This window comes from Draconibacterium mangrovi (assembly GCF_010586825.1).
Classification (GTDB): Bacteria; Bacteroidota; Bacteroidia; order Bacteroidales; family Prolixibacteraceae; genus Draconibacterium; species Draconibacterium mangrovi.
In genome coordinates, this window is sequence record NZ_JAAAGB010000002.1 from 1 (window position 1) to 57,671 (window position 57,671).

The following is a 57,671-nucleotide window of genomic DNA, read 5'->3' on the forward strand; positions in this document are numbered from 1 at the left end:
AAGCCCGTCAGCGCCGATGGTACTGCGTAAAGTGGGAGAGTAGGTCGCTGCCAATTTTATCCAAAGCCCGTGTTCATCTGAGCACGGGCTTTTTTATTGTTGTTAATTAAGCTAAAAAGTATTTAACTTTTAACGGCGCCTTAAATGCTTTTTTTAGATTTGTGTTAAAATTTTCTGTATGCTAAAAGCACGGTATTTTTTGCTCACGGTTCTAATTTTTACGGTACTGCCCATACTGGTTATGGCGCAGCCGCGCGGTATCAATACCCAAAGGGAACAGGATGAAAAAACAGCTGTTAAGGAGGTTCCATCAAAAATAAAACTGTGGTACCTGAAAGGTGATGGTGCATTTAAAGATTCAACAATTTTAGATACACTGCACGATTACAACCATATCTATCATCCTGTATTTAAAAATGCAATATCGGCAACGTATACGGGTAACTACGGTAACCCGGGAATGACCAACGACTTTTTCCACCGTGGCAATCAAACCAATTATTTTTTCCTTCAATCGAGGCAGGATTACCTGTTAACGCCGGGGAAAATAAAGTATATGAATACAACTACACCCTATACCCGTTTCGATTACAGCCAAAGCGAAAACAAATCGAGGAATAACGAAACGCGTTTTGATGTGGTACACTCGCAGAATGTTACGCCTTTCTGGAACTGGACATTCCGTACCAACCAGGAAAAATCAGACGGGCAATACAGTGCTCAGGATGCCAAAAATAATTTTGTAGCGCTAAATACAAGTTATAACCGCGACCAGTGGAATGTTTACGGCGGTTTTATCTCCAGCTCATTAAAAAACAGCGAGAACGGCGGGTTAACCAGCGATACAATACTATTCTCGGGGCAGGAAGCTGAATATTGGCCGACAAACCTGAGCGAAGCAAAGAGTCAATTCAATAGTATTAACTATTATACTACTGCCGAATACCGAATCGGGAAATACGATTTTGATCCGGTGGACAGTGTCGATGTTTTCCGACCGATACTTGGGATAATGTACAGTTTCGAGCACGACAGGTACTCGCAGAAATTTGTGGATGAAGAAGACACTTCAAACGTTTTCTTTGAGAATACGTATTTCGGCGATGATTACACAACGGATGAAATAAAATATCGAAGAATTGGTAATGTATTTCAGCTGAAACAGTACGAAAATCCGAACAGAAAATACACTTTCGGGAAAAGAGCATTCCTGGGCTACGAACTTTACCGCGGAAATACTCCCGGAGTTCAGGTAAATGATTCAACGCATCGTCGTTTCGATATTAAATATTCGAATCTGTATGTAGGTGGAGGTATTTTTAGGGAAATGGGAAGCTTCTGGCTATGGAATTTCGATGGAAAGATAAACCTAGCCGGCCGAAATGCCGGAGAACTGGAGTTAAACGGAATGATTACCAAACCATTTAAATTCTGGGGTGATTCAGCAGCAGCAATGATTTTTACAGGTTCGTTCGAGAACCGCGTGCCTGACTATTTCCAGGAAACATTTCGGTCGAATCATTTTCAGTGGGACAATGATTTTGGTGCCGAACAACGAATTTCGCTTGGAGCTAAATTCAGAGTACCGCAACGCAAATTTGAATTGGCTGCCAACTACGCCGCCATAAATAATTTCCTGTATAATAACGAGGAAGCTATACCAGATCAAACGTCAAACGAAATACTGGTAATGTCGGTGTATGCCGATAAGGATTTTAACTACCGGCGTTTTCATTTTCGCACGCGCTTGTTATGGCAAAAAGTTTCGGAAGAACGTTATCTGCATTTACCCGAATGGTCGGCTTTTGTAAATACTTACTACCAGTTTACTATTTCGAAGGTGATGTTTACACAAATTGGTGCCGATGTGCGATACAATACCAAATTTTACGCCGATGCCTATGCGCCGTCGACTGGTTTGTTTTATTTGCAGAACGAACAGGAATACGGCGATTATCCATACATCGATATTTATGCCAACCTGCGTTTAAAACGTACACGCGTTTTCTTTAAATGGATGAATATTGGTACAAACTTCCTGAATGGAACTTACATGACTACGCCACATTACCCAATGCCGCGGGCTACTTTCCGTTTGGGCGTTTCGTGGGCGTGGTATGATTAAATCTGGTTTTGAATAAAGGAAGGAAGTTCGCGATAATAGAGGTCTGGTGAATTTAAACCCCTCTGTCATCCTCGCACATACCATAGGCTGACACCTCCCCTAAAATCAGGGGCGACAATAAGGTATAAAAATTGAATGCATTCAATTTTTATTAATCAAATCATAAAACTCCGAGAGAATCATAGCGGTAGCACCCCAAATAATTTCGCCATCGTAGTTCACGCAGGGCACTTTCATTAATCCGGTTAGGGTTTTTAATTCGATGGTGGAGTAGGGGGGCTTAAAAGCTTCGATAGGGAAAAGAATGGTTTTCTCCACTTCATCAGGACAAAGTATAAATTCAGGATTGGTATCCATCCATCCCACAAATGGTGTGATCTGAAAACGGCTCACCTCAACATAAAACGACGAGAGCGTTCCCAACAGCCTGATCTTATCTCGTGGAATTCCAATCTCTTCGTAAGTTTCACGCAACGCAGTTTCGCTTGCACTTTCGTTGGGCTCAATCCGTCCGCCCGGCAAGGCAATTTGCCCGGCATGGTGTTTCATATACGCGGGGCGCTTAATCAGGCAAACCTTTAAATCATCCACATCACGAAAAAGTAACAACAGCACACTGCTCGGCTTCACCTTACTCTGGTCTTCAGGAGCAGGATTTAGCACACGCCCGGGTGGCAGCATTTTATAATGCGACACCGAACCCGGAAGGTCTCCGTTTAAAGCGGCTGCTATTTTATCAGGACTGGTGATCATAAGACGCAAAAATAAAAAATACCTGTACATTTGAGTATGACAAACATAGAAACAATGTTTGTTGTTGTGCAAACGAATAGCAGCATAAAATCAATACTCAAAATCTTTAGCCACCTCCGAAAAAATCCGGTACGAATCCACTCGCTTTTGCTGATCGTAAATGTGCGATGAAACAATGATTTCGTCAGCCTTTGTGTTTGCGACAAGCTCTTGGAGTTCACGCTCAATTTTTTCTTTACCGCCAATAAGCGAGCAGGCCAGCATCTGGTCGATACGGTCTTTAATAATTCCCCATTTTTCGTAACCCAAATGATGCGTTGGTGGCTGCATCAACTCACGCCGGCCGGTAATAATTCCCATAAAGCTGCGTCGCATGGTGCTGGCCAGGTACTCGGCTTCGTCGTCGGTTTCGGCAGCAACCACCTGGCTGCCAACAATTACATAAGGTTTATCCAATTGGGCAGAGGGTTTAAAATTTTCGTGGTAAATTTTCAGCGCTGCCATAAGCATTTGCGGGGCAAAATGGCTGGCAAATGCATAAGGCAATCCCAGCTCGGCTGCAAGGTAAGCACTGTCGGTGCTCGATCCTAAGATATAAATAGACACGTCGGCACCTTCCGATAAAACGGAACGAACTTCAGCCTTACTGTTTTCAGGGGAGAAGTATTGTTGAATCTTACGCACTTCGTTCGGGAAATCCTGCGCAGCACGCATCCGGTCGTAACGCAGTTCGGCAGCCGTTACCGGATCGGTTCCGGGAGCACGACCTAAGCCCAGATCTATACGGTTAGGGTAAAGCGCAGCCAGGGTACCAAACTGCTCGGAAACGATTAGCGGCGAATGATTGGGCAGCATAATTCCACCTGATCCTACGCGGATGGTTTTTGTTCCCCCGGCAATGTAGCCAATTATAATCGATGTGGCGGCGCTGGCTACACTTATGATGTTGTGATGTTCGGCCACCCAGTAGCGACTGTAACCCAGCTGTTCAGTGTGTTGTGCCAGTTCGAGGCTGTTGCGTAAAGCATCAGCGGGAGTCGAGCCTTCGGCAACCGGTGCTAAATCGAGCACCGAAAAGGCCAATTGTTTTCTGTCTGTCATACTTGTTTTCTCCTTTGGCCTTTTATAACAAAGAAGGAGTGATATTGATTACGCGCAGAAGTAAAATTAGTCGAAGCGAATCACCTTATCAGGCGAAATTTTGGAGATAAACCAGCTTGGAATTATCAGTATCAGCGAAGTAATAACAATGGTTCCGAGGTTGAGTAGCAGCAAATGCGAAAACGAAAAATTCATCGGAACATAATCAACGTAATACGATTCGGGATTAAGCTGAATGATATGAAAAAACTTTTGCAGCAACACGATAACTACGCCGATAATGTTTCCCCACAAGAGCCCGCGCCCGGTTAAAAATACCGAGAGGTACACAAACACTTTGCGGATGCTCCAGTTGGGGCTTCCCATGGCTTTTAGCACGCCGATCATTCCAGCACGTTCGAGTATCAGCACCAGCAGCCCCGACACCATGTTAAACGCTGCCACAATAACCATCAAAATCAGGATGATCCACACGTTCATATCGAGTATCGACAGCCAGTCGAAAATTTGCGGGTAAACACGCGTAATACTTTGGGTGCGCAGTATCTCCGAATTTTCTTCGCGATAGCTGATAATAATATTGCGGATTTCCTGCTCAATATTGTCGATATCGAAAAAGTCGGTAGCAATTACTTCAAAGCCGGTAATCTGGTCGGGGCGCCAGTCGTTAAGGCGTTGAATTTGTTTCAGGTCGCCCACAATAAACAGCTGGTCGAATTCTTCGAAACCGGTTCGGTAAATACCGCTAATCTCCAGTTGCCGCATGCGCGGAATAACCTCGTCGCCGGTAATAAAATATACCACAATTCGGTCGTTCAGTTTCAGATGCAACAGTTTGGCCACCTGCGCCGATAGCAAAACTTCATTAACGCGTGCACTATCGGTAATGGCCGGTAATTGTCCCTCAACGAGGTGTTTGCTAAAAAACTGCCAGTCGTAGTTTTCGTCTACACCTTTAAACACAATTCCCTGAATGTACTCGTCGGTTTTTATCATTCCCGGTTTGGTGGCATAAGGCTGCAGGCGTTTTACACCGGGTAGTGCTTTTACATCGGCTAAAAATGGCTGATCTTCTGAAACTGCGCTGGTTTCGTACGAGTTGTTCGAGTCGTAATTTATAATCTGGATGTGCGAACCAAAGCCGATCACTTTGTTGCGGATCTCCTTTTTAAAACCGGTAACTACCGCCACGGCAACAATCATTACCGTTAAACCCAGCGCAATACCCGCTAACGCAATACGAATAATACGTTGCGACAATTGCTTTTTGTTAGCCTTGTCGAAAAAAAGCCTGCGCGATATAAAGAGTTCGGTGTTCAAAATCTTAGACGTTTAAAGGTGCCAAAATACAAATAATACCGATAAGCATTGGGTGCAGGCCGCTTAAATCCGGCGGCTAGATTGCACTCACGGTTTCCTGAACCGGTTTTTCTTCGGTAACATCACTTCGGCGGTTAATAAACGGAAGAATGAGTATAGATATTATACCAATGAGAATGATCATTGCAGTCATTGACGTGTGCGCCACAAAAGCAAAGATAATTCCATTTTCGTTGGCTACGCCGTACAGCGACAAGGCTTCTTTGGCCATAAAATGCCATGCCCCGATTCCACCCTGCACCGGGGCCACCATTCCAAAACTTGCAAGTACAAATGTGGTTAGTCCTGCAATCGGATTCAGGTCGCTGGTAAAATCGAACGCAAAGAATACCGCGTAAAGCATTAGGTAATACATGCCCCAGATAAACGCCGAGTGAAAAAAGAACCAGCCTTTTTTCTCTATGTTTCGGATTGAAATGAAACCCTCTTTAAAGTTGCGGATCACTTCCAATATTTTTTTGAAAAAAGCAGTATGTTTAAATGCGTTTCTGAAAACGAAGATCAAAACGGCCAGCACAACAACGCCAATGATAAGATAAGGCGACGTGATGGCAGCATATAGTTTCTCCGATATTCCCGGGTTGGCTTTCATAAAGTTAAGCATCTCTCCAAACTGCGAAAGAATAACAAGCGCCAGCAAAATCAGCAGCGATATCAGGTCGATCAATCGCTCGGCAACCACAGTACCTACTAATTTGGTAAACGATATTTTTTCGTAGCGGGCCAAAACACCGCAGCGCGATACTTCGCCCATACGTGGGAATGCCATGTTCATTAAATAGCCTACCATTACAGCCAGAAAGGTATTGATAAAGCGTGGTTTATGTCCAATAGGTTCGATCATTAAACCCCAGCGAAGTGTGCGGCTGATGTGGCTCAACAAGCCAAGAAACAGCGAAAGTGCCACCCACCAGTAGTTTACATCATTCTTTAAAACGGTTTTAATCCGTTCAATATCCTGATCTTTGTAAATAAGCCAAAAGATGAAAGCTCCCAGTGCAAAGAAGCCGATAAACTGTAGAATCTTAACGATTGTTTTTTTCAAAATCTAGGTTTTTTAAAGCTTTCTTTTCCGCGCCACCTGTTATTTCCCTTAAATTTTACTACTTTCACGACGCGAAAAATACCGTTAGGTATCGAGCATTTCTTTGATGGCAAAAATATAAATTTGTTTTATTAATCGAACGAAAAAGAGATATTAAGTAAAATTGACAATGGACGAGGCTGAGTGTAATGAGTTATGTAAGACCCAAAAAAAATCTAGGTCAGCATTTTTTAACCGACCAAAATATTGCGAGGAAAATTGTTGACAGCCTGGGAGCCGATGTACCGGATATACTGGAAATCGGACCCGGAATGGGAGTACTCACTCAATACCTTTTACAACGTCCGGAACTTAATGTCCATGTTGTTGAGATCGATACCGAATCAGTAGAATACCTCAAACAAAATTTTCCGACACTTCAACATATTTGGGGAGAAGATTTTCTGAAAGCCGACGTTGCCGAACGTTTTTCAGGTAATTTCAGTGTTATCGGTAATTTCCCTTACAATATTTCATCGCAAATCTTTTTTCGCGTGTTGGAATACCGCAACCGCATTCCCGAAACCGTTGGAATGATACAAAAAGAGGTTGCCGAACGTATTGCTGCGCCCCACGGATCGAAGGTTTATGGAATCCTGAGTGTATTACTGCAGGCTTTTTTCGATATCGAATACTTGTTTACCGTTTCAGAAGGCGTGTTTAACCCACCGCCAAAAGTAAAATCGGCAGTGGTGCGGCTAAAACGCAACCAGTTAAAAGAACTTCCGTGCAGCGAAGCATTGTTTGTAAAAGTGGTGAAGGCAGCTTTTAACCTTCGCCGAAAAATGCTACGTAACTCGTTAAAGGAAATTTGCGCTGCATTACCCGAAGAGTATGCTATGAAACGTCCGGAACAACTTTCGGTCGGTGCGTTTATTGATCTGACTTGTAAAATCGAAGAAATCGAAAAACAGTAAATCATGAGTTTTGAAGCAACCAGAGAATACATTGAGCGCTTAAGAGTGCTGATTGAGGAGGGGAACAAGAAGGAAGTTGCTGCATTAATGGAAGATCTTCACCCTGCTGATATCGCTGAGGTTTTGGAAGATCTGAACACCGATGAAGCAAAATTCATTTATTTATTGCTTGATGGAGAAAAAGCTTCCGATGTTCTGATTGAGATTGATGAAGACGACCGCCGCCGCTTTTTGAGAGTTATTCCGCCTGAAATGATCGCTACTCGCTTCATCGAATTCATGGATTCGGATGATGCTGCCGACATTGTTGCGGATCTGGATGAAGATATTCAGAAAGAAGTACTGAACGAGATCGAAGATATTGAGCAGGCTGGTGATATTATCGACTTGCTGGATTACGAAGAAGATTCGGCCGGTGGTATAATGGCAAAAGAGCTGGTTGCTGTAAACGAAAACTGGAACGTGGCAACCTGCCTGAAAGAAATCAGCCGCCAGGCAGAAGAGGTAGACGAGATCTTCTACATTTATGTGACAGACGACGATGGTAAATTAAAGGGCGTATTATCGTTAAAAAAGCTGATTTTAAATCATACCAATACCAAAGTATCGAAAATTTACGAAGCAGACGTAAAAAAAGTATATACCAACACCCGACAGGAAGAGGTGGCCGAGATGATGGATAAATACGACCTGGTGGCTATGCCTGTGGTCGATGAAATTGGCCGTTTGCAAGGACGGATTACCTTCGATGATGTGATTGACATTGTACGTGACGAAGCCGAAAAAGATTACCAAATGGTTTCGGGTATCACCGGTGATGTAGAGCCAGGCGATAAAGTATGGCATGTGTTGCGCGCACGTCTTCCGTGGTTGCTGATTGGTTTACTCGGAGGTATTTTAAGTGCAGTGGTTTTAGGTACGCATGAAGAGTCGTTAACGAAAGTAACACAACTGGCATTTTTTATTCCTCTGATTGCGGCAACGGCGGGTAATGTTGGAGTTCAGTCATCGTCGATTGTAGTGCAAAGTATTGCCAGCGGTGTAAAAGATATTGAAACCCCGTTGCGTAAAATTACAAAGGAAGTTTCTGTTGCTGTGTTAACGGCAAGTATTTTTGCGGTGCTTATTTTCTGTTATAATTTCTTTGTCTCCGGAAATTTGAACCTTACTTACTCGGTTTCTATTTCCTTATTTATTGTAATAATTTTTGCTTCGTTATTTGGTACTGTAATTCCTCTAATTCTGAATCGTTTCAAGATCGATCCTGCCTTGGCAACCGGGCCCTTTATTACTACAATGAACGATATTTTTGGAATGATGATCTACCTGACTATCTCGGGTATGTTTTTCAATTTGGTTTAATTTTTGTCGTTGGTTTGCCAAACAAAAAATTTACCAATATTTTCTCATGAGTTATTTTTCAAAACCTCTACTACTTGTTGTATCGCTTATTTTTGTAATAAAACTAAGTTCTGCACAAGAATCATATCCATCCAAAAATATCGATATAAATCTGAAAGCAGCCTTGCTGGAGGAAACCCCTTCCTTTTACGGTCTAGAACTTGGGCATGAATGGAGAATTCACGAGTTTTTTGGTGTTGGAGTTGGCGGAGGTTTTAAGCATGCCGACAACTTTTCTGACTTTGAAATACTCCAGGACAATTTCCGTGCAGATAATATTGATTATTACAAGCTTGAGGGGAGAAGTACTTTTGTAAATGGTAAAATAACAGGCTATTTGCCCATTTTGTACAACGATGATGATGCAATTGAAATACAACTTTACGCAACTTTTTTTAGTGGTATAGCTTCGTTGCGTTTAACGGGGCAGCTTGATCTTGTTTCGCCCGAAGAGACAATAATTAACGAAGCGGATCAGCGAACGCAACCGTTTTATGGTTTTGATTTTGGCGCTACTGCGGCATTTTCAGAGCATTTTGCAATGCGCATTTTTATAGGAGGAAACAGTATTAACTTCAAGGAAGTAACCGACCGGCTTAATTCGCAAATTGCCAACAGACCTTTCCGTTTCGGCCGTGTTCAGAATGAACCGTATTTTGGAATCGGGTTAACTTATACTTATTCTCAGAGAAAGCGGTAGTTTCTTTCTATTGATCTTATTGTCACCAAGTTTAAGAAATCTCAAAGTTGAAGAACAGTTTTCTAATATAGGCTTTGTGTCCTTTGTGGCGTAGTGTTTTTTGCAAATTGTGCCCACGTAATGAACGCGATAGATTTTCAAAGCATAGTGGTTAGGCTTAAACCGAATTTATCGCAATTACCGGATCAAGTTTGGCGGCAGCGCGTGCCGGCATAAATCCGGCGAGGAAACCGATTACGGATGAAATCATCAGGCCGTTGATAATATTTCCTGTGGTTAAAAGGATCGTGAAATCAGTCGATTTATTTACAATAATTGTTCCTGCATAAATCAAAAGCAACCCGATAATACCGCCAATTACCGAAAGTACAATTGCCTCGAAAATAAATTGCAGCAGGATGAAATAGCGTTTGGCTCCCAGCGATTTCTGGATACCGATTATTTTTGTACGTTCTTTCACCGAAACAAACATGATGTTGGCAATTCCGAAACCACCAACCAATATCGAAAATCCGCCAATAATGGCTCCGGCCAAATTAAACACAATAAAAAACTGATCAAACTGGTTGGCAACGATACTTACCTCGTTTAATGCAAAGTCGTTCTCTTCCATCGGTTTTAACTGGCGAATGGTGCGCATAATGCCTTCCAGCTCTGCCATAAATTGATCGGTATCGATATTGTCTTTTGCTTTAATACAAATGGTTTGTCCGCGGTCGCGGTTACGTACATCAATCATGTAGTACGATTTTACAACACTAATGTGGATGTAGCGGTCCATGCTGGTGCCAAAAGCATCTTGCCCCATTGGCGTGTACACACCAATAATGTTGAATTTCTGCCCCTGAATTTTTATGGTTCTACCAACCGGATCCAGACCATCAAAAAGCTGGTCGGCAATTTCGTGTCCGATTACCGCAGCCGGCGCACCGTTGCGCATTTCCGAATCGGTAAAGTAGCGCCCTTTCGCAATTTCCAGGTTCCACACATCCAGCAGGCCTCCTGAGGTAGCCATTATTACAGCATTGTCGAGTGTGGTGCTGCCGTACTGCACTTTACGGCCAAAACCGAACAAAAAAGCGGCATTATCAACCGTTTGTGCACGGCGTATCACCTCTTCGGTTTCTTCTAAAGTAGGAACCGGGCGATTCTGGTATTTCCAAAACGGATATTCAGTTTCACCTTCGGGAGGAGTCCATGGCATTTTTTGCACATAAACCATGTTGCTGCCCAACGAATTCAGGCTGTCGCGGATAAATCCTTCCAGTGAATCGATAACGGTAAAAACGGAAATAATCGCAAAAATACCGATGGTAACACCCAGCAACGAAAGTATGGTACGCAGCTTATTTGCCGTAAGCGAATTTGCAGCAAATGAAAAAGACTCGTATATCAATCGAAGCAGTAACATGATTTGGTTTTAAATTAAAGTAAAAATAGTACTTGTTTTCTATTTTGTTTATCGGCCTTCCGGATATCTCTCAAAAAAAGTCTTTTTAGGCTCTTCGTATTTTACAGAAGAACAGGAAGCAAGATTCGGAAAAAGGCAATCTGTTGTATTAGTGCCCGATCGTGAAAAATATTACAATGAATTTAGAAATAGTTCGGTGTGCAAATAATATTTTAATTAGCACTTTGTTTATAATAGTAAATTATCTGTTTTTTTTATCTTTGCAAGCGAATTTGAAAAATCCAATAAATGGCTGATAATAAAAAAATTAAGACTGCTCTGGTTTCAGTCTTTCACAAAGAAAATTTAGATAAGATTGTTACGAAACTAAACGACTTGGGTGTTAATATATTAAGTACCGGTGGTACAAAAAGTTTTATCGAGTCGTTGGGAGTTGAAGTTACCGCTGTTGAAAGTTTAACCGGTTACCCGTCGATTTTGGGTGGACGGGTAAAAACTTTGCACCCAAAAGTATTTGGCGGAATATTATCACGTCGCGACAACCAGGGCGATGTTAGCCAGTTAACAGAATACGAAATCCCGGAGATTGACCTTGTAATTGTTGATCTGTATCCGTTTGAAGATACTGTGGCTTCGGGAGCTGAAGAACAAGATATTATTGAGAAAATTGATATAGGCGGAATTTCATTGATTCGTGCCGCTGCCAAAAACTTTAAAGATGTGGTGATCGTTCCTTCGCAGAACGAATATCAGCCACTACTTGAAAAACTGGAAGCTAACAATGGCGAATTCAGTTTGGCCGACCGTAAATGGTTTGCAGGAAAAGCATTTGGCGTTTCGTCGCATTACGATGCTGCAATTTTTAGCTATTTCAACGAAGGAGTTGATGCCGGAACAGAGCGCATTAGCCTGAACAATGGCGATGTTTTACGTTACGGAGAAAATCCGCACCAGGCCGCCACATTCTTTAAATTCGACAACGTTGCCGAAGGCGCAGGCCTTGCCAATGCACAGGTACTTCAGGGAAAAGCATTATCATACAACAATATGCTGGATGCCGATGCAGCCTGGAAATCAGCCAGCGATGCCTATCACTCGGTAACTCACATCGAAAATAAAGTAGCTGTTTCGGTTATCAAACACCTAAACCCTTGTGGGTTGGCAGTAACCGATAACATTATGGAATCGTTGGAACTGGCCTGGGCCGGTGACCCGGTTAGCGCATATGGTGGCATTATCTGTTTTACCGATACCGTTACCAAAGAAGCAGCCGAGTGGTTCAGTAAAAAATTCATCGAAATTATTATCGCTCCTGAATATACCGACGAAGCATTGGAGGTTTTAGCTAAGAAGAAAAACCTTCGTGTTTTGGTAACACCGGTTCGCCCGATGGTTGCAGGAGAAAAATTATACCGTTCGATTAGTGGTGGTATGCTGGTTCAGGATGAAGATGAAGGTTTGGATACTGAATTCAAAACAGTAACCAAAAAAGAATTTGAAGCTTCAAGAATGAACCTGGCCAAATTCGGTTCAATCGCTTGTAAACACCTAAAAAGTAATGCAATTGCGGTAGTTACAGAAACTGAAAAAGGTGCTTTCTGGTTAACCGGAGCAGGAATGGGACAGCCAAACCGTTTGGATAGTTTGCGCTACCTAACCATGCCGCGTTTCGACCTGAAGGGTGGATTGGATATCGAAAAATCGGTATTGATTTCCGACGCTTTCTTCCCGTTCCGCGACAGCATTGAGGCAGCCAACGAATACGGTGTAAAATACATCATCGAGCCGGGTGGTAGTATCCGCGACGAAGAAGTGATTGAAGCTTGTAACGAATTTGGCATTGCCATGGCATTTACAGGCCGCAGACATTTCAGACATTAATAAATAAAATTATCTTTATAGCACTAGATACATAGCAAATTAATTTATGGGTTTATTTTCATTTTTAACGCAGGAGATAGCAATTGACCTTGGAACGGCCAATACCATTATCATCCACAATGATAAAATTGTAGTGGACGAACCTTCAATTGTGGCCATCGATCTGAAAACCGAGAAGATGGTTGCCATTGGGGAAAAAGCCAGGCAAATGCAAGGGAAGACGCACGCAAATTTAAAGACGATCAGGCCGTTACGCGATGGTGTAATTGCCGACTTTAATGCTGCGGAGCAGATGATTAGGGGGATGATTAAAATGATTAACCCGAAGTCGAGGATGTTTTCTCCGGCTTTAAAAATGGTAATTTGTATCCCTTCAGGAAGTACCGAAGTTGAAATTCGTGCGGTACGCGACTCGTCGGAACATGCCGGCGGACGCGAGGTTTACATGGTTTACGAACCGTTGGCCGCAGCAATTGGTATCGGTTTAGATGTGGAAGCTCCTGAAGGAAACATGGTGGTAGATATAGGTGGTGGTACTACCGAGATTGCAGTTATCTCGCTCGGTGGTATCGTTACCAACAAATCAATCCGTATTGCCGGCGACGATCTTACTGCCGACATTATGGAATATATGCGTCATCAGCACAATATTAAAATTGGTGAACGTACAGCAGAGGAAATTAAAATTCATGTTGGTTCGGCCTTATCGCAGTTAAAAGAACCGCCACCGGATTATGTAGTTCAGGGACCAAATCAAATGACTGCACTTCCTATTGAGGTACCGGTTTCGTACCAGGAAATTGCACATTGCCTGGAAAAATCGATCTCGAAAATTGAAACAGCGGTGTTGAGTGCTTTGGAGCAAACACCTCCGGAATTGTATGCCGATATTGTGGTAAAAGGAATTTGGCTGGCAGGCGGTGGCGCCTTGTTAAAAGGCCTTGATAAACGACTGACCGACAAAATTGGTATTCCGTTCCACATTGCAGAAGATCCGTTACGTGCGGTTGTAAGAGGTACAGGTATTGCCCTGAAAAATGTAGAAAACTTCTCGTTCCTTATCCGATAATAGTAAGTTAAAAATATAAATGCGCAGTCTCCTTCGATTCCTGGTAAGAAATTATGCGTTTCTACTGTTTCTTCTATTAGAAGCGGTTTCGTTGGTGATGGTATTTAGCTACAATAGTTTTCAGCGCTCGCGTTTTCTGAATTCGGCCAATTTTATTTCGGCCAGTTTTTACAATACCACAAGTTCGGTATTTCAGTATTTCGAACTTGCGCGCGTAAATGAGGAGCTGGCTAACGAAAATGCCTATCTTCGGTCGGTTCTGGACGGAGGGACACTGGAAGAAATATCACTTCACGATTCGATAATAACTACGCACGAACTGCCCGATTCAAATTTTGTGTTCCGGGCAGCGCGTATTATTAATAATTCGGCCAATAAGCAGCAGAATTACATTACACTGGATAAAGGACTTGAAGACGGAATAAAAGCCGATCAGGGGATTCTTTCGCCCGAAGGAGTGGTTGGAGTGGTTACAAGTGTTTCCAACTCGTACGCTTCGGGTTTATCATTGCTAAATCCGAGATGGAGCATCTCTGCTAAACTCAAAAAATCGGGATATTATGGTTCGTTGCGGTGGGATGGTAAGAATTACCGTCAGGCCGATTTACAGGAAATACCAATTCACGTTAATCTGGCAGCGGGCGATACGGTGGTAACAAGTGGCTATTCATCTATTTTCCCAGAAGGATTACTGATAGGTGCCATTTTATCGTTTGACCAACCGCAGGGCGAAAATTACTACAATATAAAAGTGAAGCTGGCTGTCGATTTTAAATCGATACGTTATGTGCATGTCATCGAAAATGTGAAAAAAGAGGAGCTGAATGCTCTGGAGAATAAAGTAATAAATGGGGCGGGAACTAATTAAATATGCAATAATGTTTGTGGTGCTTGTGCTTACTCAAGTACTGTTTTTAAACCAGGTGCAGGTTAGTGGGTTTGTAAATCCATATATCTACATCCTGTTTATTATGCTGCTTCCTGTAAATGCACCGCGGTATGTACTTCTTTTTGGCGGATTTTTCATCGGCCTCAGTATCGATATATTTTCCAATACATTGGGTGTTCATGCTTTTGCTTCGGTGTTTATTGCTTTTCTTCGTCCACTAATTATCAGGGCAATTACCAACCGTGAAGAGGATATGGCAGATTACCCCGGATTGGCGCAAAACGGTTTGAGCTGGTTTCTGTATTACACGGCAATAATGGTGTTCCTGCATCATGTGGCACTTTTCTTTATCGAAGTGTTTACCTTCACTGATATTTTAGGAACCTTATATCGTATCGTTTTAAGTTCCTTGTTTTCGATTTTTGTTATAGTTTTAAGCCAGTTTATTGTATTTCGCGATTAACAGAAGTCGAAAAGAAGGTACTTAAACTTGAATTTTTAGTTTGAATGGCAGCTTTTAGTTGCTGATAGTCAGAACTTATTACAGGCAAGGTATTAGATGAACAATTTGTCGAAACGAAGTTATATTGTTGCAGCCATTTTTGTTGTGGTTGGATTGATCTATATTATCAATCTGTTCCGCTTACAGGTAATGGATTCTGATTATAAACAATCAGCTACTAACCAGGTTTTGCGCGAAGTTGTTCAGTATCCGGCACGTGGACTGGTTTACGACCGGAACGGTGAGTTGCTGGTATACAATTCAACCGCCTACGACCTGATGATTACTCCGCGAGAAGTGGGTGAATTTGATACGCTTTTGCTTTGTGATTTACTCGACATTACCCGGCCTGTTCTGGATGAGGGAATTGCGAAAGCCAAAAAATATTCGAGTTACAAACCATCGGTGTTAATCAAACAGATATCGCCCGAGCATTTTGCTTTGTTACAGGAGCAGCTGTATAAGTTTAAAGGATTTCACTCGCAAACCAGAACATTACGTGAATATTCACACCCAGTAGCCGCCCACGTTTTAGGTTACGTAGGCGAGGTTAATGCCTCCGACATTAAGCGTGACGACTACTATAAATCGGGCGACTATATTGGGCAAAGCGGGGTAGAAAGAACTTACGAGAAGCAGCTTCGTGGCGTTAAAGGGGTCAAAAAGATAATGGTTGATGTGCATAACCGCAACCAGGGCTCCTATCTGAACGGTGCAGAAGACAAACCGGCAGAAATAGGCAAAAACCTGATGTCGACAATCGATATTGATTTGCAGCTTTATGCAGAAGAACTTTTTCAGAATAAAAAAGGAGCCGTAGTGGCGATTGAACCAAAAACAGGCGAAATTCTTGCCATGCTGAGTGCCCCGAGTTATGATCCGGGTTTGCTTGTAGGCAGGGTTCGGGGAAAAAACTTTAGCCAGCTGCAAAACGATACCTTAATGCCTTTGTTCGACCGGGCGTTGCAGGCGCGTTATCCGCCAGGGTCTACATTTAAGCCTTTCAATATTTTAATAGGCTTGCAGGAAGGTGCGATCAATAATGCTACACGAATTGTGTGTAATGGTACGGCATCAAGTCCGATCAAGTGTACACATAATCATATTTCGCCGGCAAGTGTTATCGATGCAGTGCGCGAATCGTGTAACCCGTTTTTGTGGAATACTTTTCGAAATACAATCAATAAATATCCAACCACAGCCGTAGGTTTTCATGTGTGGAGTGAGTATGTAAAACGTTTTGGCCTGGGGCAAAAAGTAAGTATCGAGTTTTATAACGAAAATCCGGGACTGCGGCCAACGGTAGAATATTACAATAGGGTGCATAAGGGAGATTGGTGGCAGGCAATCACTGTGCGTTCGCTCGCAATCGGGCAGGGTGAGTTGGGAACAACTCCACTGCAAATGGCAAATCTGGCAGCTATTCTGGCCAACAGAGGGTATTATTATCAGCCACACATTATTAAGGAGGTTGAAAATGATACGGTACAAAGTAGTTTTTCAGTTAAACACGAAACCGGAATTGACGCCCAATATTTCGAACCGGTTTTTGAAGGTATGCGACAGGTTACAATTGCACGTTTAAACCGTAATGTTCACGGAATTAGTTACTGCGGAAAAACGGGAACCATTGAAAATAACCAGGGAATCGATCATGGAGCGTACATGGCTTTTGCGCCTGCAGACGATCCGAAAATTGCACTTTGCGTATATGTGGAACACAGTAAATGGGGAGCAAGTTATGCAGCGCCTATTGCCAGTTTACTGATTGAGAAATACCTGAACGATAGCATTGCCGATAACAGGCTTATTTACGAAAAACAAATGATGGAGGCTGTTTTAACAGATCCGCACAATCCTGAATTAGCAGATTAATGCCAAGAAGAAATAACATATTAGCAAATATTGATTGGTTAACCGTTGGCCTGTATTTACTGATGCTGTTTTTAGGCTGGTTTAATATTTATGCCGCTTTATACAGCGATGAGCATCAGAGCATTTTCGATATTACACAACAATACGGAAAACAGCTGATGTGGATCGGAGCCGCTTTTGTTTTGGCCTTAATAATTATGTTGTTGGAGGTTAACTTTTATGTATTTTTCTCTTACATTATTTATGGCGTATTCATAGTATTACTTCTGTTGGTTCCATTTATCGGTAAAGAAATTAACGGAGCACGATCGTGGTATGAAATTGGTCCAATATTATTTCAACCATCCGAGTTCACTAAATCAGCAACGGCGCTGGCATTGGCGCGATATATGAGTACCCATGGTTTTAAATTACAAACTCCCAAATCGCTACTAACCGTTGCCGCAATAATATTGGGGCCGGTAGTTTTAATTTTGTTGCAAAACGATACCGGTTCTGCATTGGTTTACTTTTCGTTTGTTTTGGTTTTGTATCGCGAAGGTTTATCGGGAGTGGTGCTCTTCTTCGGAACACTGGTTGCCCTTCTTTTTGTTTTGGCCCTGGTATTAGCCAATCTCACCCTGGCGTTAATTATAGTTGGTGTGGCTTTATTAATGTACCTGATCTTTAATCCAAAGCTCAAGCAGTTTTTAAATGTTTCCATTATCTATGCCTTATCCATTGGCTTTTTTGTTCTTTTAAACTTTGTGATCAATACATCATACGAGCTGGCGCAATTTATACTTGCCGGAGCGGTAGTGGGCTCATTTATAGTATTGTATCAAAGTGTTCGGAATAAATTTTCGAATTATACAAAGATTGCAATTGTATTTATTGGTTCCATCCTTTTCACCATTTCAGTTGATTATGGTTTCGAGAATTTCTTGGAGTCTCACCATAAGGCGCGGATAAACGAGCTGCTGGGTATCGAGTCAAATCCGCAGGGTGCCGGCTATCACGTAAACCAAAGTAAAATTGCCATCGGTTCGGGAGGAATGTGGGGAAAAGGCTATCTTGAAGGCACACAAACCAAGTTTGATTTTGTACCTGAACAGAGTACCGATTTTATATTTTGTACTGTTGGCGAAGAGTGGGGATTTGCAGGAACCCTGACCATAATTTTGCTTTTTCTGTTCTTCTTTATGCGCCTTATCTGGCTTGCCGAGCGGCAACGATCAACATTTTCGCGTATTTACGGTTATTCGGTGGCAGCGATCCTCTTTTTCCATTTTATGGTAAATATTGGAATGACCATTGGAATGATGCCCGTTATTGGCATACCACTTCCGTTCTTTAGTTACGGTGGTTCTTCGCTGTGGTCGTTTACAATTTTGCTATTTATATTTATTAGGCTGGATGCCAGTCGTTTAGAGAAACTTTCTGACTAGTTTTTAATGCGCATTTTAAGATTATTTAAAACATTTTTTTACTACCCCCATTTTTATACCTTTGTGGGGCTTTAAAAAAATCGGAAGAATTTCTTTACAGAAATTTATCAATAAAGGGAAAAACAGACAGTAAAAATTAACATAGTTCTTTAATATCCTATGGGAGGAAGAACCGCAGATTTATTCGGGTAGCGAGTACTTAGACTTGTGCGTTCACTTTTGCAGATCGACTTGCATGCGATCCCATTAAAAAATTTTAATGAGATGATTTATAAACCTTATTCTCTTCACAACTTTAGGCAAATTCCGCAGATGGAGTTTCTTTCGGAAGAACAGAAACTGGAAATAGAAGTTGTTGGAACGGTTTTGCCATTTAAAACTGATAATTATGTAGTTGATGAGTTGATCGACTGGGATAATTTTGAACGCGATCCGTTTTTTATTCTCAATTTTCCGCAACGAGAAATGCTTGACAAAGCCAGTTTTAACAAAATGGCTTCATTAATTACCAGTAATGCTCCCCGAAAAACTATTCAGGAAGAAGTTAATAAAATCAGGCTAAAGCTTAATCCAAACCCTGCCGGACAAGAAAGTAACGTACCCGTTTTTAACGGAAAAAAACTAAGCGGCATTCAGCATAAGTACCGCGAAACCATGTTGTTTTTTCCTACCCAGGGACAAACCTGCCACGCGTATTGTACATTTTGTTTTCGTTGGCCGCAGTTTGCGCTAAACGATTTTAAATTTGCAATGAAAGAGGCAGATACATTGGTAGAATACATAAAAGCCAACCCGCACATTAGCGACGTATTGTTTACCGGTGGCGATCCGGCGGTAATGAAAACCAAATTTTTCGAGGCCTACTTTAATGCTTTGCTCGATGCCGATATTCCGCACCTGCGTAATATTCGTATCGGAACAAAATCGTTGGCTTACTGGCCGTACCGCTATACAACCGACGATGATGCGGATGATTTAATCCGGCTGTTCGAGAAAGTGAAAAAACGAGGAATCAACATCGCCCTGATGGCTCATTTCAATCACCCGGGAGAATTAAAAACAGAAGCTGTTAAGAAGGCCGTAAAACGGCTGATAAGTGCCGGGGTACAGATTCGTTCGCAATCGCCATTGCTGCATAATATAAACGACCATAGCGAAATTTGGGCCGAAAACTGGAGAGAACAGGTTAAACTGGGAATCATTCCTTATTACATGTTTATCGCGCGCAATACAGGTGCTCAGGATTATTTTGCGGTAACGCTCGACCGCGCCTGGAAAATTTTCAGAAGTGCCTATAACCAGGTTAGTGGTGTATGTCGTACGGTTAAAGGGCCTAGCATGTCGTGTAACCCGGGAAAAGTGCAGATTGTTGGTGTTAGCGAAGTTGCAGGCAAAAAAGTATTTGTGTTGAACTTTCTGCAAGGCCGCGATCCAAAGTGGGTAGGTCACCCGTTTTTTGCCAAATATGATCCGGATGCCATTTGGCTTGACGATCTAAAACCGGCTTTTGGCGAGTCGAATTTCTTTTACGAACAAGCATTCCTTGAATTACTCGCATAATTAAGATATTTAGAGCCCGGTTGTAAAATCGGGCTTTTTTATTTCAACTCCTTGCGCCTCTGAAACAAACTCGAGAAGATCAGTAAAAAAGGCCGCGAAATTTATTTCCAGTTCTGAGTACTTTTCCAGAAGTATTCGTTCAACTTCATCTGATTTTGATGGCAGGCTCGAATGCTTTCCCATAATTTTTAAGGACTGTATAATCCCATCAACCGAAGCATACGAAACCAAACGTTTGTTTTGAATAAGGAAAGGCAGAAATCCCTGAACTCTTAAGGGCAACGTACTAAAGTGGCTGAGTAAAATGGCATGAACCCGTTTGGCAAAAACCGGCAGGCGAAGGGTGGAATACTGGCTCCAGTTTTTAGCCAGAAAATGATCGTAAATAAAATCAACCACAATTCCCGAATACAATCCAAATTCGGGGCGGAATAGCAAGCGGGCTTCCCGTTGCAAAGGATGAGCATCGGTAAACGAGTCGATTCGTCGATGTAGCAAAATGCCCCTGGCAATTTCTTCTTCGTATTGCAGGTATTTATTGCCTTTTATGTAATCGCCAATAAAATTGCCAACCAGCATTTTTTCCGATTCACCCGAAAGATGGAGATGTGCTAAATAGTTCATAGTAAAGAAACAAACGCTTTAGGGTGAAATTTGTTTTTTGGCTTCATTTTTTTTGCTTTTAAAAACAGTTCATTATCAATTGATTAATCTGTTTTTGCTTTTATTTTGAAAAAGAGACACATACAGACATTTGATAGCGTTTTATTAATTTTTACATTTGCATTCGAAAGTAAAATTATGTCTAAAAAAATAGTTGCATTTGGAGAGGTTGTTTGGGACATTTTACCTAATGGTAAAGTGTTGGGAGGAACGCCTTCTAATTTCGTTTTTCGGTGTAACTCACTGGGTGAAAAAGGCTATTTACTTTCGCGCGTTGGCGATGATGAACTGGGAATGGAAGCCATTGATACGCTTATTAAACTTGGTATTTCGGATAAAAATGTTCAGCTCGATCCGGTATTTAAAACCGGAACAGTTGAGGTAAGTTTTAACGAAAACGATGAGGCGGTTTATAAAGTGGCTCATGATGTTGCTTTCGATCATATCGAGTTTTCAGCCGAAGCATTAAAATTGGTTCGCAAAGCCGATTGTTTGGTGTTCGGATTGCTGCCACAACGTTTTGGTATCTCGAAGAATACATTAAGGGAGCTCATTAAAGAATCGCCCGATTCACTGCACTTTTTCGATCTCAAGCTGTTCGAACATTTTTTCAGTAGAAAGGTTGTAAAACGGTTACTGAAAGCCGCCAATGTTGTGCGCATAAAAGAAAAGGAAATCGAATTTTTGGCCGACAAACTGGAAATTGAATATACCGAAGTTGAAGATTTTGCCCGGAAGTTGTCTGAAATATTCAAGATCGACATTGTAATTATCACACGTGGCAGCACAGGTGTATTAGCGCTACATACCACCGACGGCTTATTTTTTGAACCGGGGTATGATTTAAAAGCAATTGACAATGTTGGATCGGGAATGGCATTTGCCGCCGGATTTTTACATTATTACCTGAATGGTAAACCGGTTGACGAAGCCCTTAAATTTGGGAATGCTGTTGGAGCATTAAATACTACAAAAATGGGAGCAACCAGCGCGTTCACAAAAGAAGACGTGCTTAAGTTCATGAAAAATACCAGTCAGCACTAGCCTGTACTATAGTTTTTTTATCAATTATCCTATATTCTTAAACATCTGTTTTTTAGTAACAAAAGCCCTGTATTTTTTGTTTAATATAAAAAAGCTACAGGATGAAAGTTACAGCAAAAGAAATTACCAAAGCATTACTCACTCGACTGTGGGTTATGTATCTCGATCGTGTTTCGTATGCCCGGGAATATCAGCGCTTGGTTAACGAGAAGGGAGGTAGCGTGGTAAACGATCACATTGCCTTTCGAACATTTAACACGCACACGGGAGAACAGCCGGAAGGAATAAGAGCAATAAAACACATCATTTCCTGCCTGGAGTATGTTCCGGTTGAAAAATATAATTTCAAGAAGAAAAAACTGAACGCTGTTCATTTTGAACATCCCGATCCGATGTTCCCAAAACTATTTGTGAGCCAGCTGGAGGTAGAAGAATTACCTGAATGGGCACAGCAAATTATAAAGAATACAGTAAAAGAAACGCCTTATTTATTATCGGATGAGAGTATCAGTTTATTGGCAACTTTAAAAAAGAAGGGTGAGTTGCCAAGGGTGGCAGGAGAAATGCTGGTAAAGGATTTAGCTCAATATTTCAGAAGGCCATGGAATGTTCCGCGTAAAGACGATGTTTTGAAAGTAAACGATGTGTCGCAATATGCAGCCTGGGTTCTTTTGCATGGTAACGCGGTAAATCATTTTACAGCTTTTGTAAACTATCAGAACGTTAGTGAATGGCCCGATCTGGAAACAACCTGTAAGGGATTGGCCGATGCCGGGATACCCATGAAAGAAGCACTTGAAGGAGAAAAGGGAAGTAAATTGCAGCAATCGGCAACGTTGGCCGTAAAAGAAGAAGTAGAGGTTAAGGGCGAAGATGGAATAGAAAAAATGCCCTGGACCTATGCCTACTACGAATTAGCAGAAAGAGGTTTAGTGATTGAAAATGGAGAGGAGAAGTTATTCTCAGGATTTCTTGGAGACCAGGCGAGGCACCTGTTCGACATGACCAGGACAAGGGATAACTAGAGTAATGGAAAAGAAAATGGAAAGGGAAGCTAATCGCTTCCCTTTTTTATATCAATAAACTTCCGGTACATATGTCATTTCATCCAGCGGCGGGCGTATATAACCTTTTCTTTCCTGTCGTTCAGGAAGTACAATTTCCGGTTGATCCAGCTCCTTGTATGGTATTGACGATAACAGGTGATGGATACAATTCAGCCTGGCTCGTTTTTTATCGTCGGCATCAACCATTAACCACGGGCTTATCTTTGTGTCGGTGTAAGCAAACATTTCATCTTTGGCTTTCGAATATTCTTCAAATTTTTCCATCGACTGAATGTCCATTGGGCTCAGTTTCCATCGTTTGGTTGGTTCGTTTAACCGCGCCCTGAATCTTTTTTCCTGTTCATCCTGGCTTACCGAGAACCAGTATTTTATCAGAATAATTCCCGAACGGATTAGCATGCGTTCGAAATTTGGGCACGAGCGAAGAAACTCCCAGTATTCTTCGTTGGTACAAAAGCCCATTACTTTCTCAACGCCGGCCCGGTTGTACCAGCTACGGTCGAACAAAACCATTTCGCCGGCGGCCGGAAGATGAGGAGCATATCGCTGAAAATACCATTGTGTTTTTTCGCGTTCGGTTGGAGTTCCCAGCGCAACAACGCGGCAAATACGCGGGTTTAATGTTTGAATAATGCGTTTTATCGTACCACCTTTTCCGGCAGCGTCGCGCCCTTCAAAAATCACTACCACTTTAAGTCCTTTAAACTTTATCCATTCCTGCAGACGTACCAATTCAACCTGCAATCTGTTGAGTTCGTTTTCGTAAAATTTTTTGGAGAGCTTTTTCCCTTTCTTCGTATGTTTTTCGTCCTTATTTTCCATAGCAGCCCGGATTTAATCGTTCATTTAAAGGTAAACAAAATGAAGTTAAAATCAAGTCAGCTGAATTAAACGAGCAGATAGGCGCCAAACCCTGTGGCGTTGGAATAGGCTGTTAACGGGAAAAATCCGGAAACAATCTTTTGATCGTCAAGAACAAGCGGGTGGTCGTGGCTCATTTCTTGGCAGAAATCTGCAAAGCGAATTTTCGGATTGAAAAACATGCGGAAGCGTCCTTTTTTTGTTGGAGCAATAAATTTTTCGAGGTACAGCGAAAGCAATCCCATGTTGTGACGCACATTAATTTCCAAACACGGATTTATTTTAAGTGCCCCGGTTTTATCTTTGAAAATAAGAGTGTCGACTCCAAAATAGCCCTCGTAGTTTTCGGCTAATTTGCTTTTTCCGAGCTCTTCTTTCAGCGCAGGAATGATCAGTGCTGGCATTTCCAGAGCAAAGTTTTTTACATCCTGATCCAAGTCATCCGGTAAGCCGTTGAGGCTGTTTCCCAGGTATTGTCCTTTTTTATCGGCCGAAAAATTACTGGTTCCCAAATAATGAATTTCTCCGGCCTTTAATTCAAACTGAAAAGCAAGATCGAGCTCTTTATTTTGGAAAGCTTCAACAATTGCGTATCCCTGTTCTTTTACAATGCCAAGTAATTTCTCCCAAACTTTTTCATGTATCGGTTGCTTGGTAATTGGCTGTAATCCGCGTCCTGAACTGCTCCATGGGGCTTTCACCATAAGTTTATCCCACTTTGCCAAAAGCGTTTCTATCTGGTCCTGCGTTTCACAAATCTCGGTAATTTCGTTTTCCCCGATAAAACTGGCCGACGGATGCTTGTGTGTGAGTTGCCGTAGAATCTGCAAGGCAAATTTCTTAGAGTAAAGTTCGCGGAATTCCGCTTTCCACATAAACACTGGAGATGTTTTAAATTCATCGGTACATCGTGGTTTAAAACTTTCCAGACGTTTATGTACGGCCGGGCTCCAGCCCCACGGTTGGAGTTTGCCAACTTGTTCCGGCGGATTATTTTTCAGCTCTTTTTCCGTAGCAAAAACAGGCGGTGTAACTCCGATTTTTTGCAGGTGCTCAAAAAAAACGGTTGTAGGAATTTGCGGAACAATTACCACATCGGTTTCAGCCGCAAAATAGAGGGGGAGGGTAGCCAGGTCGGCTTCCATTTTTTGCAGAATTTTATTCGGATGCCACGAGGCATTACCATTCGCCACCGCGTACTCGCAAGTGGGATTAAATAAATAGATGTTAGGATGTACCGATTTCTGCATGGCGCGAATTTATACAAAAAAAACGGACTGAAAATTCAGCCCGTTTTTACTATTTATTACTAAGTGTATTCTAAATTTCCTCCAGTACCGGGCTTAGAATTACTTTGTCGCCTTCCTGAAGTCCGCTTTCTATCAGCACAAATTCTTCATTCTCAAAACCGGTGGTTACCGGAGTTTTTTCCGTCTCTCCATGTTTTGACAGGTAAACAAAATCCTCACCATTTTCGCTAATAACAGCTTTTAAAGGAACAAACAATGCTTCCTCTTTTTGGGCAAGAATTATTTCATTGTTGCTCGACATGGCAGGCTTTAACCCGTCGTTCGATTCATCGAGATGAATAAGTACCTTAAAAACTTTCATGTCGAAATCTTTATGGTCTTCACCAACACGTGCAATCGAATTTATTTTACCACTGATTATCACTCCTTCAAGGGCGTCAAACGAAACTCTCACTTTATCGCCCACTTTTATCTTCGATATATCAATTTCTTTTACATAGGTTTCCGAAATTACTTCCGACATATCGGGCAAGGTGGCAATTGGAGGTCCGTTCGACCAGGTTGAAATATCACCATCTTTACTGTATTTCGATCCGTCCCAACTTTCGCCAAAAATTACAATACCATCTTCAGGAGCAAAAATACGCGCCGCTTGCATAGCCTGTTGAAATTTTTCTATTTTCTCCTGGCTGCGTTTTACCCTTTCTTCTGTTCGGGCCACGCCCATTTTTAACTTATTTTGTTCAAGTTGGTAATCGCGCTTCTTTTTGGCAATTGTATTTTCCGCTTTTTTATAAGTCATTTGGGCCTTGCGCTGGTAGGCAGCCGATTCGTAGATCGATTGCTCCAAATCGATTTTATTGTATTCCAAATCGAGTTTGGCATTTTTTATATCTTCCCTAAGAGCGGTTAATCGTACCGTGCTATCAATTCTGGCATTTTTCAGGTCGGCTTCTGCCGTTTCAAGATTTTGTCTTTCCTGGCGCATTCCCGACATGATCTGGCTGGCATCAAGCTGCATAATAAAATCGCCTTTTTTGACGTATTTTCCATCTTGTGCCAAATCAAGAATTTTTAGTTCCCAAATCCTTAGTTCTCTATCGCCAAGTATTTTGGGCATTGGGATTGGGGTAGACACCAAACCGTTTATTTCTCCTTTGCAGGTTAACGTCGCTTCAAAGGGGCCTTTTTCAACCACATAGATTTTCTCCGACTTGCTTGTGGTAAGCGATCCGGCAAAAGCTGCGAGCGCAATAACACAAATTACTGCCGCAGTTATTATAATATGTTTTCTTTTTACGGCCATAAACTAGTTTTCTAAAAGTTTGTCGTAATCGGCTTCAAGCGGTTTCTTTTTTTCAAAATCAAAAAGTGTTAAACTACGCAGTCGGTAATAGGCCGACCAGTAATCGCGTAACCGCGTTAGGTAGGCCATACGCGCAGTTTCCTGATCGTTGCTGGCAATATTTAGTCGTGTTACATCAATCTTCCCGATAAGAAAACGCTGAAAGGTAACGTTGTATCCCATTTGTGCAACCGTATCGGCTTTTGCTGCTGTGTTTACCTGTCCGGCCTGAAGATTAAATTCCAGCACACTTTGGTAGATATCCTGCTCAAAATCAATACGTTCCTGCCTTATTGTTGCCAGAGCCACTTCGCGGTTCGACTTGGCCATTGAATAACGTCCTTTTCCGCGTCCCCAGTCAACAATGGGGATGTTTAGGCCCAGACTAAACACCTGGCTTTTGTCGGGCTCGGCATAAACATCATCAAAATTTTCGGCACTTTTGTTTAATCCATACATGGCGTAAAGCGTGGTGTTTAGCCCTCGTTCTGATTTGGCAATGGCAACATTCTCGTCTTGCTGCAGCTTTTGCTGTTGATGGTTCAGAATCTCAGGGTTGTTTTTAATCGCCTCGTCGATGGCCTGGTCCGGATTAATTTTCAGCTCAGGAATTTCGCTGGGAACAATACATTTTATCATGGTTTCTTTCGGAAGTCCGAGGAAAGAGTTCAATCTTGCCTGTGCTCTTTTTTCGCCAAGCTGGGCAATACTCAGTGCCTGCTCGCTGTTCAGCAAACGGAGTTCCAGTTCAAGCAATTCATCCTGAGTTACGGTTCCTACCTGGAAACGCCCTTTTCCGATTTTATAAAGTGTATCGGCGTTGGCATAATTCATCTCCGCAATGTTTTTCTGAATCTGGGCATTTATCAACCCAAAAAAGCGGTTGGTGGAAGTTACACGCAGATCTTCCATATCCTGGATAAATTCTTTTTTGGCTTTCTCAAACTTCAAGGGTTCAATTTTGGCTTGCCATTTCAGGCGGTTATACCCGTTTAATTCCTGCGAAAAACCAACACTGATAGGCGTTGCATTAAATGACGTGTTTTTGTCGCCACCAAGGTTTTTAATCATTCCCAGCTCTGAGCGTAAAAATACCTGTCCGCCGGTTAGTGAAACGTTTTGAACAGCTGATACTGAAACTTCGGAGTTAAAATATTCGCGCAGGCGGAATTCGTCCTCGTTGGTTTCAAAGTTGTATTCCCGATTACTAAAACGGTTAAAATCGGCCGGATTGGATCTTAACGAAATACTGGGTAAGCGCTCGGCTTTATAAAACCGGTGTTCCCAGTAGCTGGCCAAATACATGTTTTTATTTCGGAAAGCATCAATTGATTGTCCTGATGCAATATCAATTACTTCGGGAAGTGTTAACACTAATTCGTCCTGGGCTTCGGCAAATACCGTAAGGCCCAAAATAAATATAAATGATAGAAATATGTTTTTCATTCGTTTAAGATTGTTTGTTTTCAGTGGTAACTCATGTAACTCGCTGTTATCTATTTGACCGTGTCTTAAATTGTGATATGCTCGTTTCATTTTTTTGTTTGTTTTCAGGTTATTTTATGAACGAAGACTTACTACCGGATCGTTGGCTGCCGCGCGTTTGGCAGGCAGATAACCAAAAATAATTCCGACGCCAACCGATACGCCAAAAGCAATAAAAATGCTAAAGGCAGAAACAATTGTTTTAATATCGAACACGGCCGTAATAATTTGCGAGAGTACAACGCCCAGAATAATTCCGATAATTCCTCCGGTTAAACTGATTAATGTTGACTCGGAAAGAAACTGTGCGATAATGTCTTTTTGTTTGGCACCCAATGCCTGACGAACACCAATTTCGCGAATACGTTCCAATACCGATGCCAACATAATATTCATAATACCAATTCCGCCAACAACCAGCGAAATACCTGCAATTACACCTAAGACGATGTTGAATATCTTTTTTGTTTTTTGTTGCTGTTTAAGCAGCAATTCGGGGATTGTAACTTCAAAATCGTACAAATCGGAGTGGCGCCTGAGCAACATACGTTTTATCAATGTTGCCGAGTTGTTGAGTTGTTCCGTTTCCTTTATCTGAACAACAATCTTGTCGAGCTGGTTAAGATTATCGTCGGTGTCAATCGGCTCTTCTTTTTGTTCCGGGCCGCCGTATATAACCACCATACCATTTCCATTTGCGTTTTTATTGGCATTTAAAACTTCGTCGGCCCTGATTAGCGAACGGTTTTTAAAACGCAACAGCATGGTTTGTACGGGTATAAAAATTTTATTGTCGGAACTGCTGATGCCCAGTTCGTCGGATGCCGATGCGGTAAAATCGCGTCGTTCAACAACTCCTATAATTTTTAACCAAATCTGTCCGCATTTTATGTATTTCCCAATGGGATCCTGCTGACGAAAAAATTGCTCTTTAATGTTATTTCCAACCACACAAACGGGTAGTCCTTTTTCTGCCTGAGTAGCGTTAAAACGACTTCCTTCGGCCAGTTGCATGTTAAACAAATCGAAGTAATGATTATCAATTCCTTCGAGTACGACAGGTCTGCTGATACCATTAAGCAGGGCCGAATAGTTAAAGGAAATTACCGGCGAAATACGTTCAACAGTTGGAACAATTTTTTTGATGGCCTCAACATCGAGTAGTGTCAGTCCTTTCGAGAATTTCTTAGCAGTGGGTTGGCCATTGCCGTCGCCACCTGCTCCGTCGGATAATGAATAAGTGCTTGGCGTTATAACAATGTTGTTTACCCCAACCAGTTTTATCTGTTCCAGAATTTCCTGCTCGGCACCATTCCCAATGGCCATCATACTAATTACCGCAGCAACACCAAAGATGATACCGAGAGCGGTAAGTATCGATTTCAGGCGGTTGGCTATAATGGCTTCAACCGCTATCAGAATATCGTGTAAATATCTTTTTATAAACATCTTGTTTGGTTTGAGTGGTTAATTAGCTGAAATAACAGTAACACCAGCAGGTAAGGCCATTCCCTGAGGCAATTCAGGTGTTTTTTCCTCTTCCCGTTCCTTTTTTCTTGCTGCTTCCTCTGCAGCTTTTTCGGCTGCTTTACGTTTTATATCGGCATAAATTTCAAAACCTGTTAGTTTGTAATCGCTGGCATCTTCGGGTTCCAGCAGCTGCACTTCCTGGCCTTCTTCAAGTCCCTGGTTTATTACCACATAATTTTCGTTGGCTTCGCCGGGCTCAATAATTTGTGCGGTTTGCGAATCAGAAAGATATACATAGGATAAGCTATCGTTTGAAAATACAGCCTCGATTGGAATAAAGGTGGCATCTTCAATAAAACTGGCCTGGATCGTGTTACTGGTGGTCATGGCTGGTTTCAACTCGGGGTCGGAGCCGTTGACCTTAATTTTTACCTCAAAAACCTTTGCATCACTTTTGGGCATCACTTGCCCCATGTTGGCTACGGTGGCTACTTCTCCGTCTAACGTTTTATCAGGGAAAGCATCAATTCCAATTTTTACTTTCTGGCCGGGTTTTATCAGCGCAATATCAATTTCGTTTATAAAGGTTTTGGTAACCAGGTTACGCATGTTTGGGAACGTAGCAATAATCGGGCTCCATTGCGACACGCGCGATCCGGTTTCAACAGTACCTCCCCACTCGTATTGATGATAGGAAATAATACCTGCTTTGGGCGAATAAATGATCAACTTATCCATTAATCTTTCCAGTGCATCAACGCGTTCTTTTACCTGTTTATAGGTGATGAATTTGCGGTTCACCTTATTAATTTCCTGTTGAGTTTTTAATTCGTAGGCCTGTTTTGATTGTTCCAGTTTTCGCAAGGCTTTGTCGTAATCCATTTTCACCTTTTTTTGCTCTGATGGTGATTCATAAATCGATTCGTCAACCGCAATCTTTCGTTCTTCCACATCCAGTGTGGCGTTAATAATCTGGTCGCGTTCGTTGCTAAGCGTCAGGTTGGAGTCGATCTTACTGTCGTTGTATTCCGACAGTATTTTTTCCATCTCATCCTGCGCATCTTTTAACTGTTCCTGAACAGCCTGATGATCGAGTGTGGCCACATAATCTCCCGAATCTACATAAGTCCCTTCTTCTACAATATCAGTAATTGTTAAGTTAGAAATACGCGTTTGGCGATCCTTCATTTCTTCGGGAATATAAACATGATCGGAGTTTTCCGATTCGAGTTGCCCGCTTGAGTACACTAGCACTTCAAAAGGGCCTTTCTTTACGGTAGTTGTAATTTGAGTGGTTTCGTTTTTCGAACCTGATAATACAATAAATACCACAAACAGTAGAATTACTGCTATGGCAGCAAACAGCCAGTTTTTTTTCTTCATTTTTAGTATGCTTTTAGTTTTCAATGGTAACGGGTGAATTAGGCATGAGGGCATGCTGTTTTTAAGTATAATTATGAGGATTTAGTTTCATTGTTTTAGTTTTTGTTTCTGTTTGAAATTGTTTTTTCTTATTTAACAAAAATTGTGCCTTGGCATAAATTCAACGAAAGAAACAAAAAATAAGTATAAAATTTTGTTAAATAAACTTCAAATAAACTAAATGAGTAGTTTTTTAACTGAAAGTTCAGTTTGAGAGTCTGGGTTTTAAAATACCGGCTTGTGCCAGTGTCATTATCAGGACACCAATAACCGTTATCATTCCGCCAATAAACTGGTGCAACAACGGAAAGGTATGAAAGACAAGGTAGGCACCTGTTAAAACAAAAATACCTTTTAGCGTTTGCACTACTGCCGAGCGCGATGCATCGATAAATTGATAGGAATAATACACCGTTAAAATGGCTACGAACTCAAGGAAAGAACCAATGGATACGTTGGCAAGAGCCCTTGATGATATGCTGGCTTCCGGGCTGTAGATCAAAAATGCAATAAGCGAAAATGCGAAAAGCCAGGTATAGCGGTTTAGGTTAAACAGCTCGGGGCTTATATTTTTTACATGCACTTTTACAATTAATGTAGCGGTGGTGGCAAATAGCGCGTTAATTACAACCACGCCGGTGCCGGCAATAAACAGCGTTTTTAAACTTGTACCACCCGAATAACTGATAACAAAAGTACCGATTAGCGCCAGCGATGCACCAATAACTTCTACCCAGCCAAACTTTTCTTTCAGCAGTACAATACCACCTAAAGTAACCATTACCGGGAAAAGATTGCCGATAAATGATGTGACGGAAGGATCGGGGATAATGTTTATAGATATAAAAAACGAAGTGGTTGTGAGTATTTCGAGAATGCCCAGTAGCAAAAGTATACGGCGTTGCCTTCTATCGAGAACCTTTAGCTGACCCAGTTTTTTGTCTTTTAGTGCAAAAAGGAAACTGAACAGCATGCCAAAACCACACCAGTAAATACCAAATTGTGTTAAGTGAATTTCATTTAACGCAGCCTTACTAAATATATAAACGTTCGAGAAAGCAATTGTGGCAACAATGGCCAGTAGGTATCCCTTAAATGTGGCTGTTTTCATATATAAGATTGAGTTGTACTTCTGGTTTCATAATTACAATTTAATTCCTTGCCAGAAGTTGCGGTAAAGATAGAAAATCAATACAAAAAGTAAACCGGTATATCAAATCGTAAAATTCCAATCTTCAAATGGTAAAAATTATTACAAATCAATTACATTCTGCATTCTTTATAATGAAAACTTTGGATAAATATTCGGTGTTTATAGCTTTGTTGCGTTTAATGTTATAACCAGCAAAATGTCGAAGACCCGAAAAATAGTATTAATTTCTTTTTTAGCAGCTGCTTTTATTTTGGCAGGCATCGGTTCGTATGCAAAGTTCGCACACTGGAGCAATATGCTATGCTGTGGTTTGGTTTTTATCGGATTTATTTTGGCCACTGCAGCACTTGTTGTTGCCATGTGGCGGCCGAAAATGAATTAAATTACGCGAACTCATATTTTTTCTTAACCCAACATTAACCTTCCTGTAAGTTTCATCTGCAATCTTCAGAATCAATTATCTTTGTAAACGTATAATAGTGATGGGTTCACCCAGAGTGAAACAATCGCTAAAACTTGATTATTAACTATCGGACGGCTGCAGCAACAGGTTTGAAGAAAACTCCAGGCTTCGGTCTTCCTGCTTAAAACAAAAATATGTTACCTAAAATCAATCCGATTGAAACAAAAGCCTGGCAAAAACTGGAAGAGATATACTTCGAGTTTGAAGGCACTCATATGAAAGACCTGTTTGCTGCCGATGCGCAACGGTTTGAAAAGTACTCGCTGAAATTTGAAGATATCCTGCTCGACTTCTCAAAAAACATTGTTAACGATGAGGTTAAAGCAGCTTTAATTGAGTTAGCTGAAGAATGTGGTTTAAAAGACGCAATTTCTGCAATGTTCTCGGGGCAGAAAATTAATGCTACCGAAGATCGTGCAGTACTTCACGTAGCGTTGCGCAACCGCAGCAATACACCAATCGTTGTTGACGGCGAAGATGTAATGCCTGAGGTAAATGCAGTGCTTGACCAAATGAAAGGTTTTACCGAAAAAGTGATTTCGGGTGAGTGGAAAGGATACACCGGAAAAACAATTACAGATATTGTAAACATTGGTATTGGCGGTTCGGATCTTGGTCCGTTAATGGTTACCGAGGCGTTAAAACCTTACAAAAACCATTTGAAACTGTATTTTGTATCGAATGTTGATGGAACGCACATTGCCGAAACTTTGAAAGAAGTTGATCCGGAAACGACGATGTTTATTGTGGCTTCAAAAACGTTCACCACACAGGAAACCATGACCAATGCCAACACGGCAAAAGACTGGTTCCTTGAATCGGCAAAAGATTTGGAGAACGTAGCCAAACACTTTGTTGCCGTTTCAACAAATGCCGAAGCGGTTTCGGCTTTTGGTATTGATACCGCAAATATGTTCCGTTTCTGGAACTGGGTAGGTGGCCGTTACTCATTGTGGTCGGCCATTGGTTTAAGCATTATGCTTGGCATTGGTTACGATAACTATATTGAGTTGCTGGAAGGTGCTCATACCATGGACAACCATTTCAGCGAAACCGATTTCGATAAAAATATCCCGGTAATTCTGGCAGTGATCGGACTTTGGTACAACAATTTCTATGGCGCCGAAAGTGAAGCCATTCTGCCTTACGACCAGTACATGCACCGTTTTTCTGCCTATTTCCAGCAAGGGAACATGGAAAGTAACGGTAAATATGTTGATCGCAACGGCGAACAAGTGGATTACCAAACCGGCCCTATTATCTGGGGAGAGCCCGGAACAAACGGTCAGCACGCTTTTTATCAATTGATTCACCAGGGAACAAAACTAATTCCATGCGACTTTATCGCATCGGCAATCAACCACAACAAAGTGGGCGATCATCATCCAAAATTACTGGCCAACTTCTTTGCACAAACTGAAGCAATGATGGTGGGTAAAACCGAAGAACAGGTTGTTGCCGAATTAAAAGCTGCCGGAAAATCGGAAGCGGAAATAAAAGAATTAACGCCGTTTAAAATATTCATGGGTAACATCCCAACCAACTCGATATTAGTGAAACAATTAACGCCTCGTGTTTTAGGATCGTTAATTGCCATGTACGAACACAAAATCTTTGTTCAGGGAATTATCTGGAATATCTATAGTTTCGATCAGTGGGGAGTTGAGTTGGGTAAACAGTTGGCCAACGCCATTCTGCCGGAACTAAACAACGACGAAAAAGTAACAGGCCACGATGCATCAACCAATGGTTTGATCAACGCCTGGAAAGCAATGAGATAAGAAGATTCTCACCATAATTTTCTGAAATGCCATTCGTTTAACGGGTGGCATTTTTTTAGGGATAAAAAAAGATCCAACCTGTATCTAAAAGTTATACGGAGTGGATCTTTCTTTACTTGTCTAGGCTTTTAACACAGTTTTGGTGTTAATTCGCCAAACACTTTATGAGGTGGAATTTTATCGTAAAGAATTTGGTAAACCGCTTCGCAAATCGGCATATCTACCTGGTGCTTTTCGTTAATTTGGTGAATGGATTTTGTAGCGTAATAACCTTCGGCAACCATATTTAATTCCAATTGTGCTGCTTTTACCGAGTAACCTTTTCCAATCATTGATCCGAAAGTACGGTTGCGACTAAATTGCGAGTAAGCGGTAACCATCAGGTCGCCCAGATAAGCCGGCGCTTTTATATCGCGGTTAATAGGATGCACCTGGTCAACAAAACGTTTTATTTCCTGGATAGCCCGCGAAACGAGCACAGCATGAAAATTGTCGCCAAAACGTTGCCCGTGCGCAATACCGGCGGCAATGGCAATAATGTTTTTCAGTACAGCGGCATATTCGGTTCCCCAAATATCATCCGATGCTGAAGTGTAAATATAATCGCACTCAATAAGCTGAGTAAATTTCATCGCCTTTTCTTCTGTGGTACAGGCCACGGTAAGGTACGACAGCTTTTCGCGCGCAACTTCTTCGGCATGGCATGGACCGGCCAAAACCCCAATCATATCATGATCGACGTTAAAATACTTTTGCAGATATTCAGCCACCAAAAGGTTTTCGTCGGTAACAATTCCTTTAACTCCCGATAAAATGTATTTACCCGAAAGATCTTTTACATCGGACAATACGGTAGGAAGGAATGCAGAAGGAACGGCTATAATAAGAATATCGGAATGAGCAACGATGCAGTTTATATCGTTGCAGAAATTAATTTTAGAAGTATCAAATTCAACTTCGTCTAAATAACGCGGATTGTGTTTGTTCTTTTTAAACGTTTCGATGGTTGATTGTTTACGAAAATACCAGTTAATTTCGTTTACGTTTTCTAAAAGAATTTTCGCCAAAGCCGTTGCCCAGCTACCACTCCCAATTATGCCAACTTTGTCTGTTTTTAAATTCATTTCCGTGATAAATAACGTGCAAAGGTACAATTTGTACGAGCTTATTGAAGAAAAAGTAAGAATTTAATAGTTTTTAAGAATTCGGTTTTTGAACGGGGAAAGATTTATTTTGTTGTAAATTAATAAAGTAGAGATATATGCCGGGTATTTGTAAATTGTACGATGAATCTGTATTTTTAGTAAATATGTTCACCTGGAACTGAATTTGATGAAACGAGTCCCGAATGTTGGCGATGAGTTCCGTTAGAAATAAACAATTATAAAATATGAAAGAAGAAGTAAGTGAAAGTTCGATCCGTTTAAGAGAAATGATTGAAAAAGCAATTGCCGATCATAAGATCACGCGCGACGATTACGACAAGATTATAAATATTGCCACCGAAGATGGCTACATTGACAGGCACGAACAGGCTTTGCTTAGCCAGTTGCAACAAATGATTGAAGACCGGTTTGTAAAGTTTGTAATCTAAAATTTTGGTATGAAGAAACTTCTAAAAGTTGCCGGAATAACCATCGTTGTTTTGGTTGTATTCGTGTTGGGGTACACGTATGTGAGCTTTAATTCCTATTCGCCCACCGATCCCGATGTAACGGTTGACAAAGCAAAACTGGCCTATTACCAAAACTCGTGGGAAGATTGTCGGGCAGCGTTCAGAGAGCAGGCCAATTCTATCAAAACGCGGTTTGATAGTGTGGTGATATTTTCGCGGTCGGTAGAAAGCAAAACCGACACGGGTTTAACGATTGATTTTTGCTACATACCGGCAAGCGACACCACTGAAAAACTGGTTGTTATTTGTTCCGGCACGCACGGAATTGAAGGTTTTGTGGGCAGTGCGGTACAGCAACAACTAATGGCCGAATTTTTTAAGCCTGAAATGTTTAAAAATACCGGAGTTTTATTGGTACACGGATTAAATGCCTGGGGCTTTAAAAACCAGCGGCGTTTTACAGAAAATAATGTTGACCTGAACCGGAATTACAGTACCGACTCTTCGCTTTTTGAAACCCAAAACGATGGTTTTGTGGCGCTTTATGATATGCTTACGCCAAAAGGGAAGTTGAACATGAATAGCTTGAGCAACAAATTTTTTCTGGTAACGGCTGTTAATCAAATTGCCCGAAAAGGAATGCCGGCATTATTACAGGCTTTTGCCCAGGGGCAGTACGAATTTCAGGAAGGAATTTACTTCGGTGGCCACGATTTTGAGCAGCAAGTGGCAATTATGTCGGAAGTATTAAGCGACATTGCAGCACCTTATTCCACGCTCTTAAACCTCGATCTGCATACCGGTTTTGGCGAGCGGGGAGAGTTGCATCTTTTCCCGAATCCAATCGATGATCCGGAGTTAAAAGCAAAGACCGAGCAGGTATTTAAAGGCTATCCAATCAATTGGGGCGACTCGGATAATTTCTATACAGTATCTGGACAGTTCGTAGAATACATTGGTGACTTGCTGCCCGATAAAACATCGATTCCTATGTTGTTGGAGTTTGGTACTTTAAATACAAGTTCAACAATCGGTGCAGTAAAATCGGCACACATTTCTATTTCCGAAAATCAGGGCGCACATTACGGTTATAAATCAGAAAAGGACAGTTTAAAAGCACTGGCCGGTTATTACGAAATGTTTTACCCTCCATCCGAAAAATGGCGCAGCAATGCACTTAGTGTTTCTTTGGAAATGATGGAAGATATTTGGGAGAACTTTACGGAGTTGTAGCACTGGATGCTGGATACTTGATACTTGATACTGGATGCTTGATACTGGTTTCTGGATGCTTGATCCTGCGACTGCAAACGGTAATGTTATTTCAGTAAATAAGCAATAAGAACCCCTAAGTAATTTCCAACGGCATAACCGGCAATTCCAACAACCAGTCCGGTTAAAATTACCTGGCGGTTTTTTAATGCGCCGGCAACCACGGGAACAAATGGTGGCGAGCAGATAAGCGCGCTGGTTGAAATGATCACCGTATCGGCATCAATTTTAAAAAAACGGGCCAGTGCGATGTGAATAATGTGCGACCCATAAACAGCCAACGCCACGTAGTAAAACAACGAAAAGGAGATGTTTGATAATTTGCTGATATCGGCCATGGAGGCAACGGTTAAACAGAAAATTAGGATGAGGTACATACCCAGTTGAAAGGTCTTCTTTATGGCTTTTATTTTGGGTATAAACGAAAAGCCAATTCCGAAGGTGGTGATAAGCAGAATAACCACAGCTGTTTGGTATTCTTTTGGCAAAAGCAGACTGATACCGTAACTCAATCCAAGAATGGCCACTGAAATTCCAAACGCACCGATTAATGGCAGTAAGGTCTTTTTCCTCAACATTCCGTCGTACGATTCAAACTCTTCTTCCATATTCATTTCTGCAACGGCTGTGTCTTCTGTTTTAACCGGTTTAAAAGGCGGCAAAAACCACAGAAATACTTTCTGCCCGATCGAAAGAATAAAAACCAGGTAAATGGCACCAAGCGTAAGGTCGTAGGTGTGGGTCATAATGTACAACTCCTGCGAAACATTCAAAGCTGTTTTCATGGCGGCCATATTAGGTGTTCCACCGGTGTACACACCTACCAGCATTCCGGCCACCTGCCAGATGTTTTCAATGTCGTTTCGGAAAATAAAAAAGCCGATAATTATAATCAACAACACCGAGATCAATCCGGTTATAAGCGCCAAAAATGCCGATCGTGCCATTTTAAACCACGAACGTACATCAACCGAAAAAAGGATCAATGGCAAGGCCAACGGAATGGTAATATCCGTAAGCATATTCTGGTATTTTTCGGCCCCGTGAGGCAGTACGCCCATGTTGCCAATAATTAAACCAACCCCGTAACAAATCAGTACGGCACCAATTTTCTTTAATATCGAAAACTTGCCTTCAAGATAAATAACAACAACAGGAGTGATTACAAAAAGAATAATCAACGCCAGAAACGGTGTCTCCATAGTTTTAAAAATTTCCCTTATCGGGCGGTAAAGATATCAGAATGAGCAGAAACTACAAACTGGCAATTATTTTCGGGCAATGTAGTTTGCTTCAAATATTATTCGGTCCCATAACCACCGCCTCCCGGAGTTTCAATAATAAAAGTGTCGCCTTGCTCCATGTTAATATTTTGGATGGTATCAAGAACGATCTCTTCGCCATTGGCACGAATTACTTTTTGGCATCCAGGGTTTCCGTCTTTTCCTCCATTTAAGCCAAAAGGCCCTGATTTTCGACGTTGGGTGAGAACGGAAAGATTTACCGGCTCCAGAAATTTTAATACACGTTTCACGCCGTCGCCACCGTGCCATTTGCCACTTCCTCCCGAGTTTTTTCGAATGCAGAATTCCTCCAAACGAACCGGATAGCGGTGCTCCATTATTTCAGGGTCGGTAATGCGCGTGTTGGTCATGTGGTGATGAACAGCGCTGGCACCGTTAAAGCCATTTCCGGCACCGCAACCACCACAAATGGTTTCGTAGTAGCCAAAATTCTTGTTACCAAACAGTGTGTTGTTCATGGTGCCCTGGCTGGCTGCCACAACGCCAAAAGCTTTCAAAAGCGTGTCGGTTAGGCGTTGACTGATTTCCACATTACCACCAACCACGGCAGGACATTTTGCCGGGTCATCATCAAAATCAGGGTTTAATAATCCGGTTGGCAATATAAAATCTACAGGTTCCAAAAGACCGTCATTCAATGGTATGGTTTCATTCAGCAACAGCCGGAGCACATAAATACTTACACTTTTTACGATTGCCTCGGTGGCATTCATGTTGCCTTTGTGTACTGCCGCACTGCCGGTAAAATCGATGCTGCAATTCCCATTATGAAGCTGAATATTTACCTTCAGTTTTGATCCGTCGTCGAGGTATTCTGTAGCCGAATAATTACCATTTTCAAACTTTTGAAGTGTGGCTTTCATTTTTTTTGCGGCATGTTCGCGCAATAAGTCGAGGTAATTTTGCACGGTTTCTTTTCCGTGTTTATCGATGAGGTCGGTCAAGGCTTCAGAACCATTTTTATTGGCGGCCAGTGCAGCATTCAAATCAGCCAGGTTTTCTTCAACCGAGCGGGTAGGGAATTTGCTGTTGAGCAAGATCTTTCGCATTCCGTCCCAATCAGTTTGTCCATTTTTTACCAGGTAAAAAGGAGCAATACACACGCCCTCTTCCTCCAGATTTTTTGCATTCGGTGGCATTGATCCCGGGCTGATCCCACCAATCTCGGAATGATGTGCACGGTTTACCACAAAACCTACTCGTTCTCCTCCATAAAAAACGGGCGAAACCAATGTCACGTCGGGCAGGTGAGAACCGCCATATTTCGGATGATTGGTAACTATGGTATCTCCCTCTTCAAAATCAAAATGTTTAATCAGCTCACGCACACAAACACCCAATCCACCGAGATGTACAGGTATGTGCGGAGCATTAGCTACAAGGCGTCCGTCTTTGTCGAGCAGCGCACACGAAAAATCGAGGCGTTCTTTAATGTTAACCGACAAAGAGGTGCGCTGCAGTAAAGCCCCCATATTTTCAGCAATAGCCATAAAACGATTGGTGAACAATTCCAGCTCGGTTTCGCGGTTTTGCATTGTGTCAGCTTGCTGGTTTTCGGTCTGGCTTTTTAAAATGGCCGTTCCTGAATGTTGCAACTCCAATGACCAACCACTTTTAAGGAAAGTGGTAGAGAAACTGTCGAGGAAAAGCGCAGGCCCTTTTATTTGTGCTCCTGCTTTTAATTCGTTACGGACAAAAACCGGAGTGCCATTGTCGGTCGTTTTCAGCGGTTCGGGCAGGTAGCTTGTTTTTGTTGTAGTGATCGTTTCTTTGTCTGTATTCTCCACGGCAGCCAGCACCCGAATCGCCTCAATCTCAATGGTGCGGTTGCTAACGATGTGCCCGTACACCTTTTTGTATTGTTGATGGAAGTCGGTAATCAATTCTTCAACGTCGGAAAAATGAATTTCAAGACTCGAATCCTGACCTGCAAAACGCATAAATACCATTCGCTGGCGTATACTTATTTTTTCTTTGTTGAAACCTTCGTTTTGTAATTTTTTTGTGGCCTCCGTTTCAATTTCGTTAAACCAGTCGGGAAGCAAATTATCAACCTCGTTTAAATCCTGCAGCACTTGTTTTTCAACAAAACGTTCAACACTTGCGTTGCCAATTCCGTAAGCGCTTAACAGTCCGGCATCTTTTGGCAGAAGAATGTTTTGTATTCCAAGAATTTCAGCAATGTCGCAAGTGTGCAATCCGCCTGCACCACCAAATGCAACGAGTACAAAGTTTTTCGGATCGTAACCTTTTGTAATGGAAATTTTGCGAATGGCTCCGGCCATAATTTCATTGGCAATGGCAATAAATCCGTTTAAAACCGTATCGGTTGATGCTTTATTTCCGGTGCTCTTTTGCATTGAATAAAGCAGCTCCTCGAGGCGTTTCTCTGCTTCATTTCTGAAAACAGGAATGCCGAATTGACTGGCGTTAAGACGATTTAACAGCAGGTTTACGTCAGTAATGGTAAGCGGTCCTCCGGCACCATAACAAGCTGGTCCGGGATAGGCACCGGCACTTTCGGGGCCAACAAAAAGTTTGTAGCCATCAAAACCGCAAATGGAACCTCCACCTGCAGCAACAGTTTCAATGGCAATGGCAGGACTGTTTATTCGGGCATCACCAACCTGCAGTTCGTAGCGGTAGTCAAACTCGCCATCGATACGGGAAACATCGGTACTGGTGCCACCCATATCAAAAGTGATGAGTTTATCGTAACCTTCTTTTCTTCCGATATCGCGTGCACCAACCACTCCTCCGGCCGGGCCACTCAAAAGACTGTCTTTTGGATGGAATTTATCAGCAGAAACCAAACCTCCGGCACTGGTCATAATCTGGAACAGATTCCTTCCCGTTTTTTTGGCAATGCGGTTCACGTAGTTATGAATAATAGGAGAGAGGTAGGCGTTAACAACCGCTGTTTCTGCACGATTCAATAGCTTTATTAGCGGAGATAATTCTGTTGATTGGGAAACAAAACGAAATCCTATATTCTTCAGAAGTTGTGCCAGCTGGTGCTCGTGCTCAGGATTGATAAAGGCGTTCATCAGCGCGATAGCAACCGATTCAATTTTGTTAAGGTCTATTCCGTTTAGCCTTTTTTTGAGTCCATCAAAATCGAGCGGTTTTAAAACTTTGCCCTTAGAGTCGATACGTTCATCCACCTCGATGATTTGATGTGTCAGTTGCCTTGATTTTTCCACGTTCATCGCAAAAATATCGGGGCGTGCCTGGTTGCCAATTTCCAGCAGATCGGCAAAACCTTTTGTTACAATAAAAAGTGTTTTGGCACCCTTATTTTCCAACAAAGCATTGGTTCCTTTTGTAGATCCAAGTTTCAGGTGCAAGTCCGGAAACGCTTCGTTCAATCCCGTTTGAGTGATCAGTCGTACCCCCAAAACCGGAGCTTCCTCGTGCGAAGTGAGTTCAAAGTTACTGCCTTCCATTTTAGGAGTAAAACAAGGAGCATCGAGTTCAAGTATTCTTTTCTGCACATCAAACGAAACAACCTTATTTTCTGCAGAATTTTGTTGTAGCAATCGAAATGAAAAGCCGTTAAAAATGTCGCGGTGCAAGTTCCATGTATCTGCGATAACACATTGTTTTACTGAAATTACTTTTTCAATGGTACTGCGCAGGCTGCTGCTGCTCAAAACCTTCTGGCGGTATTCCTGTCCCGTTTCATCAATGCCGATACAATCGGTGAAGGTTCCACCGGTGTCTACAAAAAGTTGAAAATATTTATTTGCCATGTTACTTCTTTTGTCCTTTAAACCACACCCACACTGAAATCATCATTGCCACAAGACCAATGCCCCACAGCACCCCATTTCCCGGAGTATTCGTTGGCAAGAATACACTGTAAAATGCTTTTGTGGCGCTGTTCAAACCGAGAACCAGTGTTACGAAAATTACAATCAGCATAAGTACATTCAGTAGTGTAGGATTTGTTTTTGTTCCGGTTATTGCCTTGTTGTTGATTACGATAAACAGGAAGATGCTCACAAATGGCAGCAGAAATCCATTTAATGCCTGTGCCAGAATTATTGCCGGGATGGGTTTTACATTAACAACGGCAAAACAAATTCCGGTAAGCAAAACCACCAACCAGCCCAGTTTGAAATTCAACGAATTTGCCTGCCATTTTTCAGGATATTTATTTCCGAAAAGGCTTTTTAATGTGACGGCTGCAGCCAGAGGAGCGGTTACCGATGAGGTAAAACCGGCGGCAAACAAGCCAAATCCCAGCAGGTATTTCCCGGCCGGACCAACTCTCTGTTGCAATGCAAGCGATAGATTTTCAAAAGAAAATTCGGCAGTAACTGCGGTTCCAACAATCAACACGGCCATCGAAAAAAGGCCGCCCAGCAAAATGGCCACTGCCAGTCCGAAACGCATTTCTTTTACCGATTGCTTTTGGCTGGAAATACCGGAGCCCAAAAAAAGATTGTAAGGAACAATGGTTGTTCCGATCAATCCTAACACCAAAAGTCCTGTTGCATTGGTCGATGGGAAACGCGGAACAAAAGTCCCTTTCAGCAGGGCATTTAATTCCGGGCGAATTAAAAAGGCAGTGATTAGAAAACCGATGCCCATCAACACCACAACAAATCCCATTATGGTGGAGATTATTTTTAATGACGGTATATTCAGAATAAGGGCTGCCACGCCGCCAATGATCAAAACCAGCATCCAGGCAGGTAGATCAAAGATTAGCCTGAATCCGGCAACAGCTCCCAGCAGGTTGCCCATTTCATATGCCGCGGCGCCAACAACAATTGCTCCTAAAACTAAAATCAGAATGGGCAGTTTGGCTTTGCTTTTTTCAAACTGATGTACAATTGCCTGCCCCAGATTTAACCCGGAGATGATGGTTAAACGTGCTGCCGCTTCCTGCAAAAGTAAACAGGCAAGCGTAGAAAAAAGTAAAGCCCAAAGCAGATCAGTTCCCAAAGCTGCACCTGATTTGGCGGCGGTAGTAATTGTACCCGGCCCGATAAAAGCCGCCGATACCACCGACCAGAAAAGGATATTAAGAATGCGTTTTTTTGTAGACATAATCGTTTGAAAGCTCCAAAATACAAAAATCGAACATCAAATATTTTGAATCAGTAACAAAATGGATAGAGCGGATGAAAATTCAGGTTGAGTGTTTACTTCAATTGCTTAAAAAGCCGGATTTTATAAAAATTATAGTCAAAATATTAACTTGCACAAGAACGCCAGGATGGACAATATTTATAAAATATGAAAAACGACTTTGCCCAGTATTCAGTTCTAATCTTAATTGTATTTGCACTTACCACCAATTGCACTAAAACATCAGAGATTGCACAAAATCCAAATCTTGTGTATGAGGACTATACTCCAAAAAACACAGACAGAACCATCAGCAGGGAAGATTATTACAAAAAACTTCAGGGCTTTTGGCTGGCTACCTGTATTGCCAACTGGACCGGTTTAGTTACTGAAATGGACAAAATAGGAAACATCGGTGATTTGAAAACCGGTGATTTTTACACCAGAAATGACTGGGGCAAACCCGATCAGCCAAGTATTTGGGCAGAAGGTATTCCAAGTGATTTGTCGCCGGTAATTGATTTTGTGTTTGCTGATGTTGATAGTGTTTGGGGAGCCGACGACGATACGGATATCGAATACATTTACCAGGAACTTTTATTAAAATATCAGACTTCTGTTTTAACCGGTGAGCAAATTCGCGAGGGCTGGCTGGAGCATATCAGGCACGAAGAGGAAAACTATTTGTGGGTGTCTAACCAAAAGGCTTTCGATTTAATGAAAGAAGGATTGGTTCCGCCGGCAACCGGAGATCCAAAAAATAATCCTGAATTTGAAATGATTGATGCGCAGTTAACCACCGAGATTTTTGGTTTGTTTGCGCCAGGCAGGCCTGATATTGCGCTAAAAATGGCACGGTTGCCAATTCAGAATACTGCACGCGAAAACAGCCAGTGGATTTCGGAATTTTATGTATCAATGTTTTCGCTGGCCTCGGCAGTTGATAAAACTTTGCCATTGAAAGATCAACTGTTTTGGATGGCAGAACAGGCGAAAGACCGTCTGCCGGAGACGTCTTATTCCCGCGCAATGTATGAGTACGTAAAATCAAAATACAACGAAGATATTCCGTGGGAACAGGCCCGGGATTCGGTTTATACACGGTATCAACTTAATCAGGCCGATGGATATGATATGACATCGCGGAATTTATATTGTAATGCGTGTTTTGCTGCCGGAATAAACTTTGCGACAAGTTTGGTTAGCCTGTTTTATGGCGAAGGTGATTTGGTGGAGACGATAAAGATTGGAACACTCTGCGGTTGGGATGCGGATAATCCTACGGCAACATGGGGTGGTTTAATCGGATTTATGGTTGGCAAAGAGGGCGTTGAAAAGGCTTTTGGCAGGAAGTTCTCCAATCGTTTTAATATTCAGCGAACCAGGATCGGTTTTGAGGAGATTGGAGTAGACTCTTTTGAAAATATGGCACTTAAGGGAGTCTGGATCATCGATAAAGTCGTTCAGGAAGAAATGAATGGCGGAGTTGATTTAAAAAACAACCGGTGGTATGTGCCGGAACAATATACATATTAAAACAAGAGCTTGAGAAGCATTATCGGCGACAAACTAAACTGTGAAAATACTACAAATTCGATCGATTTTTTCCACTCCGCGTGGCAATAGTGCGTAACTCAAATCGTCAATCCAATTGTAGCGAAGCGATATTTACCCGGCGAATTTTGCCTTGTAGATTTAAATCATCTTCAATCCTTCAGAATTGCACACCGATCACATCCGAAGTTTCGGGAGGGGCGAATGGCCGCAGGTAAAATAATTTAAAGTTATACATGCTATTTTAATATCCGGAAACCGACAGCCACATGCATTAGTCCGCAGGGGAACAAAAAGGTGTTCACAACGTATATCTTCAGTATAGTTGTTTAAAGCAGAATCCAATACACCGGTATCCAAAATTATTAAGTGAGATATTTATGAACTAAAAGTAATTGTTATGAGAAAAAAGTGGAAGATTTTTTGCGGCATTTGGGTGGCTGCACTCAGCATGTTTATCTGTGGAGTCACATTTACTGGATGTGAAATGGAAGGAGAAGACAACCAGATAATGGATGAAAATCTGGAGCATGCGCTAAAAAGTATGTCCTTTCTACCTGAATTTCCCGGCGCAGGGGCATTTGTTGACGGTTTTTCAAACGAATTTCTTGCCTTTGAAACCGGTAAAGTATTTACTTATGGAGGAGAAACAGAAGATGGAATTGAAACAATCGTTGTTGAAGTAACAAGCGAAACAAAAGAAATTATGGGAGTTACCACCACTGTGGTTCGCGACATTGCCTATCTGGACGGCCAGATGATTGAAAAAACCGACGACTGGTTTGCAGAAGACAGTGAAGGAAATGTATGGTATTTTGGAGAGTATAGCGAAGAATGGGAAGACGGTGAATTGGTGGGGACCGAAGGTTCCTGGGAGGCCGGAGTAGATGATGCACAACCCGGAATGCTGATGCCTGCTAATCCTAGAATGGGAATGAAGTACCAACAGGAGTATTATGAAGATGAAGCCGAAGACATGGCTATGGTCATAAATCTGGACAAAACGGTTGAGATTGATTACGGAACTTTTGAAGGATGTTTGGAAACTATGGAATGGACTCCGCTAGAGCCGGGAGAACGTGAACATAAATTTTACAAACCTGGAGTAGGTTTGGTTATGGAGTTGCAACCCAGAGGTGGCCGAACAATGGTGGAATTAGTAGATATATATACACCTTAGGTTTAAGGAAGTAGTTATCTGCAAAAAATTGCCTGACTATATATGGTCGGGCAAGTTTTGTTTAACAAACTTATCTATAGATTCAAGGAAATCAATTATTCATATTCCATTCCCTCGCCAACAACGCATAAATCACATCATCAACCCACTTGTCGTTTAATAACAGGCTTTCCCTGAAATGCGCTTCTTTTCTAAAACCCAGTTTTTCGAGCAAAGCAACCGATGCAATATTTTCGGGATCGATCGAGGCAGTAATCCGGTGCTTTTTCAATTCGCCAAACAGGTGGTCGATAACAGCTTTGGCTGCTTCGGTGGCAAATCCTAAACCCTGCTTGTGTTTGGCAATGGTGTAACCCAATTCAACCTGTTGCTCGTCGATAAAATGAATGCCGATATCGCCAATAAGTTCGTTATTATTTTTTTCCACTACGGCCAGCTGAAACCAGGTGTCCGGCACATTAAATTCAGCAGACAACTTTCCGAAGAAGGTTTCTACATCGTTGATCGTTTTCGGAATCCAGCCCTGGTATTTGTTTGCCTCTGCATCCGAGCGATATTTTAAAATCGCATGTTTATCGTTTGCGTTAATTGGGCGTAATACTAATCGTTTGGTGTTTACTTGCATTTCATTTTTTAGTTTGCTCCACTATCCAGTCTTTCATCGTTTTTAGAACTTCAGGATCGATAGTTTCCTCAATTTGCGAATACTCAGCCGCCGAACCGGTGTCGCAGTTCTGGAAAAGATGATTCAGGTTCTCAAAAGCAATGGTGGTAACGTTTATGTTTCCACCACTCGTTATGGCAGATTTTATTGAATCCAGATTCGATACCGGCACCTGTACGTCTTTTGCACCATTAATGGCCAACACCGGACATGTTACTTTTTCGAGTGTCGGCTGTGGATCGTAGGTTAAAAAATAGCGAAACCAGTTGTTGTTTACACCGGCAATTTTAGCATCAATTGCGGCTTTCATTTCGTCGTTCATGCCGGGATAAAATCCCTGCGAAAGAATTGTCCGGAGTTGCTCAAGTGTTTTTGCGGAGTCGGGCTCCGTTTTTATGATTTCAAAAATACGCTGATTAATCATCGCGCTTTGTTTTATCTGAAATTCCGGCAACCCCGCTGCTTCCAGTGCCAGTACATTTTGCTCTTTAAGAATTTGTTCGCCGGTTGTTCCCGGACCAGCCATCATAATAAAAAAGGCAATGTCATCAGAACTTGTAGCTGCAATCGGAGCAATCAAACCTCCTTCACTGTGCCCAATCAAACCTATGTTTTTTGAATCGATTTCTTTTCTTGTTGTAAGTAATCCTACACCGGCAAGTACGTCTCCGGCAAAATCTTTACTCGTTGCTGTTGAGATATTCCCTTCGGAACCGTCAACTCCACGGTCGTCGACACGCAATACTGCAATACCATTACGGGCAAAATAATCAGCAATCACCCAAAAAAGTTTGTGCCCGTATATGGTTTCGTCACGATCCTGAGCACTTGATCCTGTTATCATCACCACTGCCGGGCAAGGAGAAGTAGTATCCGGACAGGTTAACGTGCCCGCCAGTTTATAACCCGACTCAGTATTCACGTACTCCACATCCTCAATGAGGTAGGGGAATGGCGGTTGTGGAATTTGCGGTCGTTTTAGGATGGGAGCTTCATCGGTTTTTACAAGAGTCAACGGTGTGTTAATTCCGTTTTTACTCCATTCGCCTTTTATGGTAGTATCGTTTTGAAAGACACCGGAATAAGTATGATCAATTTTGGGCGTGTAAATAATAATACTGTCGGTTGTAATCTTTATCAGTTTGCACGGCAGGTCCTTTGTACCGTCTTCAAGAACAGAAAGAGTGATGATCGGTTTACCACTTTCATCTTCCGATATATGAAACGAGGTAGTAATTTTCAACGTTGGTAAATTCACTTTCCCTACCCAATAACCATTTAGGTTTTGCGCATCTGCCTGATTCATTCCGCAAAATAGAATCAAAAGGAGAATAAGCCAACAGCTTCGTTTCATATTCTTTGTTCCCTTAAGGTTTATCCAATACTCTGATCTCTTTTAATAAAACTTCCAGTGCCGGCGAGGCCATTTCTCCGTGGTTAAAACCGTCGAGTTCCATTAGTTTGCAGTTTTTATGGCCGGCGACTTTCATCATACGCCACATGTAGGCATTCTCTTCGTAACGGCCCAACATTTCCTGTTCGCGATCGCCGGTAATAAAGATCGTGGGAGGAGCATCGGGGCGAACAAAATAGAGTGGCGCATATTCATCAACAATCGCTTGCGTTCCCGGAATTCTTCTTTCATCGCGAATGGTAAAGTGTGTAACTGTGTGTCCGCTAAAAGGAATGAGCATCGCAATATCGTCGGCATTAATATCGTGTGCGGCAAGGTAATGTTTGTCTAAACCAACCATGCTGGTAAGGTAGCCACCGGCCGAATGTCCGCTAACAACTATCTTATCTTTACTACCGCCATATTTTTCAATGTTTTTAAAGGTCCAGGCTACTGCCGCTGCGGCATCCTCGATATAAACCGGGCATTTAACTTTTGGCGACAAACGATAGTTTACAGCCACCACTGCAATTCCCTGTTCTTTTAGTTTCTCGGGAATAAATTTATTACCGCCTGTTATTCCGCCACCATGAAACCAAACCACAGTGGTAAAATCAGTTTTATTTTCCGGGTAATAAATATCTAGTCTACAACGTTCCTGTGCATATTCCGAAGCGTCAGATGTGTACAGAATATTTTCGTCGGTGGTATACGCTGTTTCTTGCGCAGTAAGGGTTTGAGCACCAATTAAAAAGAAAATAAGGGAAAGAAAAATATAGTTTTTCATCGTAACGTTTTTTTTGATTTCGGGCTAAAGTACAAAAGAATTTGGAACAGTGGAATGGAACTCCGGTAAATGGTGGGGGGGAATTGGAGTCGTTAAAAATGAATAATTAATCGTACATTTAAATGTTAAATACACAAAAAAGCTAACAGTTGTGAATAAGAATTTACTGATTTTCGTAGTTGAAGACAACAAACTATACCACAAACTGGTGGTTGAATTTCTTCAGAGACAAGGAATGAAAAGGGTTAAATCGTTTTATAATGCCGAGGATTGTTTGGCGGCTGTAAACAAAGGTGAGCGTCCTGATATTGTTATCGAGGATTATCATTTGAATGATACTACGGGAATTGCTGTTTTGCAGGCAGTAAAGAAAATCAGCGAACGTACCGAGTTTATTTTTCTCACTTCGCACGAAGATATGGAAGTGGCTGTAAATTCGATAAAATACGGCGCCTACGATTACATTATAAAAGACAACGATATTGCCCTTAAAAAGGTGTATAATAAAATTGGGAAAATTTCGAAAGTTATAGAACTCGAAAAGCGAAACCGTTTTGTGCGAAATGCCATGATTGTTTCGCTGGCCATTTTAGTAGCCATTGTCGTTGTTGTTGCCCTCCGCGAAATTTTTAACCTGTTCTGATAAGCGAATCAGAAAGTACGGTTAATGTACCGCCACTTGCATTAGCAGTCCGCACATCCACGCTCCGTAGGTTCCTAACGCATAACCTAAAACGGCCAGTAAAACACCAACCGGTGCCAGCGACGGATGAAAAGCAGCCGCCACAACCGGGGCACTTGCCGCACCTCCGATGTTTGCTTTACTACCAACCGCGAGGAAGAAATAGGGCGCACGGATCAGTTTCCCGACAATTAACAGCAGAATTACGTGAATAGCCATCCAGATTCCGCCAACCAAAAACAGTCCAATGTTATCGAAGATCTTGCCAACATCCATTTTCATCCCAATGGTTGCCACCAGAATATAAATAAAGATCGTACCTATTTTTGATGCACCGGCTCCTTCGTAATTCCGGAGTTTTGTAAACGACAACCCAATTCCAATAGTGGTTGAAAGGATAATTAACCAGAAGAATTTTGAGGTTAAGCTAAACTTGTTTAATGCCGGGGCATGAACTTCGATGTAAGGGGCGATCCAGTCGGAAACCAAATGTGCAAAACCGGTAACGCCAAGCCCGATGGCTGCAATAACCATAATATCGGTGCTGCTGGGTATACGTGCTATCCGCTGACTGAATTCATGCATGTGATCTTTTAGTTGGGTAACACTGCTGGCGTCGGCTCTAAAATGTTTGTCGATCTGCTTCGATTTTCCCACACCAATCAGCAAAATGGCCATCCATACTTCGGCTACCAGCACATCAACGGTAATCATTATCGAGTACAAATGATCCGATGGTTTAAAAATTTCGTACATGGCAGCCTGGTTGGCACCACCACCAATCCAGCTTCCGGCAATGGTGGTCATTCCGCGCCAAACAGCATCGGGGCCTGCTCCTCCAACAAGATCAGGATTAATGATGGAAGCCAATAATATCGCAAGTGGCCCGCCTATAATCACACCAACGGTACCGGTAAGGAACATAATCAGAGCTTTACTCCCTAGTTTAAACACTTCTTTAAGGTTAATACTTAGTGTAAGTAGAACCAAACTAGCCGGCAACAAGTAGCGCGATGCCATAAAATACAGCTGCGAGTGTTCGCCGTCGACAATATTAAAAGTGGTGAGCAAACTGGGTAAAAAATAGCAGAGCAGCAGCATAGGAATAACGCTGTAGAATTTCTTGAAAATGGGTTTCGATGAATTACTGGTATAGAAAATAGCGGCCAGTAATGCCAATAATAATCCTAATACTACTGCGTCGTTTTTAATAAGTGCTTCAACTTGTCCTGTTTCCTGCATACCTCTCCTTTTTATCCCTCAGTTTTTCGTAAGATGGCAAATATAAAAATCTTTTCAGGTTTAACAACTTGATATTGGTCAGGTTCAATACTTTATCAATTCTGAAAAATTTGTTGTTAAACAGTTTATGACAAAAATATTTGCTTTGATTCGCAAAATGCCGTAATTTTTATATGTTTTTTAAAATCTTTCAATCATGCTGAACAAAAAATGTATAATTTCTTTACTACTAATTTTCTCATTTATTCAGGTAATTGCCCAAAACGATAAAATATACACCTCGAACGGAGATGTACTGGTGGGCGAAATAAAATCGATGAAGCGCGGAGTGCTGGTTTACGACACCGATTATGCTGACAGCGATTTTCAGGTAGACTGGAATGAAGTTGAAGGGATAGTGTGTACCCGCTTGCTGATTATTTATACCGTTGATGGGAAAAAGTACAACGGCGGGTTAAATTCGCTACCCGACGAACCCAAAAAAGTTACCATTCAAACGCTGGATGATAATGTCTCAATGAGCCTTGATCAGATCGTTGAAATTACTTCGTTGGAACAACGTTTCATCGACCGGATTATTATTTCAATTGATGCAGGATTGTCATACAGTAAGGCCAATAATGTGCGGCAAACCTCGGCTGCGGCGAAAGTGAGCTACCGAGGCATAAAATGGAATATTAGCGCCCAGTTAAATAATGTGGGAACAACCCAGGATGATGTTGATCCGCTAAAACGTACCGATGGCGGAGTAACCCTGGTTCGCGATATTTGGGGAAGTGGTATGATACTGGGTGGTGCCGAATTTTTAAGTAACAGCGAACAGATGCTTGATTTGCGTTCTACATTTCGTGCGGGTTTAGGATTGTATCTTATCCGTTCCAATCATATGTACATGCAGTCGGGTTTAGGACTGGCATTCTCACAGGAAAAATACGGTGGTGATACTCCTACCTCGCAGGGAAGTTTTGAAGGACTGGGACTGTTTGATTTTAATGCCTACGATTTGGGCGACCTATCGTTTCAGTTTAAGCTAACCACATATCCGAGTTTGTCGGATTGGGGAAGGTGGCGTATCGACATGGATACCTCGCTAAAATATGATTTACCGCTCGATTTTTACGTAAAACTCAGCTATGTGCACAACTTCGATAGCGATCCGTTGGTTGCCGACGTTGCTAAAAACGATTTTGTATTTAAAACCAGCATAGGTTGGGAGTGGGATTAAGGACTTCGAAAAAAAAGGATCGTTACGATCATAATTCCTGTTCAAATTCAAAGAATCACCCCTGTTTTTTATAATTTAGAGAAAACAAATGTTGCAGGCCGAAAAAGGGTTCTTTTGCGGCCTGTAATTTCCAGCTTTCTCAAAAAAAATGAAATTATTTACAACTAAACAAATAGCAGCAATCGACAAGTTTACCATCGAAAATGAGCCTATTGCCGATATCGATTTGATGGAACGCGCCTCGCTGCAAATGACCAACTGGATTGTTCAACAGTTTTCAACCGAAGAAAGGTTACTGTTTTTTGCCGGCCCCGGAAATAACGGTGGCGATGCTTTGGCAATGGCGCGACAGCTGGCCGATTTGGATTACCAGTGCGAAGTTTACCTGCTTGATTTTGGAAAAGCTTTAAAAGGATCGCCGGCTATCAACTACAAACGTTTGGAAGAGCAGGGCAAAGTAAAACTGGCAAAACTACGAACGGAAAACGATTTTCCGCAGGTTGACGAAACCGATGTGCTGATCGACGGTTTGTTTGGCTCAGGTTTGTCGCGGCCGCTTGAAGGATTACCGGCACAACTTGTGCAATACATTAACCAGCTGCTGAATGTAGTAGTGGCTGTTGATATCCCCAGCGGATTAATGGGGGAAAACAATGCCGAAAATAACCTTGAGAATATTATCCGCGCCGACTTTACATTAACTCTGCAGTTCCCGAAAATAAGTTTCCTTTTCCCCGAGAACGAACAGTTTGTGGGGCAGTGGGAAGTGTTACCGATTGGTTTGCATCCCGGTGGAATAAACGAAACACCATCGCCATATTCCTTTGTTGATGCGGAAGATATTGCAGCGCGTTTGCCATTACGTACAAAATTCGATCATAAAGGAACATTTGGGCACGCACTGCTTATTGCCGGAAGTTATGGCAAAATGGGAGCGGCTGTGCTGGCATCAAAAGCCTGTTTGCGTGCCGGAGCAGGATTGTTAACCACACACGTTCCGCACATGGGGTTCCCGGTCATTCAAACTGCGGTGCCTGAAGCAATGGCCAGTATTGATCAGCACGATTCGATGTTTACTGATTTTCCCAACCTGGAGCCTTATGCGGCTATTGGTGTTGGTCCGGGGCTGGGCCTGAAACGAAATTCGTGCCGTGCCTTATGCGACTTGTTCGATCAGGCAAAGGTACCGATGGTTATCGATGCCGATGCGCTGAATATTCTTGCCGAAAATAAAACCTGGCTGGAGAAAATCCCCGAAGGTTCGGTGCTTACACCACATCCGGGCGAGTTTCAGCGTTTGGTTGGTGAAACCACCGATTCGTACGATGCCATTCAGAAACAAATGGCTTTTGCCAAAAAATACAATTGTGTGGTGGTGTTAAAAGGAGCGCACACTTCGGTGGCGGCGCCCGATGGGACACTTTGTTGGAACTCAACAGGTAATTCGGGAATGGGAACCGCCGGAAGCGGCGATGTACTTACCGGAATAATTCTGGGATTGCTGGCTCAGGGAATGGTTTCGTTTGATGCAGCGCTGGTGGGCGTTTATCTGCACGGACTGGCCGGAGACATAGCCATCAAAAAACGATCGGAATTTTCATTAATGGCCGGCGATATTATCGAAACGCTGGGGAAAGCATTTCTCAAAGTTCAGGAAGAATTATAAAAAAACATATAAGCCCTAAATAATCTATCAATGAAAGTAAAAGGAGTAGTTTTCGATTTTAACGGAACTTTGTTTTGGGATACGCATTTGCAGGAAGACTCGTGGGATCGTTTTCTTGAAAAGTATGGTTTTACCCTGAACGAGGAGGAAAAGAAAAAATACATTCACGGTATTAATGCCAAAGATACTTTTGAATATTTGTTTAAACGCGAACTCAACGATGCCGAAGTACACCGGCTCACCGAAGAAAAGGAAGTGATTTACCGCAGCATGTGTCTGGAGCATGGTATGCAACTGGCTCCCGGTGCCGAGCAGCTAATCAGCTTTTTGGCAAATTCGGGAGTGGCTCTGGCAATTGCAACCGCTTCAGCAAAAAATAATGTTGATTTTTTTATTCAACATTTTCCCCTGTTAAACTACTTCAGGCCCGAACATATTATTTACAACGATGGTACAATGCGCGGAAAACCACACCCCGACCTGTTTAATAAAGCCATTTCGGCCATAGGAACAAAGGCGGATGAAACATTGATTTTTGAAGACTCGCATGCCGGGCTTGAGGCGGCAGTTCGTTCCAGGGCAGGAGCGGTGATTATTGTGAATTCGGCCAATGCCGATTATAATGGTTATTCCTGCAGGCAAATCACGCATTTTAACGAGGTGGATACCGCATTATTTGTATAAGGCTTATTTTTTCTAAAAATTATTTTCGGCATATCATTTTGTGTAACCCGGTAGTTTTGTGCTTAAACTAAATGTTTTAGTTACGGTTTTGTTTTCGGGAAAAGAATATTAGCAATAAAAATCGCCTTGTGGTCCGCAATCGTCTTTAAACGCTTTTCAAAAATAGAAGTCAATCACTAAAGAAAAAGTTAAACCAGCAGTTTTGCGAGGTGAAAAAACATTTTCGGCACCCGGCTTAGCAATTGCCGTAGTTATGTTAGTGCAATCAGAAGGGTAATTTTGATAAGTCACACCACTTTTAAATTTATCGGGATACGATGATTTTGAGGTGGTGTTTTTTTGTTTTTATATTCTGGCGCTAACAACTGATGATATTAGTTTTAATGCATAACTTCCTGAAACATTAAATTTGGAAGCGTTTTAGTGTGTTGAAAATGTAATGCGCGATACACAATACTAAATCCTGCAAACAGAAAACGATAAAATAACCGAAATTGATTCGGTATGGTTACCTTTATCGCGTGTATATAACGCTGCGAGACAATAGTTTGAATGAGTTTTATATACAAAGCCATAAATGCGATTAAAAAATAACTGCAAGTTCACGAGTATTAATTATATTCTTGTAATTGTGGTATTAAAGTTTTAAACTCATGGTCTTTTATGACACTGATTTAAGATTGGTACAGGATTTAAATTATTGACAGGGAAGATGAAAAACGATATAAACATTACAAAAGCATTGATTGATTTATCTACCGACAGTATTTTTATAATACAGAATGGGATAATTAAGTATGCAAATCGGGGTTTATTGGAGTTTTCGGGTTATAATTTATCGGAACTAATTGGGGTGAAGTTTACGGAAATTGTACAGCATAATGAGTTAGAGAAACTTTATTCCCTGTCGCTTAAAAATCAAAACGGCGAAAATCAGCCATTAAAATACGAATCGGATGCCAGGTTTAAAAACGGGAATTATATTGATGTTGAAGTATCTGCCGTATCGGTTGTTTTTGAGGGCGAACCGGCTTTTCTTGTGGTTTTGAGAGACATTACACAACGTAAAATCTCCGAAAGAAAATACCAGAATATCATTGATTTTGCACCGATTGGTTTTTACAAAACCCGAAGAAATGGCGACTTTATCCTTGCAAATGAGGAGTTGGCAAACATTCTGGGTTATGATGATGCCGATGAGTTACTCGCAATGAATATATCTGATTTCTACTTTTCCGGTGATGAAAGAGAAAAATTAATCAATAAATACGATACAGCGAAAAGTTCAAAAATTAAAAATCTTGAAATAAAATTCAGGAAAAAAGACGGTAGTGCCATTTGGGTTTTAATGACTGCGCGAGCCATAAAAGATAAAAATGGAAACACTATAAGTTATGACGGTTTTATCATTGATGTAAGTGAAATGAAAAAATCGCAAAATGAGCTTATAGCCGCCAAAGAACAAGCCGAAGAAAGTGACCGTCTGAAATCGGCATTTCTCGCCAATATGAGCCACGAAATCAGAACACCAATGAATGGTATTCTCGGCTTTACAAGTTTGCTTTTAAATCCTGACTTGAATGATGAAACAAAGGAAAAATATATTCAGATTATTCATCAAAGTGGCGAGCGAATGCTGAATACGGTAAACGATATTGTAGAAATGTCGAAAATTGAAGCCGGTATTATGGAGGTAAGAAAATCGGAAATTAGTGTAAGCGGAATATTAAAAGATATCCTCTCCTTTTTTCAGGTTCAGGCTCAAAAAAAGGGATTAACGCTAAATTATCAAAATAAAACGCCCGGGGCCGAAATATTCGTAACCACCGATAGGGCGAAATTTGAATCGATTCTTACCAACCTGATTAAAAATGCCATCAAATTTACCGAGCAGGGAAGTATAACGGTTAGTCATATCACAAAAAACGGATTTATTGAATTTTGTATTAAAGACACCGGAATAGGGATTCCCTTAAATCGGCAGAAAGCTATTTTTAGCCGTTTTGAGCAGGCCGACATTAAAGACAAAAGAGCTTTTGAAGGCTCGGGTCTGGGGCTGGCAATAGCAAAATCGTATGTTGAAATGCTTGATGGCAAAATATGGGTGGAATCAACAGAAGGAGTGGGGACTGAATTCTATTTTACCTTACCGGTTTCGAACGTGGTAAAAAATGGTACTCCGGATTCGACGCAGGAACACAACGAAAATGGGCTTAACAGAAAATATAAGATACTGATTGTTGAAGACGACAGAACTTCTGCCATTTTGCTTAAGACCATGTTATATGATATTGCTGAAAAAATTACCCATGCCAATAACGGCGAGAATGCCATTAAAGAATGTAAAAATCAGGCCGATCTTGATATTATTTTAATGGACATGAAAATGCCGGGAATAAGCGGCCATGAAACCACAAAAAGAATACGCGAGTTTAACAAGGATGTAATTATCATCGCCCAAACAGCCTATGCTTTGTCGGGCGACAGAGAAAAAGCATTTCAATCAGGCTGTAACGACTATATTGCAAAACCAATTAAAAAGGCTGAGATTCTGGAGAAGATTGAAAGCAACATTAAAAATTGCATTTAACATGGGGTGTATAGCATAGGGCAGGCAGTTAATGTTTTAAAGTTGCTGCATTTTATCAAATCTGTTGCGGTTTGCTTTCGGCGTAACATCAATGCTGTTTTCCCTTTTTAAGGGAAAATGTCAACAGACAAAAGGGTAAAGGTTTCATCCAGTTTTTCGTTGGCAACAGCTGTCGCGCTTCATCTCAACCATATTTTCCCCTACGCCACACAGCACCGAAAGTTTATGTTACTAGTTTTACCCCCTAACCACCAGAAACATAAAAAATATGTTTAGTTTTAAAACACCAAAACTGAAATTCGTGAATACACGCCCTGTAATAACTGTAAAAATGTAAGAAGAATATGATAATAGTGCTTTACATGCCACATTAGGCAGCATAAAGACAATCATTATTACGATATAATAGATATCAATATGAACGATACATATACGTTAGCGGTAATTTAGATTTCGACACGTAACCAAAATATTATGAGTTATATACTGATAGCATATTTCGGACTAATCATTTTTTCAGTAATCCTTTCTTTCTCGCGATTTCGAAAGATAATAAAAGACTACAAAAAGAATTATGACAGAAAAGATCCAGAGAAATGGCTTAGTAATAATTTGGGCTCAATAGATGTTGATGAATTGAAAGAGACTAAAATAT

The 57,671-nt window shown here is 41.7% G+C and carries 46 protein-coding genes (1 of these 46 running past the window's edge); 25 read left to right on the plus strand and 21 right to left on the minus strand.

The genetic code is table 11. The annotated features are described in order from the left end of the window. Positions 1-178: 178 nt before the first annotated feature. Complete coding sequence (locus G4420_RS06995; protein WP_163322889.1) at positions 179-2,125, plus strand: putative porin; 1,947 nt, start codon at positions 179-181, stop codon at positions 2,123-2,125. 141 nt (positions 2,126-2,266) lie between these two features. On the opposite strand, the gene G4420_RS07000 is transcribed toward G4420_RS06995, so the two are convergent. The 4 genes from G4420_RS07000 to G4420_RS07015 all read right to left on the minus strand — a co-directional run bounded on the left by G4420_RS07000 (position 2,267) and on the right by G4420_RS07015 (position 6,404). After that, a complete protein-coding gene (locus G4420_RS07000) occupies positions 2,267-2,878 on the minus strand; it encodes an NUDIX hydrolase (RefSeq protein ID WP_163322890.1) in 612 nt (203 codons plus the stop codon). Positions 2,879-2,968: 90 nt separating this feature from the next. Further along, positions 2,969-3,979, minus strand: a complete 1,011-nt coding sequence (locus tag G4420_RS07005; protein ID WP_163322891.1) for an LLM class flavin-dependent oxidoreductase — start codon at positions 3,977-3,979, stop codon at positions 2,969-2,971. A gap of 66 nt (positions 3,980-4,045) precedes the next feature. Next, on the minus strand, positions 4,046-5,299 hold the full coding sequence (locus G4420_RS07010; protein WP_163322892.1) for an ABC transporter permease: 1,254 nt from the start codon (positions 5,297-5,299) through the stop codon (positions 4,046-4,048). Positions 5,300-5,375: 76 nt separating this feature from the next. Next, positions 5,376-6,404, minus strand: coding sequence for a lysylphosphatidylglycerol synthase transmembrane domain-containing protein (locus G4420_RS07015; RefSeq protein ID WP_163322893.1), 1,029 nt, complete (start codon positions 6,402-6,404; stop codon positions 5,376-5,378). Between the two features lie 188 nt (positions 6,405-6,592). On the opposite strand from G4420_RS07015, the gene rsmA reads away from it, so the two are divergent. From rsmA to G4420_RS07030, 3 genes are read left to right on the plus strand one after another with little or no spacing between them, the layout of a single operon-like run. Beyond that, positions 6,593-7,360, plus strand: a complete 768-nt coding sequence (gene rsmA, locus G4420_RS07020; RefSeq protein WP_163322894.1) for a 16S rRNA (adenine(1518)-N(6)/adenine(1519)-N(6))-dimethyltransferase RsmA — start codon at positions 6,593-6,595, stop codon at positions 7,358-7,360. 3 nt (positions 7,361-7,363) lie between these two features. Continuing rightward, positions 7,364-8,722, plus strand: coding sequence for a magnesium transporter (gene mgtE, locus G4420_RS07025; protein WP_163322895.1), 1,359 nt, complete (start codon positions 7,364-7,366; stop codon positions 8,720-8,722). A 46-nt stretch (positions 8,723-8,768) separates the two neighbouring features. Further along, entirely contained in the window at positions 8,769-9,461 is a 693-nt protein-coding gene (locus tag G4420_RS07030; protein ID WP_163322896.1) for a hypothetical protein, read from the plus strand. 157 nt (positions 9,462-9,618) lie between these two features. Here G4420_RS07030 and G4420_RS07035 read toward each other — a convergent pair whose 3' ends face one another. After that, the gene (locus G4420_RS07035; RefSeq protein ID WP_163322897.1) at positions 9,619-10,872 is read right to left on the minus strand and encodes an ABC transporter permease; all 1,254 of its coding nucleotides are present in this window, start codon (positions 10,870-10,872) and stop codon (positions 9,619-9,621) included. A 288-nt stretch (positions 10,873-11,160) separates the two neighbouring features. Between G4420_RS07035 and purH the strand changes: the two genes are divergently transcribed. The 7 genes from purH (at position 11,161) to G4420_RS07070 (ending at position 20,075) form a co-directional block, all read left to right on the plus strand. Beyond that, on the plus strand, positions 11,161-12,753 hold the full coding sequence (gene purH, locus G4420_RS07040; protein ID WP_163322898.1) for a bifunctional phosphoribosylaminoimidazolecarboxamide formyltransferase/IMP cyclohydrolase: 1,593 nt from the start codon (positions 11,161-11,163) through the stop codon (positions 12,751-12,753). Positions 12,754-12,799: 46 nt separating this feature from the next. Then, positions 12,800-13,822 carry a rod shape-determining protein gene (locus G4420_RS07045; protein ID WP_038558434.1) on the plus strand — a complete coding sequence of 341 codons (1,023 nt, stop codon included), beginning with the start codon at positions 12,800-12,802 and terminating at the stop codon, positions 13,820-13,822. Positions 13,823-13,841: 19 nt separating this feature from the next. Further along, the gene (gene mreC / locus G4420_RS07050; protein WP_163322899.1) at positions 13,842-14,690 is read left to right on the plus strand and encodes a rod shape-determining protein MreC; all 849 of its coding nucleotides are present in this window, start codon (positions 13,842-13,844) and stop codon (positions 14,688-14,690) included. Further along, entirely contained in the window at positions 14,671-15,174 is a 504-nt protein-coding gene (gene mreD / locus G4420_RS07055) for a rod shape-determining protein MreD (protein ID WP_163322900.1), read from the plus strand. Before mreC ends, mreD begins: the two co-directional genes overlap by 20 nt. Before the next feature lie 96 nt (positions 15,175-15,270). Then, complete coding sequence (mrdA, locus tag G4420_RS07060) at positions 15,271-17,088, plus strand: penicillin-binding protein 2 (RefSeq protein WP_163322901.1); 1,818 nt, start codon at positions 15,271-15,273, stop codon at positions 17,086-17,088. After that, a complete protein-coding gene (gene rodA / locus G4420_RS07065; RefSeq protein ID WP_163322902.1) occupies positions 17,088-18,515 on the plus strand; it encodes a rod shape-determining protein RodA in 1,428 nt (475 codons plus the stop codon). Before mrdA ends, rodA begins: the two co-directional genes overlap by 1 nt. Positions 18,516-18,779: 264 nt before the next feature. Next, positions 18,780-20,075: a KamA family radical SAM protein gene (locus G4420_RS07070; RefSeq protein ID WP_163322903.1), complete on the plus strand. Its 1,296-nt coding sequence runs from the start codon at positions 18,780-18,782 to the stop codon at positions 20,073-20,075. A gap of 9 nt (positions 20,076-20,084) precedes the next feature. On the opposite strand, the gene G4420_RS07075 is transcribed toward G4420_RS07070, so the two are convergent. Beyond that, the gene (locus G4420_RS07075; RefSeq protein ID WP_163322904.1) at positions 20,085-20,699 is read right to left on the minus strand and encodes an acyl carrier protein phosphodiesterase; all 615 of its coding nucleotides are present in this window, start codon (positions 20,697-20,699) and stop codon (positions 20,085-20,087) included. Positions 20,700-20,876: 177 nt separating this feature from the next. Here G4420_RS07075 and G4420_RS07080 point away from each other — a divergent pair, with 177 nt between their 5' ends. Then, positions 20,877-21,782 (plus strand): carbohydrate kinase family protein, encoded by a 906-nt coding sequence (locus tag G4420_RS07080; protein WP_163322905.1) that lies wholly within the window; start codon positions 20,877-20,879, stop codon positions 21,780-21,782. A gap of 101 nt (positions 21,783-21,883) precedes the next feature. Continuing rightward, positions 21,884-22,807, plus strand: a complete 924-nt coding sequence (locus G4420_RS07085) for a DUF1338 domain-containing protein (RefSeq protein ID WP_163322906.1) — start codon at positions 21,884-21,886, stop codon at positions 22,805-22,807. Positions 22,808-22,858: 51 nt separating this feature from the next. Here the strand turns inward: G4420_RS07085 and ppk2 are convergent, their stop codons facing one another. The 7 genes from ppk2 to G4420_RS07120 form a co-directional block, all read right to left on the minus strand. Beyond that, positions 22,859-23,671: a polyphosphate kinase 2 gene (ppk2, locus tag G4420_RS07090; protein ID WP_163322907.1), complete on the minus strand. Its 813-nt coding sequence runs from the start codon at positions 23,669-23,671 to the stop codon at positions 22,859-22,861. A gap of 65 nt (positions 23,672-23,736) precedes the next feature. Next, positions 23,737-24,960 carry a hypothetical protein gene (locus G4420_RS07095; protein WP_163322908.1) on the minus strand — a complete coding sequence of 408 codons (1,224 nt, stop codon included), beginning with the start codon at positions 24,958-24,960 and terminating at the stop codon, positions 23,737-23,739. 70 nt (positions 24,961-25,030) lie between these two features. Continuing rightward, a complete protein-coding gene (locus G4420_RS07100) occupies positions 25,031-26,266 on the minus strand; it encodes an efflux RND transporter periplasmic adaptor subunit (RefSeq protein WP_163322909.1) in 1,236 nt (411 codons plus the stop codon). A gap of 3 nt (positions 26,267-26,269) precedes the next feature. After that, positions 26,270-27,751: a TolC family protein gene (locus G4420_RS07105; protein WP_163322910.1), complete on the minus strand. Its 1,482-nt coding sequence runs from the start codon at positions 27,749-27,751 to the stop codon at positions 26,270-26,272. A 114-nt stretch (positions 27,752-27,865) separates the two neighbouring features. After that, positions 27,866-29,239, minus strand: coding sequence for an ABC transporter permease (locus G4420_RS07110; protein ID WP_163322911.1), 1,374 nt, complete (start codon positions 29,237-29,239; stop codon positions 27,866-27,868). Positions 29,240-29,257: 18 nt separating this feature from the next. Continuing rightward, positions 29,258-30,643, minus strand: coding sequence for an efflux RND transporter periplasmic adaptor subunit (locus G4420_RS07115; protein WP_163322912.1), 1,386 nt, complete (start codon positions 30,641-30,643; stop codon positions 29,258-29,260). Positions 30,644-30,887: 244 nt separating this feature from the next. Continuing rightward, positions 30,888-31,793, minus strand: a complete 906-nt coding sequence (locus tag G4420_RS07120) for a DMT family transporter (RefSeq protein ID WP_163322913.1) — start codon at positions 31,791-31,793, stop codon at positions 30,888-30,890. 238 nt (positions 31,794-32,031) lie between these two features. Between G4420_RS07120 and G4420_RS07125 the strand changes: the two genes are divergently transcribed. Beyond that, a complete protein-coding gene (locus tag G4420_RS07125) occupies positions 32,032-32,217 on the plus strand; it encodes a hypothetical protein (protein WP_163322914.1) in 186 nt (61 codons plus the stop codon). 215 nt (positions 32,218-32,432) lie between these two features. Beyond that, complete coding sequence (gene pgi / locus G4420_RS07130; protein ID WP_163322915.1) at positions 32,433-34,079, plus strand: glucose-6-phosphate isomerase; 1,647 nt, start codon at positions 32,433-32,435, stop codon at positions 34,077-34,079. Positions 34,080-34,207: 128 nt separating this feature from the next. Here pgi and G4420_RS07135 read toward each other — a convergent pair whose 3' ends face one another. Beyond that, positions 34,208-35,203 carry an NAD(P)H-dependent glycerol-3-phosphate dehydrogenase gene (locus G4420_RS07135; protein WP_163322916.1) on the minus strand — a complete coding sequence of 332 codons (996 nt, stop codon included), beginning with the start codon at positions 35,201-35,203 and terminating at the stop codon, positions 34,208-34,210. A 266-nt stretch (positions 35,204-35,469) separates the two neighbouring features. On the opposite strand from G4420_RS07135, the gene G4420_RS07140 reads away from it, so the two are divergent. After that, on the plus strand, positions 35,470-35,673 hold the full coding sequence (locus tag G4420_RS07140) for a hypothetical protein (RefSeq protein ID WP_163322917.1): 204 nt from the start codon (positions 35,470-35,472) through the stop codon (positions 35,671-35,673). Between the two features lie 9 nt (positions 35,674-35,682). Beyond that, positions 35,683-36,927: a M14 family metallopeptidase gene (locus G4420_RS07145; protein WP_163322918.1), complete on the plus strand. Its 1,245-nt coding sequence runs from the start codon at positions 35,683-35,685 to the stop codon at positions 36,925-36,927. 86 nt (positions 36,928-37,013) lie between these two features. On the opposite strand, the gene G4420_RS07150 is transcribed toward G4420_RS07145, so the two are convergent. From G4420_RS07150 to G4420_RS07160, 3 genes are all read right to left on the minus strand, one after another. Continuing rightward, a complete protein-coding gene (locus G4420_RS07150; RefSeq protein WP_163322919.1) occupies positions 37,014-38,168 on the minus strand; it encodes a DUF819 family protein in 1,155 nt (384 codons plus the stop codon). A gap of 98 nt (positions 38,169-38,266) precedes the next feature. Beyond that, a complete protein-coding gene (locus tag G4420_RS07155) occupies positions 38,267-42,022 on the minus strand; it encodes a hydantoinase B/oxoprolinase family protein (protein ID WP_163322920.1) in 3,756 nt (1,251 codons plus the stop codon). Between the two features lies 1 nt (position 42,023). Beyond that, positions 42,024-43,328: an Nramp family divalent metal transporter gene (locus tag G4420_RS07160; RefSeq protein WP_163322921.1), complete on the minus strand. Its 1,305-nt coding sequence runs from the start codon at positions 43,326-43,328 to the stop codon at positions 42,024-42,026. A 189-nt stretch (positions 43,329-43,517) separates the two neighbouring features. Between G4420_RS07160 and G4420_RS07165 the strand changes: the two genes are divergently transcribed. Both G4420_RS07165 and G4420_RS07170 read left to right on the plus strand, forming a co-directional pair. After that, the gene (locus G4420_RS07165; RefSeq protein ID WP_163322922.1) at positions 43,518-44,885 is read left to right on the plus strand and encodes an ADP-ribosylglycohydrolase family protein; all 1,368 of its coding nucleotides are present in this window, start codon (positions 43,518-43,520) and stop codon (positions 44,883-44,885) included. A 418-nt stretch (positions 44,886-45,303) separates the two neighbouring features. After that, positions 45,304-46,083 (plus strand): hypothetical protein, encoded by a 780-nt coding sequence (locus G4420_RS07170; RefSeq protein ID WP_163322923.1) that lies wholly within the window; start codon positions 45,304-45,306, stop codon positions 46,081-46,083. A gap of 91 nt (positions 46,084-46,174) precedes the next feature. Here the strand turns inward: G4420_RS07170 and G4420_RS07175 are convergent, their stop codons facing one another. The 3 genes from G4420_RS07175 to G4420_RS07185 form a co-directional block, all read right to left on the minus strand. Beyond that, the gene (locus tag G4420_RS07175; RefSeq protein WP_163322924.1) at positions 46,175-46,708 is read right to left on the minus strand and encodes a GNAT family N-acetyltransferase; all 534 of its coding nucleotides are present in this window, start codon (positions 46,706-46,708) and stop codon (positions 46,175-46,177) included. A gap of 1 nt (position 46,709) precedes the next feature. Beyond that, positions 46,710-48,053: an alpha/beta hydrolase family protein gene (locus G4420_RS07180; protein WP_163322925.1), complete on the minus strand. Its 1,344-nt coding sequence runs from the start codon at positions 48,051-48,053 to the stop codon at positions 46,710-46,712. Between the two features lie 61 nt (positions 48,054-48,114). Next, positions 48,115-48,927, minus strand: a complete 813-nt coding sequence (locus G4420_RS07185; RefSeq protein ID WP_163322926.1) for an alpha/beta hydrolase — start codon at positions 48,925-48,927, stop codon at positions 48,115-48,117. A 151-nt stretch (positions 48,928-49,078) separates the two neighbouring features. On the opposite strand from G4420_RS07185, the gene G4420_RS07190 reads away from it, so the two are divergent. Further along, a complete protein-coding gene (locus G4420_RS07190; RefSeq protein WP_163322927.1) occupies positions 49,079-49,570 on the plus strand; it encodes a response regulator in 492 nt (163 codons plus the stop codon). A gap of 21 nt (positions 49,571-49,591) precedes the next feature. On the opposite strand, the gene G4420_RS07195 is transcribed toward G4420_RS07190, so the two are convergent. Beyond that, positions 49,592-50,851 (minus strand): DUF819 family protein, encoded by a 1,260-nt coding sequence (locus tag G4420_RS07195; RefSeq protein ID WP_163322928.1) that lies wholly within the window; start codon positions 50,849-50,851, stop codon positions 49,592-49,594. Positions 50,852-51,047: 196 nt separating this feature from the next. Here G4420_RS07195 and G4420_RS07200 point away from each other — a divergent pair, with 196 nt between their 5' ends. From G4420_RS07200 to G4420_RS07220, 5 genes are all read left to right on the plus strand, one after another. Continuing rightward, a complete protein-coding gene (locus G4420_RS07200; RefSeq protein WP_163322929.1) occupies positions 51,048-52,076 on the plus strand; it encodes a DUF481 domain-containing protein in 1,029 nt (342 codons plus the stop codon). Positions 52,077-52,224: 148 nt separating this feature from the next. Beyond that, positions 52,225-53,742 (plus strand): NAD(P)H-hydrate dehydratase, encoded by a 1,518-nt coding sequence (locus G4420_RS07205; RefSeq protein WP_163322930.1) that lies wholly within the window; start codon positions 52,225-52,227, stop codon positions 53,740-53,742. A 30-nt stretch (positions 53,743-53,772) separates the two neighbouring features. Then, the gene (locus G4420_RS07210; RefSeq protein WP_163322931.1) at positions 53,773-54,426 is read left to right on the plus strand and encodes an HAD family hydrolase; all 654 of its coding nucleotides are present in this window, start codon (positions 53,773-53,775) and stop codon (positions 54,424-54,426) included. 712 nt (positions 54,427-55,138) lie between these two features. Then, positions 55,139-57,016 (plus strand): PAS domain-containing hybrid sensor histidine kinase/response regulator, encoded by a 1,878-nt coding sequence (locus G4420_RS07215; protein WP_163322932.1) that lies wholly within the window; start codon positions 55,139-55,141, stop codon positions 57,014-57,016. Positions 57,017-57,490: 474 nt separating this feature from the next. Further along, positions 57,491-57,671, plus strand: the 5' end (the start) of a protein-coding gene (locus G4420_RS07220; RefSeq protein ID WP_163322933.1) for a two pore domain potassium channel family protein. It continues 617 nt past the right edge of the window; the window shows 181 of its 798 coding nt (coding positions 1-181); the start codon lies at positions 57,491-57,493; its stop codon lies beyond the right edge, outside the window.

Excerpts from the sequence above, each read along its gene's own strand:
- G4420_RS07035 (WP_163322897.1), bottom strand. The coding sequence starts at position 10,872 with ATGTTACTGCTTCGATTGATATACGAGTCTTTTTCATTTGCTGCAAAT.
- G4420_RS07000 (WP_163322890.1), bottom strand. The coding sequence starts at position 2,878 with ATGATCACCAGTCCTGATAAAATAGCAGCCGCTTTAAACGGAGACCTT.
- G4420_RS07195 (WP_163322928.1), bottom strand. The coding sequence starts at position 50,851 with ATGCAGGAAACAGGACAAGTTGAAGCACTTATTAAAAACGACGCAGTA.
- G4420_RS07115 (WP_163322912.1), bottom strand. The coding sequence starts at position 30,643 with ATGAAGAAAAAAAACTGGCTGTTTGCTGCCATAGCAGTAATTCTACTG.
- rodA (WP_163322902.1), top strand. The coding sequence starts at position 17,088 with ATGCCAAGAAGAAATAACATATTAGCAAATATTGATTGGTTAACCGTT.
- G4420_RS07085 (WP_163322906.1), top strand. The coding sequence starts at position 21,884 with ATGAAAGTTACAGCAAAAGAAATTACCAAAGCATTACTCACTCGACTG.
- G4420_RS07215 (WP_163322932.1), top strand. The coding sequence starts at position 55,139 with ATGAAAAACGATATAAACATTACAAAAGCATTGATTGATTTATCTACC.
- G4420_RS07170 (WP_163322923.1), top strand. The coding sequence starts at position 45,304 with ATGAGAAAAAAGTGGAAGATTTTTTGCGGCATTTGGGTGGCTGCACTC.
- G4420_RS07135 (WP_163322916.1), bottom strand. The coding sequence starts at position 35,203 with ATGAATTTAAAAACAGACAAAGTTGGCATAATTGGGAGTGGTAGCTGG.
- ppk2 (WP_163322907.1), bottom strand. The coding sequence starts at position 23,671 with ATGGAAAATAAGGACGAAAAACATACGAAGAAAGGGAAAAAGCTCTCC.
- G4420_RS07110 (WP_163322911.1), bottom strand. The coding sequence starts at position 29,239 with ATGTTTATAAAAAGATATTTACACGATATTCTGATAGCGGTTGAAGCC.
- mrdA (WP_163322901.1), top strand. The coding sequence starts at position 15,271 with ATGAACAATTTGTCGAAACGAAGTTATATTGTTGCAGCCATTTTTGTT.
- G4420_RS06995 (WP_163322889.1), top strand. The coding sequence starts at position 179 with ATGCTAAAAGCACGGTATTTTTTGCTCACGGTTCTAATTTTTACGGTA.
- G4420_RS07095 (WP_163322908.1), bottom strand. The coding sequence starts at position 24,960 with ATGCAGAAATCGGTACATCCTAACATCTATTTATTTAATCCCACTTGC.
- G4420_RS07070 (WP_163322903.1), top strand. The coding sequence starts at position 18,780 with ATGATTTATAAACCTTATTCTCTTCACAACTTTAGGCAAATTCCGCAG.
- G4420_RS07200 (WP_163322929.1), top strand. The coding sequence starts at position 51,048 with ATGCTGAACAAAAAATGTATAATTTCTTTACTACTAATTTTCTCATTT.
- mreD (WP_163322900.1), top strand. The coding sequence starts at position 14,671 with ATGGGGCGGGAACTAATTAAATATGCAATAATGTTTGTGGTGCTTGTG.
- G4420_RS07175 (WP_163322924.1), bottom strand. The coding sequence starts at position 46,708 with ATGCAAGTAAACACCAAACGATTAGTATTACGCCCAATTAACGCAAAC.
- G4420_RS07080 (WP_163322905.1), top strand. The coding sequence starts at position 20,877 with ATGTCTAAAAAAATAGTTGCATTTGGAGAGGTTGTTTGGGACATTTTA.
- G4420_RS07180 (WP_163322925.1), bottom strand. The coding sequence starts at position 48,053 with ATGAATCAGGCAGATGCGCAAAACCTAAATGGTTATTGGGTAGGGAAA.
- G4420_RS07005 (WP_163322891.1), bottom strand. The coding sequence starts at position 3,979 with ATGACAGACAGAAAACAATTGGCCTTTTCGGTGCTCGATTTAGCACCG.
- mreC (WP_163322899.1), top strand. The coding sequence starts at position 13,842 with ATGCGCAGTCTCCTTCGATTCCTGGTAAGAAATTATGCGTTTCTACTG.
- G4420_RS07030 (WP_163322896.1), top strand. The coding sequence starts at position 8,769 with ATGAGTTATTTTTCAAAACCTCTACTACTTGTTGTATCGCTTATTTTT.
- rsmA (WP_163322894.1), top strand. The coding sequence starts at position 6,593 with ATGAGTTATGTAAGACCCAAAAAAAATCTAGGTCAGCATTTTTTAACC.
- G4420_RS07205 (WP_163322930.1), top strand. The coding sequence starts at position 52,225 with ATGAAATTATTTACAACTAAACAAATAGCAGCAATCGACAAGTTTACC.
- G4420_RS07185 (WP_163322926.1), bottom strand. The coding sequence starts at position 48,927 with ATGAAAAACTATATTTTTCTTTCCCTTATTTTCTTTTTAATTGGTGCT.
- purH (WP_163322898.1), top strand. The coding sequence starts at position 11,161 with ATGGCTGATAATAAAAAAATTAAGACTGCTCTGGTTTCAGTCTTTCAC.
- mgtE (WP_163322895.1), top strand. The coding sequence starts at position 7,364 with ATGAGTTTTGAAGCAACCAGAGAATACATTGAGCGCTTAAGAGTGCTG.
- G4420_RS07045 (WP_038558434.1), top strand. The coding sequence starts at position 12,800 with ATGGGTTTATTTTCATTTTTAACGCAGGAGATAGCAATTGACCTTGGA.
- G4420_RS07150 (WP_163322919.1), bottom strand. The coding sequence starts at position 38,168 with ATGGAGACACCGTTTCTGGCGTTGATTATTCTTTTTGTAATCACTCCT.
- G4420_RS07210 (WP_163322931.1), top strand. The coding sequence starts at position 53,773 with ATGAAAGTAAAAGGAGTAGTTTTCGATTTTAACGGAACTTTGTTTTGG.
- G4420_RS07100 (WP_163322909.1), bottom strand. The coding sequence starts at position 26,266 with ATGGCCGTAAAAAGAAAACATATTATAATAACTGCGGCAGTAATTTGT.
- G4420_RS07140 (WP_163322917.1), top strand. The coding sequence starts at position 35,470 with ATGAAAGAAGAAGTAAGTGAAAGTTCGATCCGTTTAAGAGAAATGATT.
- pgi (WP_163322915.1), top strand. The coding sequence starts at position 32,433 with ATGTTACCTAAAATCAATCCGATTGAAACAAAAGCCTGGCAAAAACTG.
- G4420_RS07125 (WP_163322914.1), top strand. The coding sequence starts at position 32,032 with ATGTCGAAGACCCGAAAAATAGTATTAATTTCTTTTTTAGCAGCTGCT.
- G4420_RS07155 (WP_163322920.1), bottom strand. The coding sequence starts at position 42,022 with ATGGCAAATAAATATTTTCAACTTTTTGTAGACACCGGTGGAACCTTC.
- G4420_RS07145 (WP_163322918.1), top strand. The coding sequence starts at position 35,683 with ATGAAGAAACTTCTAAAAGTTGCCGGAATAACCATCGTTGTTTTGGTT.
- G4420_RS07075 (WP_163322904.1), bottom strand. The coding sequence starts at position 20,699 with ATGAACTATTTAGCACATCTCCATCTTTCGGGTGAATCGGAAAAAATG.
- G4420_RS07120 (WP_163322913.1), bottom strand. The coding sequence starts at position 31,793 with ATGAAAACAGCCACATTTAAGGGATACCTACTGGCCATTGTTGCCACA.
- G4420_RS07105 (WP_163322910.1), bottom strand. The coding sequence starts at position 27,751 with ATGAAAAACATATTTCTATCATTTATATTTATTTTGGGCCTTACGGTA.
- G4420_RS07160 (WP_163322921.1), bottom strand. The coding sequence starts at position 43,328 with ATGTCTACAAAAAAACGCATTCTTAATATCCTTTTCTGGTCGGTGGTA.
- G4420_RS07165 (WP_163322922.1), top strand. The coding sequence starts at position 43,518 with ATGAAAAACGACTTTGCCCAGTATTCAGTTCTAATCTTAATTGTATTT.